Origin of the sequence: Hymenobacter aquaticus, from assembly GCF_004765605.1 — a bacterium.
GTDB classification, from domain to species: Bacteria; Bacteroidota; Bacteroidia; order Cytophagales; family Hymenobacteraceae; genus Hymenobacter; species Hymenobacter aquaticus.
Window position 1 is genome coordinate 2,748,965 of record NZ_SRLC01000001.1, and the last position, 56,889, is coordinate 2,805,853.

Consider the following 56,889-nt stretch of genomic DNA (forward strand, 5'->3'; position numbering starts at 1 on the left):
TACGCCGAGCTGGGTTTTGGCTTTGGTTTTGTCCATCACCGAGTAGGCCGGGCGCGTGGCCTTGGTGGGGTACTCAGCAGTGCGAATGGGGGTGGTTTTCACCGTCGTGTTGCTCAGCTCGAAGATGTCCACGGCGAAGTCGTACCACGACGTGACACCCTCGTTGCTGTAGTGGTAAGTGCCGTACTGCTGGCTTTGGGTTCCGATGATGGTCAGGATGCAGCCGGCCAGGTCGATGGCGTAGGTAGGCGTGCCAATCTGGTCCCAGATAACGCGCAGCTCGTCCCGCTCCCGGCCAAAGCGCAGCATCGTTTTCACGAAGTTGTTGGCGTACTCCGAATACAGCCAGCTCGTGCGCAGAATGAAATACCGGCTCGTGTGCGCCGGAATCACCTGCTCGCCTTCCAGCTTGGTCAGGCCGTACACGCTGATGGGGGCCGTTTCATCGGTTTCCAGCAGGGGCTGATTGCCGGTGCCGGCAAACACGAAATCAGTGGAAACGTGGATCAGGGTGGTGTCGTACTCGGCGCAGAGCGTGCTCAGGTTCGCAACTCCGTCGCGGTTCACCTGCCGGGCCAGGTCTACTTCGTCCTCGGCCTTATCCACGGCCGTGTAGGCGGCGCAGTTGATGGCATACGTGGGCTGGTAGCGGGCAAATAGCTGCCGCAGCCCCGCCGGATTGAGGATGTTGGCTTCCGCTTCGGGCAGAAAAACCAGCTCATCCATCTTTCTTTCCCCGGCCACGTGCGCCAGGCACTGGCCCAGCTGCCCCGACGCTCCAAAAACAAGTACGCTACCCATATTACTACCCCTTACGTTGGTTCCGATGTTGCGGGCCGCGCCACGGTGGCGGCGGCCCGGCAACAAAGTAAGAGGGTTTTACCCGAGCCGCAAGTTGTCGGGCTGGGGTGGGCGCTTGTTCTTAATGGGCTCGAAGCGGGTTTCGCGGGGCTGCTTTTCGCTCAGGTATTTCCAGTAGCGCAGCGGAATGTGGCGGCGGTGCAGCTTGATATTCTTGCGCTCCGGAATGTTGACGTGGTCGAAATACGTCTGCCAGAGCACCTTAAACAGCGGCTCCCGCTCGTCGAGCACCGTGGCCGACACGCTCGTGCTGCGCCGGGGCGCGGTGGTTTCGGGCTCAAACTGCACGATGTCGGTGCGGTGCAGATCGTAGTACAGGCCGTAGTGGCGGCGTCGGTCATAAATCAGCCAGCGCTGGTCGGCGTAGCGCTTGGTGAAATGGGGCGCAATCAGGGGCAGCACGTCGAAGTCGGGCTCGATGGTGGCGTGGAACAGCTCGTCGGCGGTTTTCTCGAAGCGCACGAAGGCCTCCATCCGGTGCTTTTCGCGGCCCATTTGCTGGGCCAGGTGCGCCACCCGCCGCACGTTATCGTCGGCGTAGTTCTCAGCAATATCCTGGGCTGAGCGCATGGCAAGGTCGGCGTAGCGGAAGATGAGCAGCTCCCGGTCGGGCTGCTCGCTCAGGAAAGCGTGAAACAGCCGGGTGCGCGCCTCCGGGGTCATGTGTTTCAGCAGCCCTTCCCACACCCGCGCCGCCGTGGCCTCGTGGGTTTCGACCAGCAGCGGCTGGGCAAACAGCCCGCCCTGCACCGCGCCCACCGGCTGAATGCTGTTGGGTGCCGCCTTGCGGTCATAAATGGTAAAAAGTACCGTCAGCAAACCCTCAAACGACCCATCGTAGCTGTAATCCAGCGGCGGGGCCGTCAGCGCGGGAGCCGTAGGCCGCCCCGCGCCGCCCCCGGGTCGGGGCACCGATGAAGGATTCACGGGAATCAGGGAGCGGCTCATAGCAACGGTATTGGTGGCAAAAACACTCTGATGTACTCCATCCGGGCCCATTCGGATGCTTAGACGGCAAAAGTGCGCAGCAGCAGGGCCGTTACGGCGTCGGCTTCTTCGTGCTGCACCCAGTGGCTGGCCGGCAGATACGTTAGCTGGGCCTGGTCGCAGAGCAGCAGGCTTTGCTCGGCCATGTCACGCTTCAGAAACGCATCTTTCACGCCCCAGATAATCTGCGTCGGCACCGTCACGCGGCCCACGGCCGGCAGCTGGCCGGGTGTGCGCACCGCCGCCCGGTACCAGTTGATCATGCTGCGCATGGCCCCGGGCTGCCGCCAGGCGGCTACGTACTCGGCCAGGTCGGCGGTGCTGAAGGTGCCCCGCCGGCTGGTTCCCGCCAGGGCCTGCCGGCCCGCCGCCCAGTTGTTGCGCCGCACCAGCCACTCGGGCAGCCAGGGCAGTTGAAAAAAGAAGATGTACCAGCTTTTGCGCAGCTGCTCGGCGCTACGGCGCAGCGTCCGGAACATGACGCTGGGGTGCGGCACGTTCAGCACCGCCAGCTTCCGCACCCGCTCGGGGTAGTGAGTCGCCAGGTGCCAGGCCACGGCCGCGCCCCAGTCGTGGCCCACGACGAAGGCCTGCCGCTGCCCGGCCGCGTCGAGCAAGCCCAGCACGTCGCGGGCCAGCGTGTCGAGGCGGTAGTCGGCCACGCGGTGGGGCTTGTCGCTCAGGTTGTAGCCCCGCTGGTCGGGGGCCCACACCCGGTAGCCGGCCGCCGCCAGCGGGTGCAGCTGCCGGTGCCAGGCGTACCAGAACTCCGGAAACCCGTGCAGCAGGATTACCAGCGGCCCATCGGTGGGGCCGCACTGCACCACGTGCAGCCGGATGCCGTTGGTGTCGACGTACTGGTGTTCGAGGTCGTAATGCACCCTTCGCTTTACTGCTAGCATGGCGTCGGGGTCAATGGGAAGCTCAGGCGGCCTCGGGCCGGTGGGCCGATTGCGGAGCCCGGTTCCGGGTTTGCTCGTGCAATTGGCGCACGATGGGCAGCAGGTCGCTGAGCTTGCAGCAGCAGGCCAGGCGGGCTACTTTTTCGGGTTTGCTCTCGGGGAGCGGGGCGGCCGACGCGTCGGCGGCGCGGTGGGTAATAGTCATCATCGTAAGCGGTTAATTCGGTAGCGGGTGAGTAGAAGAGAGCAAAAAGCCGAAGGCAGCGGGCGGGCGGCGGGGTGCGTTTCTGGTTCACTTTCTCTCTCCTCTCAGCACCGCAGCTGGCCCGTCAGCCGGCCTGGGCAAACAAATCGAGCTGCTGCGTGACCAGGGCCGAGCGCACCGAGCCGGCCCCAAACAGAATCTGGCGGCGGATGGTCTGCTCGTCGTAGTCGCGGGTTTCCAGGGCCTGGCCCTTGCAGGTAATAAAGTATTTGGCCCGCTTGAGCACCACCCCGAACTTGTGCAGATGGTCGAGGCTGAGCGGCGAAAAGCGGCGGGCGGCCACGATGCGCTTGGCCGAGCGCGCCCCCACCCCGGGAATGCGCAGGATCATCTCGTAGTCGGCCGTGTTGATGTCAATCGGGAATACGTGGCGGTTGCGCAGGGCCCAGGCCAGCTTGGGGTCAATTTCCAGGTCCAGGAACGGGTGCTCGGGGTCCAGGATTTCATCGGCCTCGAAGCCGTAGAAGCGCATCAGCCAGTCGGTCTGGTAGAGGCGGTGCTCCCGAATCACGGGGGGCTGCGTCACCTGGGGCAGGCGCAGGTCGTCGGTGATGGGAATGTAGCCCGAGTAGTACACGCGCTTCAGGCCGTAGCCTTTGTAGAGCGAGTCGGTGAGCTTGATGATCTGGTGGTCATTCTCGGCCGAGGCCCCCACGATGAGCTGGGTGCTCTGGCCGGCGGCGGCGAAGCTGGGCACCTTCTTGAACAGGGCCTTTTCCTCCTTGTTCTGGGTAATACCGTCCCGGATCTGGCCCATCGGGGTCAGGATTTCCTCGTAGTTTTTCTCCGGGGCCAGGGTGGTCAGGCTCAGCTCCGAGGGCAGCTCGATGTTCACGCTGAGGCGGTCGGCGTAGAGGCCAGCTTCGGCAATGAGCTCGGGCGAGGCGCCGGGAATGGTTTTGACGTGGATGTAGCCGTTGAACTTGTGCTCGGTGCGCAGCTTTTTGATGATGCGCACCAGCCGCTCCATCGTGTAGTCGGAATCCTTGAAGATGCCCGAGCTCAGAAACAGCCCCTCGATGTAGTTGCGGCGGTAGAAGTTCATGGTCAGATCCACGACTTCATCCACGGTGAAGGCGGCGCGCTTCACGTCGTTGGAGCGGCGCGAGACGCAGTAGGCGCAGTCGAAGATGCAGTAGTTGGTCAGCAGGATCTTGAGCAGCGACACGCAGCGGCCGTCCTCGGTGAAGGAGTGGCAAATGCCCATTCCCTCGGCGTTGCCCAGGCCCTTGTTCTCATTTTTACGCTTGCCGCCGCTGCTGGAGCACGACACGTCATACTTCGCGGCATCTGCCAAAATACTTAGCTTTTCCTGAATCCGCTCGTTCATTAGGGGCTGGTTTAGGGCTTAAAAATAGCAGATTGAATCTTTCTGCGCAATAATATACCAAGCTAATTTTTTTAGGAAATGGTTCCCCAAGCCGCTACTTCGGGCCAACTTCCGGCCCAGTTGGCGCGCCCTCCGCCCCGCAGCCCGTTCTTAGTTTCGAGCCAGAGTTGCGGACCGCCCCTTCTCCTGCGTAACTTGCCGTGTAGGGCTCCATCGGCGGCAGGCGCCGCCGGTTGCGGGCCACCGTGTTGTTGCGTTCATGACTCCTCCTGTTTGGCTTGTTCGGGTGTTGCCCAGCCGTTTGTTCTGGCTGCTGGCGTTGCTGTGGCTGGCCGGGCCGGCGTGGGCCCAGCAGCCCACCCCGCCGGTCGTCACGGACTCGATGCGCACCCAGCCCGAAACCCGGCGCGACTCGCTGCGCCGCCGCTTCGACCAGGAGCGGGTGCTCACGGGCCTGAAGGCCTATACCAAGCGCAAAACCATTGCCGGCAAAGCCGCCTCGGCCATTTTCAACTTCACCGAGCGCCAGGAAGACCGCATGGGCATCGACGTGGAGCTGCTCGACCGGCAGTTCGACCAGCACAGCTACAAAATCGTGCGCCGCATTGATATCCGGGCCCTCGATGCCTTTGGCTACAGCGTCTCGGACCCCACGCGCAAGCCGCGCAACGTGCTGGAGCGCACCGGCAACAGCCTGCACATTACCACCTCCCGGGCCCGGGTGCGGCAGCTACTGCTGTTTCGGGTGGGCGAAGAGCTGGCCCCGCAGGCCCTGACCGAATCGGAGCGCCTGTTGCGCCAAACCCCCGAGCTGCTCGACGCCCGCGTGTTCGTGGACGAGGAAACGACTACCCAGGACAGCGTCGACATCCGCATCATCACCAAGGACGTGTTCAGCATCGGGGCCAACTACCAGCTGCGCGACGTGGGCGCGGGCGTGGTCGAGGCCGACGACATCAACTTCCTGGGCCAGGGCCACCAGGTGCGCAACCGCTTCGAGTACGGCCGCACCGAGCCGCAGTCGTGGAGCTACGAGGGCAGCTACGTGGTGCCGTTCCGCAACTTCATCAACGGGCAGGTGCGCTACCGCAACGAGTTTCAGTACGAGGAAAAGGCCATCAGCTTCTCCCGCGACTTTTACTCGCTCAACACCCGCTACGCCGGGGCCGCCTCGCTGCGCATTGCCCGCCAGGGCGTGCCCTACATCGTGCCCGATCAGCCCACGGTGTACCTGGCCTCCAACTACAGCGTGAAGGATGCCTGGCTGGGCCGCTCGTTCCGGCTGCGCAGCTACGATCTGGGCTACGAAAACCCCGGCCGCCTGATTGTGTCGGGCCGCATGATTAACACCGCCTACACCGCCCGGCCCAACCCCGACTACCTGAACTCCTCGCTGATGCTGGGCACGGTGGGCTACAGCGTGCGGCGCTACTATAAGGACAAGTACCTGTTTGGCTTCGGCCGCACCGAGGACATTCCGACGGGCTCCATCCTGAGCTTCACGGCCGGCTACGACATGAATACCCGGGCCAACCGCAACTACTACGGCGTGCGGGCCGCCACCGGCAACTTCAGCGTGCGCAACGGCTACCTGTACCTAAGCGGGGAGTTCGGCAGCTTCATCCGGCGGCACGACAAAGACTGGCAGCAGGGCCTGCTGAGCACCGAGGTGCTGTATTTCACCCGCCTCTACCACACCGGCAACTGGCAGTGGCGGCACTTCTTCTGGAACCGCTCGGCCCTGGGCTTCAACCGCCTGCCCGGCGAGCAGGGCCTGCTCATTGGGGGCAACCGGGGCCTGCGCGGCTTCGAGTCCGACATGCGCGGGGGCAGCCGCTTCGTGATGAACTACGAAACCACCGTGTTTACGCCCGTCTCGTTTCTGGGCTTCCGCGTGGCCGGCGTGGCCTTCGTGGATGCGGCCTGGCTGGCCACCCAGCCCGGCCAGGAGCTGCCCTTCCGCAACACGCCCTACACCGGCTTCGGCCTGGGCCTGCGCCTGCGCAACGAATACATTGCCGTGCGCACCGTGCAGCTGCTGCTGGGCTACTACCCCCGGGGCCAAACCAACCCCAACGGCTTCCGCATCTTCGAAAACGCCCGCCCCTACTACGATTTCAGCGACTTCAACTTCGCCCAGCCCAACACCGTGCGCTACGAGTAGGTGAATGAGTGAATGAGTGAAGTGGTTGTTCTGGCGGCGCGCGGGCGGCGCGGCGCGTTCCAACTTGCGGAAGGCCGGTTTTCGCGCGTAGACCGGCCTTACACTTGTTGGTAACGATAGTTTACGCGCGAAAACCACCGTTGCACTTGTTGGCAGTGCCATCTTTCGCGTGAAAACCGGTTCTGCACTTGTTGGCAGTGGCATCCTACGCGTGAAAACCTGCCTTCCAAATGTTTGGAAGGCCGCCCTACGCGCGAAAAGCTTCGTTCAACAAGTTGGAACAGCATCCTACGCGCGAAAGATGGCCTTCCAAACTTCTGGCCGCGGGTTTACGAGCCACGGATGCGCTACCGCGCCAGATAGGCTACCTTTGCCCTAGAAGGTCCGCCTTTCCTACTTCACTCATTCACTCATTCACCTCTTCACCGCATGCTTGCGCTAGGCGATTTTAACGAACTGGAAGTGGCCCGCGCGGTCGATTTTGGCCTGTATCTGACCTCCGACGACGGCGACCTGCTAATTCCGGGCAAGTACGTGCCCGAGGGTACCCAAATCGGCGACGTGCTGCGCGTGTTCGTCTACCGCGACTCGGAAGACCGCCTGATTGCCACCACCCTGGAGCCCCTGGTGCGCGTGAATCAGTTTGCGGCCCTCACCGTGCGCGACGTCAGCGGCGCGGGCGCCTTCCTGGACTGGGGCCTGGAAAAAGATCTGCTGCTGCCCTACAGCAACCAGTGGCGCAACCTGCGGCCCGGCCAGCGCGTGACGGTGTACGTGTACCTGGACGAAACCACGGACCGCATCGTGGCCACCGCCAAGTGGGACCGGTTTCTGAGTGAGGAGCCCTTCCCCGGCCAGCCCGGCGACGCGGTGCAGCTGCTCATCGCGGCCGAAACCGACCTGGGCTACTCGGCCATCGTGAACGGCACCCACCAGGGCCTGCTCTACTACAATGAGGTGTTCAAGCCCCTGCGCCTCGGCGACACGCCCACGGGCTACGTGCGCCAGATCCGGCCCGACGGCAAGCTCGATCTGAGCCTGCAGAAGCTGGGCTACGACGAGGCCCTCGACGCGGCCGAAACCCTGCTGGCGGCCCTGCGCAAGGGCGGCGGCACGCTGCCGCTCTCCGATAAAAGTGAGCCCGACGACATTTACCGCCGCCTGGGAATGAGCAAGAAAGTGTTCAAGAAAGCCCTGGGCTCGTTGTATAAGCGCGGCCTCGTACAACTGTTGCCCGAGCAGACGCGTCTGGTAGAGGGAAAGTAATCCGCTGCACTTTTCCCGCGCTTACACCGCTGCTGAGCGGCCTTTCTGCGTAAGGGTAGCCGGACTTTTACGTTGCCTACTCCCCTGCTACCCGCTTACGCCGCGCCATGAAACTTCACAAAACCGCTCTGATTGCCGGGGCCAGCGGCCTGATCGGCAGCCAGCTGCTGCCCCTGCTGCTCGCCTCCGACCGCTACGCCAAGGTTATTGCCGTGGGCCGGCGGCCCCTGCCCATCGTGCACCCCAAGCTGGAGCAACGCGTGCTCGATCTGGACCAGCTGGAGCAGCACCGCATGGCCCTCATTGCCGACGACGTGTTCTGCTGCCTGGGCACCACCATGCGGCAGGCCGGCTCGAAGGAGGCCTTCTACAAAGTGGATTATTTGTATGTAGTAAAGCTAGCGGCCCTGACGGCCACCAACTTCGCGGCCCAGTTCATGGTGGTGTCGGCAATGGGCGCCGATGCCCGCTCCCGCATCTACTACAACCACGTAAAAGGCGAAATGGAAGACGCCGTCCGCCAAACCCAGTTCCGGGCCATTCACATCTTCCGCCCCTCCCTGCTGCTGGGTGAGCGGGGCGAAAAGCGCGCCGGCGAGCAGCTAGGCGCGGTTTTGCTGCGCGTGCTGAACCCCTTGCTGGTCGGGCCGCTGCGCAAGTACCGGGCCGTGCCGGCCGCTGCCGTGGCCCGGGCCATGCTGCGGGCCGCCGAAGATGACGGGGGCGGGATTTTAGTGCACTTATCCGATGAAATAGCCGCCGGGCGGGTGCCGGCGCGCTAAGTCCGGGCGGCGGTGCGTACTTTTGGGCTTGTACTTTTCATTTACTGCCTTTCTGGACTCATGAAGCGTTTTTCGGTTTCCCTGCTTTTCCTGCTCTTGCTGCTCAGCACCACGCTGGTATCAGCCCAATCCAAAAAGAAATCGGGCGGTAGCAGCTCGGGCTACAGCACGGGCATCGGCCTGCGCGGCGGCGGCTACTCGTCGGGCCTCACCATCAAGCACTTTATGAGTGGCAAAAACGGCGTGGCCCTCGAAGCCCTGGTGACGACCGAATACAAGGCCCGCGGGGCCCGGCTCACCCTGCTCGGCGAAAAGCACAAAGCCCTGGCCGACGTGAAAGGCCTGCAGTTTTACTACGGCGCTGGTTTTCACCTGGGCGCTTACCAGGGTCGCTACTACTTCGAAGATGCCCGCTACTACCGCTACGGCCGCAAGAAAAAGGACGTGTACGTGCTCTACGACTACCGCTACGACGATGCCACGTACGTCGCCTTCGGCGCCGACCTGATTCTGGGCCTGGAGTACAAGATGGAAGACCTGCCCTTCGTGGTCGGCGTCGACTACAAGCCCTATTTCGAAGTATTCCACGGCTACACCGGCTTCTACAACGACGCGGCCGTGAGCCTGCGCTACACCTTCTAACCCGTTGCGTATCGGTCCGTGACCGGTAACAGCGTGCTGTGCCGAGCCGGCCGCGGAAGCTTCCGCGGCCGGCTTTTTTGCGTCCGCGCCAGCCGCACCAGTCCACCGCAGCCGCACCACAAGCTGATTGTATGGCATCCGGCGCTGTGTATTTGCCCCGCTACTCTGGCCGCCCAACCCAGCGCGCAGGAAAAACCAGGTAGAAACACGTGGTTTCCAAAAGGGGGATTTATACGCGTAAAACGCTGGGCTGATTGTTTTTCCTTTGTCTTAGCAGGGAGCCGCACGTAGCCGCCCCCCTTTTCCACTCCTCCACCAGGTCTTCTTGACCACACTATACCAAAACCCATGACAAACAACCTAACCATCGACGACGCCGGGCGGGCTTTCATCACGCATGAAGAAGGCGAAGTACTACACGAATACAAGTGCGCAGCGGGCGTGGACACCATCGGCGTGGGCCATACCCAGGGCGTCTTCGACGGAGAGGTAATCACGGAAAGCCAGAGCCAGGCATTCCTGAGTGCAGACCTGTCCCATTTCGAAGCCGCCGTCAACCGGATGGTCACGGTGCCGCTCAATCAGCATCAGTTCAACGCGCTGGTGTCTTTTGCCTTCAACCTCGGCGAAGGAGCCCTGCAAAAGTCTTCGCTTCTGAAGCTGATTAACGCCAACGTAAAAGACCCCGCAGAGCTAACTGCCCACTTCACCATGTGGGACAATGTAAACGGCAAGCCGAACGCCAGCATTTTGGCGCGCAGAAACCGCGAAGCTGCTCTATTCTTATCCAACTGATTTCTCAACGGCAGTCTGGCCGCGTCAGCGCAAGCCCCGGGGGGGCAGACACGCATAGCACCGCCTGATTCATACCGGATGGGGCATCAAACACGCGCGGCCCGGGCCCCATGCGGAGGCTGCTGGTAGTACCAGCAGCCTCCGCATGGGGCCCGGGCCGCGCAGTTAGAAAGCCCGGCGGCTCAGTAGGCCGGGCAGCAGGCAACTTTAGCGCCAGCCTGTCTTATTGGAGCTTAATGCGGTACACCGCGTCGGTGACGCCGCCGAACAGGCCGTAGCCGTTGGGAATGTTGGACGCCAGCGGCGCGGGCTCGGCGAAGGGGTTGCCGTCGGTGTTGTTGTAGCGCTGGCGCGAGAGGTGAAAGTTGTAGGCCTCGCGCGTGAGGCTGCTGACAAATACCTCCATATACGCGGCCTCATTGCAAACGCCCGAGTACGAGCAGCCCCCGGGATAGTAGCGCACGTCGGCATTGAGCGAGAAGCGCTTCCCGTTCACGTTGGTGTCGGCGTACGGATAAAACCCGTAGGTGCCGTAGCCGCCGCCGCTGATGGCCGACAGGCTGGAAAGCTGGAACTGACCGACTTCGGGGGTCACGATGTCGCCGTTGTTGTCCTGGTCGACCTGCACCTCCGCCCAGCCCGTGGTGAGCTTATAGTCCTTATCGACGACGCGGGCAAAGGCCACGTAGTAGTTGGCCGCGCCGGGGTCGTCGGCCACGGTCACCGAGAGCTTGCCGCGCACGTCATTCGGGCTGCTCTTGCTTTGGTTTTTGGTGAAGGTCGCGCTTTCGATGACGGCGGCCTTGGGCATGGTCAGGGTGCTTTCCACCGTTTCGAAGCCCGGCAGCGAGGCGCGCAGCGTGTAGGTGCGGCCCGGCTCGCCCTTCAGCCGCTTGGTTTGCCGGTAGTAGCCCTGCTCGCTGTCGTAGTACGGCGAGGTAGACTGCAGCGCCTCGAAGGATTCCACCACGGCCCCCTTATCGTCCGTGATGACGACCGTGGCGTCGCGGCGGCCTTTGAGCTCGTTCAGGTCGAATACGCGCTGGCTGTTGCTCACGTAGAGGCGGCGCAGGCGGGCCAGCTCGTCGTTCGAGTTCGGGGGCTGAAAGTCGAAGTCGTAGTTCGACAGCTCAAACTGCAGGGCAATGCGGGGCGTGTGCTTGGGCTCGGGCAGGTCCAGCGTGGTTTCGCAGGCCCCGAGCCCCAGGCTCAGCAGCAACAGCGCCGCGCGCACGGGCCGGGAAGAAATATACATAGCCATCGGACGGAACGTTAGAATTTGAAGCTCTTGCTGAAGGAGGGAATAATCGGGAACAGGGAAATCTGCTTGTACACACCCTTATCTTCCCCCGTCTGCGGGTCTGACTCGCGGGTCAGGTAGATGTAGTAGGGGTTGCGGCGGCTGTAGGCGTTGTAGAGGCTGAAGCTGTTGACTACCTCGCCCCACTTCTTTTTCTTGGTCTTGCTCAGGTCCAGGTCGAGGCGGTGGTAGGCCCGCATCCGGTAGCTGTTTCGCTCGCCATACTCCTCGTACTGCTGGTAGGGGCCCAGCTGAAAGCGGCCTTCCGACAGCGTGGTGGCGTTGCCGGTGCCGTAGACCCAGGTGCCCGACAGCGTGAAGGTGGGGCTGAACTTGTGAATCACGACCAGGGTGGCGTCGTGGCGCCGGTCGTACTTGTAGGGGTAGAGCCGGCCTTGGTTCAGCTCCGGAAACCGGCGGTTGCTCCAGGCCAGCGTGTAGCCGATCCAGCCCGTGGTGCGCCCCGACTTCTTCTGCAGAAACAGCTCGCCGCCGTAGGCCCAGCCCTGGCCGCTGGTTACTTTGTCTTCCCACTTGCTGTCAGTAGTGCCCAGGAAGCTGGCGCCTTCCTGGTACTCAATCAGGTTTTGCATGGGCTTGTAGTAGCTCTCGAAGCTGAGCTCGTACTCCTCGCCCTTGTGGCGGAGCGTGCGGGCCGCCCCGATGCTGATTTGCTGGGCTTTCTGGGGCCTCACCTTGGCCGTGGCCGGCACCCACAGGTCGGTGGGCAGGCCGATGCCGGAGTTGGTGAGCAGGTGAATAAACTGCGTGGTGCGGGCGTAGGAGGCTTTCAGGGCCCATTCTTCGGTGAGCAGGAAGCGGGCGGCCACCCGGGGCTCCACCGACGGATAGAGCGTGTTATCGACCAGGAAGCTGTTCAGGCGCAGGCCCGTGTTGACCTTGAGCCGGTCGGTGAGGCGGTAGTCGTCTTCGGCGTAGAGGCTGGCTTCGCTGGCCAGGGTTTGCACGCCCGAGGCAATGTCGTCCATGCCTTCGCCCTTCACCTGCAAAGCCCCGGGCCGGAACGAGTGCAGAATGTACTGGCCCCCGAACCGGATGTAGTGGTCGGGGTTGGGCACGTAGTCGAGGTCGGTTTTCAGGCTCAGGTCCCGGATGTTGGACAGGTAGTGCAGGGCAAACTTCTCGGTGCGCGTATCGTCCGGGTTCTGGTCATCGACGTACCGGTTTTCCTGGTTGATGCGGATGTTGAACTGGTACTTGCTGTAAGTGAAGTGGGTGTTCATAAACAGCCGGTCGTTCAGCACCCGGTTCCAGCGCAGGGCGGCCGTGAGGTTGCCCCAGCCCAGGCCGTCGTTTTCCTTGCTATAGCCGCCGTTGTCGCCTTTGTCGTTGTAGCGGGCGTAAAACTTGTCGTAGCCGGTGTAGGCGCTCAGGTAGAGCCGGTCGCGGCGGCTGACTTTCCAGTTGAGCTTGCCGTTCAGGTCGTGGAAGAAGTAGCCCACCGTAGGCCGCTCGTCGTACGGAATACCCTCACTGGCCATAGCCAGGTTAATAAAGGGGCGGGCCAGCAGGTCGATGTAGGTGCGGCGGGCCGAGATGATGAACGAGGCGGTATCCTTCTTGATGGGACCTTCCAAGGTGAGCTTGGAGGCCACCAGCCCGATGGCGCCTTCGCCGTGGAACTCCTGCATGTTGCCTTCCTTCATCGAAATATCGAGCACCGAAGACAGCCGGCCGCCGTAGCGGGCCGGAAACCCGCCCTTAATCAGCTCCACGTTGTTCAGCGCGTCGGCGTTGAACACGGAGAAGAAGCCGAACAGGTGGGCCGCGTTGTACACCGGCGTGCCGTCGAGCAGAATCAGGTTCTGGTCGGGGGAGCCGCCGCGCACGTACAGGCCGCTAGTGCCCTCGCCCCCGCTCTGCACGCCGGGCAGCAGCTGCAGCACCTTCAGCACGTCGGTTTCGCCAAACAGCGCCGGCAGCGTCTTGATCTGGGTGATGGGCACGTTGATGGTACCCATCCGGGTGGTCTGGGCAATTTTTTCCTCCTTGGTCCCCACTACTTCCACCCCGGCTATTTCGGCCGTGGCGGGCCGCAGGCGGAAGTCGTGGCTCACGCTGCGCTCCGACCGCACGGCGAAGCGCCCCTTCTCGTAGCCCAGATACGACACGAACAGCCGCACCGAGTCGGAGGAAACCGGCAGGGTAAGCGAGTAGAAGCCGTAGTTGTTGGTGGCCGTGCCCTGGCCCGTGGCCGGGTTCATCACGGCCACGCCGATAAGGTTTTCGCCGGTGGCCTGGTCGCGGACGTAGCCGCTGATGGTAAGCTTGCCGGGTTGCTGGGCCTGGGCCGCGCCGGCGCTCAGCAGCAGGCCGCTGAGCAGGAGCAGTGAGCGAAAGTGGCTCATAAAAAGAGTGTAGCTAAGGACTATAAAGCGGAAAGTAACGGATGAAAGGCCCTGAACGCCGGGACCCAAGGGTTTGGTATGCGCGTAGGAAAGAGTAGCAGAAAAGGCGGATAGTTGGCAGGCGGCCCGTAAAAAAGCGCCTGCAGTTTTCGTTGAAACGGCAGGCGCTTTTCTTGGCAGCAAGCAGTAGCGCAGGCTTACTTTTTGGTGCTGTATTCCTTGTTCAGGTGTTTCAGCACCCGGTCGGTAATGTCGATGTCCTTGCGGCCGTAGGCAATGGTGCCGCTGGGGGCGGCAATGAGAATCAGCTTGTAGCCGTTGTCTTTGCCGTATTTCTCAATCTGCTTGTTGATGCGCTCCAGCACTTGCTGGGTCATTTTGGCTTCTTCTTCCTGGGCCTGGCGCTGAATTTTCTCCTGGGCGGCCCCGGCCTGCTGCTGCTGGGCCTGCAGCTTCTGCTCGGTGGCGGCGCGCTGCTCGGGCGTCAGGCTTTCGGCCTGCTTCTGGTACTGCTGCACCGCGTTCTGGAAGCCGGTAACCAGGGCCTGGTTCTGCTTTTCCCAGCCCCGGGCCTTGGCCTCGAAGCTGCGGCGGGCATCCTGCATGGCCTTGTAGCCTTCCAGCAGCTTGCCCGACTCCACGTAGGCCACTTTGTCGGTGTCGGCTACGGCTACCAGGGGCTCGGCGGTGGTGGCGGCAGCGGTGGTATCGTCGTCATCCGTGGCCACGGGCTGCACGGCCACGATTTTGGCGGGCGCGGGCGCGGGAGCGGCGGGCTTGGACGAGAAATGCAGGTAAAACAGGACGGCCACGGCCACCACAAGTACGGCGTCGATAATCAGGCGCAGGGAATTGTTCATTCGGCAAGAAAAGGGAGAAAAAAGAGAAGCAGCCCGTCAATGGCTACCCAAAGAAACGCAAAAAGCGGCAAGCTTCCCGCCGGGCCGCGCGTTTTATCCTGCTATTCCGGGCCATTCTTCCCGCAGCAGGGCAAACACGTACTCGTCGCCCCAGGAGCCCTTAAACCAGATATTCTGCCGGAAATGCGCTTCCCGGCGCATTCCCACCCGGCCTAGCAGCCGCACCGAGCCCTCGTTCAGGCAATCCGTCACGGCTACCACGCGGTGCAAACCCAGCTCGCCGAAGCAGTAGCTCAGCAACGCCCGCAGCGCCTCGGTGGCGTAGCCCTGCCCCTGCTGCCCGGGGGCCAGCGTAATGCCGATTTCGGCCTGCCGCGGCTCGTCGGCGTTCAGGCACAGGGCACAGTCGCCGAGCAGCTCGTCGGTATCCGGGCGGGCAATGGCAATCTGGACCCAGCTGCCGGGCGCGGCGGGAATCGAAGCGCCGGTTTGGGCCGCCACAAACGCCGCCGACTGCTCGGCCGAATACGGCTCCCAGCTTTGAAAGCGGGCCACTTCGGGGTGGGCGCGGTAGGCGGCAAAGGCCGCGGCATCGGCAGGTTGAAACGCCCGCAGCCGCAGGCGGGACGTAAGGCAAAGTGCAGTAGTAGTCATATAAAAAGGTAAAAAACGGTACCCAGCGGCACCTTACAGATCTTCTTCCTCGAGTTCCTCGTGGGTATTGGGCTTCTCATTGAAGGGTGGATTCAGGGCCAGGCGGGCCGCTTCGGCCTCATCCACTAGGCCCACGTGCAGCAGCGCGTCGCCCTGGTTGACCACCGGCATGTGGTTCAGGCCGATGATGTAGCCCGACACCGGCGACTCCAGGCGCACGGCCTGCTCGCCGTAGGGGTCGGCCACGCTGCCGTAGGTCTGGCCTTTTTCCAGGTACTGCCCGTTTTGCACGTGGCTCCGAAACAGGCCCGCAAACTTGGCCCGCAGCCAGGTGTGGCGCAAGCACACGATGCTGGGCTGGGCCGGCGGCACGGCCTCGGCCATCATACCCAGGTGGTGCAGCACCCGAAACGTGCCGGCAATAGCCATTTCAATTCCTTCCTCATCGAGGCGCAGCGACTCGCCGGCTTCGTACACGATAATCGACTTGCCCTGCTTGAAGGCCGCTTCCCGCAACGAGCCCGGCCGCAACGCCGAGTGCAGCGTGAAGGGCGCCCCGAAGGCCTGGGCCAGCGCGTCGCTGTCGGGCGAGCCGAGCTGGCAGCGCACCTGCGGGAAGTTGCTGCGGGCCGCCCCCCCGGTGTGAAAATCGATGCCGCAGTCGACCAGGGGCAGAATCTCGCGCATGAAGCGGTGGGCCACGCGGCTGGCCAACGAGCCGCGCGGGTGGCCCGGAAAGCTGCGGTTCACGTCTTTGCCGTCGGGTACTTCCCGGCTGAAGTTCAGAAACCCGTAGATGTTCAGAATGGGAATGGCAATGATGGTGCCCCGCAGCGGGTGCAGCAGGTCGCGGCGGATCAGGCGACGGATGGTTTCGATGCCGTTCACTTCGTCGCCGTGCATGCCGGCCATCAGCAGCACCGTGGGGCCGGGCTCCCGGGAGCGGAACACGTACACCGGCACGTCAATCACGGTGCCCGAGGGCAGGCGCGAAATCACGAGGCGCGTGAGGACCTGCTCGCCCGGCCGAATGGTGAGGCCGTTGATGTGCAGGTTCTCGGGGGCGGCAAACGGGGTTTCCAGCAAAATGGGGCAACATTAAAGGCTGCGCAACCACCGGACGCAGGGCGGGAGCCGGCCCACGGCCCGCTCAGAAAGCCCGTAAGTTTCAAAAAAACAAACAATAAACTGGTACTGGCGTCCACCAAGATCCTCACCGTAGGCTAATGCCGGTTGCGTATCGCGGCTGCCAGATCAGTTTCCAAGATGGTGTACACGCTGTAGAGACGCAACATCTTGCGTCTCATCGTTGAACAATAGCCGGGCAGGATGCTGGTGCGAGTCGTTCAACAACGAGACGCAAGATGTTGCGTCTCTACCTCCACTACCAGTCAGGCACACTAACTTGGGAATTGCTATAAAGAAGCCGTTTAGCAAGTCGCGCGAAATGAGGTAGTCCGTCATGTCGAGCCTCGCGAGACATCTCGCGGGCAATGGTAACCAACTGGCATTACACCGACAGCCCGCGAGATGCTTCGGCGGCGCCTCTGCATGACGGTTTGTTTTTACTTCCTGAACAACTTCAAAATATGAATGGCCTCTTTCCGCCCGAATGAAGGCAAAAAGAGGCCACTCTATTTCGAATCAGGCGGCAGCGCTTACCGCAGCGGCGTATCCGACTGCGAATCGGGCAAGGGCTCAGCGGCTTTCTTTTTCGGGCTGGCACCTTCCTTTTTCACCTTGCGCTGGGCCAGTTCCTCGGTGTACTCGATGATTTTGCCGGCAATGTTGAGGCCGGTGGCTTTTTCGATGCCTTCCAGGCCCGGCGAGGAGTTGACTTCCAGCACCAGCGGGCCCCGCTTGCTTTGCAGCATATCCACGCCGGCAATGCCCAGGCCCAGGGCCTTGGTGGCCAGCAGGGCGGCGGCCTTTTCGGCCCGGCTCAGCTTGACGAGCGTGCCCGAGCCGCCGCGGTGCAGGTTGGAGCGAAACTCGCCCTCCTTGCCCTGCCGCTTCATGGCGCCCACTACTTCGCCATTCACCACGAAGGCGCGCAGGTCGGCACCCTTGCTTTCGGCAATGTATTCCTGCACGATGATGCGGGCCTTGAGGTTGTGAAAGGCCTCAATAACCGACTGGGCGGCCTTTTCCGACTCGGCCAGCACCACGCCCAGGCCCTGGGTGCCTTCGAGCAGCTTGATGATGACCGGCGCGCCGCCCACCAGCCCGATCAGCTCGGAAACCTCGTTGGAGTAGTTGGTAAAGGCCGTTTTGGGCATGCCCACCCCGGCGCGCGACAGAATCTGCATGGAGCGCAGCTTGTCGCGGGAGCGGATGATGGCCTGGCTTTCGACGGCGGTTTTCACCTTCATCATCTCGAACTGCCGCACCACGGCCGTGCCGTAGAACGTGGCCGAGGCCCCGATGCGGGGAATGATGGCGTCGAATTTTTCGAGCTTGTTGTCGAGGTATACAATGCCGGGGGCTCCTTTTTCGAGCACCAGGTTGCATTTCATATGGTCGATAACCGCCACGTCGTGGCCACGCTGTTGCGCGGCTTCTACCAGACGAGTCGTGGAATACAGCTTCGGCTCACGCGACAGAATCGCAAGTTTCATCGGGAAGGGTGTCTTGGAGGAGGTAGGGAGAGGAGCAGAAGCGGGAATGCAAAGTAACTACCCAAAGCGCTTACGGCCGCGCTTGGTTCGGGACGTGCTGAAATTTAGCCGAAAGATTACGCCGGGCGACGTCGACCACAAACCGGCCGCGGCGCAAGAGCAGCCGCCCGATCAGAACCGGATATTTCATGTCGCTACGGTCGGAAAGGGAAAATTCGGTGACGTAATCCTCGTTGAACAGGCGGATAACGGTCTGGATAACGTAGCGCTCCTGCACGTCGCCGTTCGAGCTTTTGATGTCGCGCAGACTGAAATCAGCGAAGTACATGGGCCGGCCGTTGAAGTTGGGGTGCGAGTCGTCGAGCAACTGCACCCGCAGGATTTCGCGGCCGTCGGGCAGGCGCTCCACGTGGATGTTGGAGCAGTGAATGGCCCCGGTATAGGCCCCGGTATCCACCTTGGCTTCCACGCCCTGAATATCAAACTGCGGAAAGTCGACCAACTCGCGGCGGCCCACCACCCGCTTCGGCACCCGTTGCTTTTTCATCGGCCGGCAAGATAGGTTTAATGTGCTGATGTGGGGAATGTGCTGATGTGCTAATTCTTAATGTGCTTGAATGTGAGAAATGTGCTTGAATGTGCGGAATGTGTCCTTGCGGGGCGTAAGCCATTTCGCGCCTCAAGCGGCGTCGATCCGTCCGCTAAATGCTGAGTGTTCTAAACTGAAAAGCCCTTTCCTACCGCGTGTAGGAAAGGGCTTTCTAATAAAAGTACGTTTGTCACCAGCAGCGAACAGCTTGCTTGGGCTCACGCCTCGCCATGACACGAATGCAGCATTAGCACATCAGCACATTCCCCACATCAGCACATTAACCCTTATAGCTGATGCGGTAGACGGCGTCGTTCTGGTCGTCGGAGAGCAGCAGGGAGCCGTCGGGCAGCTGGAGCAGGCACACGGGGCGGCCCCAGCTGGTTTTGCCCTGCAGCCAGCCTTCGGCGAAGGTTTCGTAGCTGGTGGCCTGCTTGCCGGTGGCGTCGAGCTTGACCAGGGAAATCCGGTAGCCGATTTTGGTGCTGCGGTTCCAGGAGCCGTGCTCGGGAATGAAAATCTGGTTGCGGTACTGGGCCGGAAACTGCTTGCCGGTGTAGAACTTCATGCCCAGCGCGGCCACGTGCGGGCCCAGCTTGCGGGCGGGCTTGGTGTAAGTAGCCGCCGATTTGCCCTGGCTGAACTCCGGGTCGGGCACGTCGCCGGCAAAGAAGTACGGGAAGCCGAAGTGCTGGCCGGGCCCGGCGGCGCGGTTCAGCTCGTCGGCGGGCAGGTTGTCGCCGAGCTGGTCGCGGCCGTTGTCGGTAAACCACAGGGCCTTGTCGACCGGGCTCCAGTCGAAACCCACGGTGTTGCGCACGCCTTTGGCAATGGTTTCGAAGGCCGTGCCGTCGGGATTCATGCGGTTGATGGTGCCGTAAATCGGCTCCTCGGGCTCACAGGTATTGCAGGGCGCGCCCACCGGAATGTAGAGCTTGCCGTCGGGCCCGAAGGCAATGTACTTGTAGCCGTGCCAGTCCTTGTTGGGCAGCTGGCTATACACCACCACCGGCTTGGGCTTCTGCCTGAGCGTCTTGGCGATGTTGTCGTAGCGCACCACCCGGTTGATTTCGGCCACGTAGAGCGCGCCGTTGCGCACGGCCACGCCGTTGGGCGCGTTCAGGCCAGTGGCCACCGTCACGACTTCATCGGCGCGGCCGTCCTTGTTCCGGTCGGGCAGGGCGTATACCTTGTCATCCTTGGTGCCCACGTACACGGTGCCGTCGGGGCCCACAGCCAGCTCCCGGGCGCTTTTCACGCCCTGGGCAAAGTAGCTGATGGTGAAGCCCGCGGGCAGCTTGATTTTACTCAGGTTGGCGTCGGCCGCGGCGGTGGGCTTTTCGGCGGTAAAGCCCAGGGCCAGGGGCGCGAGCAGGGCGAGGGGAAGGAGGCGGCGAATCATATAGTCTAAAACACCAAGCTCCACCCGAAGGTTGCAGCGGGGCAAATACGGCGCGGTTAAGGTATTTGCCGTACCAATGCGTCAGTGCAGCTAGCGACCCGGCGTTGGGCGCTACTCGGCTTTTCCTCTTACATGATGCGTAAATCTCTGAAATCTGCTGGCCGACTCCTACTCAGCCTGGTGGCTCTCTTGCTGGTGGCAGGCGTGGCTTTTGCCAACCTGAGCCCGGAGCTGGGCGGTAAGCCCACGAAAGCCCAGAAGGTGGCCTACGCCCAATCGGGCCACTACCAGGACGGTGAGTTTCGGAACCTATTACCGACCGAGGTGATGACCGGCGGCAGTACGGTGTCGGTGCTGTGGAAATTCCTGTTCGGCAAAACGCCCGACGCCGCCCCGTCCGCGCCCCTGCCCACCCAGCCACTCGATCCGCTGAGCATCAGCCGCAAAACGCCCGACCTGCTGCGCGCTACGTGGTTTGGGCACTCGGCCAGCCTGGTGGAAATAGCCGGGAAGAACATCCTGTTCGACCCCATGCTGAGCGTGAAGATGGGGCCCGTGTCGTGGGCCACGCCCACGCGCTACAACCCCGCCCTGGCCATCACCGCCGAGCAGCTCCCGCCCATCGATGCAGTGCTGATTTCGCACGACCACTACGACCACCTCGACTACCAGACCATCCGGCGGCTCAAGGACAAAACGGCCAATTTCTACGTGCCGCTGGGCGTCGGGGCTCACCTGCTGGCCTGGGGCGTGGCCCCGGCCAACGTGCACGAGCTGGACTGGAACGACTCGGTACAGCTGCCGGGCCTGACCATCATCAGCCAGCCAGCCCGCCACTTTTCGGGCCGGGGCCTCACCAACCGCAACTCCACCTCGTGGAGCTCCTGGGTGCTGAAGTCGGCCACGCAGCGCGTGTTTTACAGCGGCGACGGGGGCTACGGCCCCCACTTCCAGGCCATCGGCCGGCAGCACGGCCCTTTCGACCTGGCCCTGATGGAGTGCGGGCAGTACGATGCGCAGTGGGCCCAGATTCATATGATGCCCGAGCAGAGCGTGCAGGCTGCCCTCGACGTGCGGGCCCGCCTGATGCTGCCCGTGCACTGGGGCGCTTTCACGGAGGCCAACCACGCCTGGAACGACCCCGTGCAGCGGGCCACCGCCGAAGCCCGCCGCCTGGGCCAGTTCATCACCACGCCGGAGCTGGGGCAGCCCGTGACGCCGGGCATCGGCCCCCTCCCCCAGCGGCCCTGGTGGCTCACGGTGGGGCAGTAGCCTCGTGTTTAGCGGCCTTCCCGCTCGCGCACCAGCCGCTCGTACTCGCGCTCCGACTGTTGGCCGCCGAAGCCGCTGTAGACCCGCACGCCCTGCATCAGCACCCCGAAGCCCCAGAACACCGTCGACCAGACTGGCCAGGGCACGTAGTTGAAGTGGCGGCCGGCGTAGTGGCCTCCGCCGTTGAAATCAGTGAAAAACCAGATGGCCCAGAGCAGGGCATTGACGGCCACGTAGGTGAGCAGGTGGGCTTTGAACTTGGCGCGGGCCTTGGCGATGCGCCACAGCTGGGGGTCACGGTTGGCAGCTTCCATAGCAGTCGAACGGGTTAGGAGATGAATATGCAGCGAACCTATTCATTCGCTTTTACATAGGCAAACTATACTATACCGAGTGGTAGAACGCCCGGGCTGAGCCGTCGAAAAACCGGGATGGAGCGTATGGGTCATTTACACCCCGCCCTCCGGACCGGGCTTCACCTCACCCGTTTTCAGATGACAGCTTCACCAACCGATTGGCACTCCCAGGCGCAGAATTTCGGCCGTATCCGGTTCTATCAGGGCGACATTACCAAAATCGACACCCCGGCCATTGTTAACGCGGCCAACTCGTCTTTGCTCGGCGGGGGCGGCGTCGATGGGGCTATTCACCGGGCGGGCGGCCCCGAAATCCTGGAAGCCTGCCGGCGGCTCCGGGCCGGGCATCTGGGCAAAGGCCTGGCCCCGGGGCAAGCCGTAATGACCACGGCCGGGCGGCTGCCGGCCGCCCACGTCATTCACACCGTGGGGCCGGTTTGGAACGGAGGGCAGAAAGACGAAGCCGAAAAGCTAGCCAGCTGCTACCGCAACAGCCTACGGCTGGCCGCCGAAAATCAGCTCGACAGCGTGGCTTTCCCCGGGATCAGCACCGGCATTTACGGTTACCCCAAAGCCGAAGCCACCGCCATTGCCGTGCGGGAAGTCCGGCAGTTTCTGGCGCAGCACGACTTCCCGAACACGGCAGTTTTCGTGGTCTTCGACGACCAAAGCCGCCAGCTGTACGAGCAGGAATTAAGCAAGTAAGCCCCTACACGGTAGCCGTCATGGCCAGGCCCAAGCAATCCGTCCGCTGAAATGGGCTGAGCTTCCTACAGTGAAAAGCCCTCTACTCCGGCAGGAATAAAGGGCTTACTGGTAAAAAGGCAGCTTGTCACCAGCAGCGGACGGATTGCCACGGCTACGCCTCGCCATGACACATTCCGCACATTTCTCACATTCGACCCACATTCAAAACACATTCACCCCACATTACCACTTCATCTCTTCCGGGTGGCGGCGCAGGTAGGCGGCTACGTCGTAGATCAGGCCGGCGTGGCCGGCTTCGAGCAGCACGGTGTGGGCCTTGGTGAGGGAGGCAATAAACTCCTGTAAGCCCGCGTGGGGTATCACCCGGTCGAAGCGGCCGAGAAAGAACGTCACGGGCGTCGGCTGCCGGTTCAGCAGGGCCGCCAGCTTCCTGGTGTCGAAGACCAGGTGCCGAAACCCGACCCAGCTGCGGTACACGCGCAGGCGCTTTTCGCGGCTGTCGAGCTGCCACTGGGCGAAGCGCACCAGCCCCGAATCGACGAGGCGGCGCTGGGCCAGCCCGTCGATGAAGCGCAGCAGCCGCTGGGGGCGCAGCACGGCCCGGCCCAGCACGCCCCGCATCCAGGGTGGGTAGGTGGCCAGCGCGTACCAGAACTGCGTTTTGAGGCCATCCGGGGCAATCAGCCAGAGCTTTTCGACCCGGCCGGGAAACTGTTCCACGGCCGTTAAGGCGAATTTGGCCCCCATGCTGAACGCCAGCAGCCCAAACGTATGGATGCCGTGCGCGGCCAGAAACTCACCCAGCAGCTCGCCCAGTCGGGCTTTGCGCAGGGGCGAATCGGCCTTGGCCAGCCGGCTGCGGCCGTGGTAGAACAGGTCGAAGGCGTAGAGCGTCACGTCGGGGCCCAGAATGGCAGCCATGCCGCGCCAGTGCCCCTCGCTCTGCCCGTAGCCGTGAAACGCCAGCACCACCCGCGGCCCGGTGCCATACTTCTGAAAGTGCAGGCTGGTTTTCATGCGGCAGAGAGCTGTAACGCGAAGTTGCACTTCGCGAGGCGTCCGGGTTGCGTGGCGGTTGCCGGTCAAAGTTGTCGTGCAACGTCTCGCGAAGTGGAACTTCGCGTTACATGCGGCTCACGCCGCCCGATACGATGAACTTCATTACGTCGCTGCTGGGCAGGTCGAGGTAGGTTACATTGTCGGCGGGCACCAGCACCAGCTCGCCGGAGAAGTTGTAGGAGTGCGGAAAATACACCGCCATCAACGACTCGCGGTGAATGGCCGTCATGCTGGTTTGGGTCACGAAGCCCATTTTATAGCACTGGGTGGCTTTGTTCATCAGCACCAGCACCGGCTGGTTGAACTTCTGGTTGTCGCCCACGAAGGCGTCGAGCAAATCCTTCAGGCTGGAGTAGATGATGCTCACCAGCGGGGTACGGTGCAGAATCCGCTCGGCCAGCACCAGAAAGGGCCGCACCATAAACGACTTGGCAATAAAGCCCACGGCCGTCACCATGACCACGATAATCACCAGCCCCAGGCCCGGAATGTGGCTGCCGTCCCAGCTCAGGTCGAAAGTGTGGTCGAGCCAGCTGAAGATGGCAACCAGGATGTAAATTGTCAGGCTGATGGGTGCCACAATCAGGAACCCGTTCAGGAAGTAGTTGAAAAACCTGCTCATAGCGCGAAAAAGGCAAAAAAATACCCGGCCATAACCGGCCGGGCAAGTAACGAAGATTGGCAGTAGTAAATCAGAGTTTTTAGCTCGGCCGTAGCCTTACGCCGGCAGACTTTCGGCCACCTCGTTCACCCGGTCGGCCACGCGCTGCATCAGCCACATCGGGGTGCTGGTCGCCCCGCAGATGCCCACGGTGGCGGCGCCCTGCAGCCAGGCTTCGTCCAGCTCCTGCTCGTTTTCGATGAAGTAGCTGCGCGGGTTGGTTTGGTTTACCACACTGAACAGCGCCTTGCCGTTGGAGCTTTTCCGGCCGCTCACGAACAGCACCACGTCGTAGTCCACGGCGAACTTGCGCAAAGCCGGCTCCCGGTTGCTGACCTGCCGGCAGATGCTGTCGTTGGCATCGAACGACTCGAGGCTGCCCCCGGCGGCGGCAATGCGCTGCTCGATGAGCGCCTTCATGTGGTAGAAGCCGGCGGTGCTTTTGGTGGTTTGGCTGAACAACGTCACGGGCCGGGCAAAGTCGATCTGGTCGAGGTCGGCTTCACTCATCACGATGATGGACTGGTTGCCGGTCTGGCCGTTGAGGCCCGTTACCTCGGCGTGGCCGGGCTGCCCGTAGATGACCACCTGCCCGTTCTGGCGGGTGGTGCTGTCGAAGGCATGCTTTACCCGGTTCTGCAGCTTGAGCACTACCGGGCAGGAAGCGTCAATCAGCTCCAGGTTGTTGCGCAGGGCCAGCGCGTAGGTTTCCGGCGGCTCGCCGTGGGCCCTGATCAGCACCTTGCAGTCGTGCAGAGTCTGGAGCTGGTCCCGGTCGATGATGCGCAGGCCCTGCTGGTGCAGGCGCTCCACTTCCATGCGGTTGTGCACAATATCGCCCAGGCAGTAGAGGGTAGGCTGGCTGGCCAGCTCATCCTCGGCCATCTGAATGGCAAATTCAACCCCGAAGCAATACCCCGAATTTTTATCTATCGTGACGTTCATGAGTCTTTCTCAAGTGGCAAACACCCGGCGCGGCTGGCAACTTTCGCGCCCAATTCTTTCTTAACTCCCCGCGCCGGCATTGCGTTCGGCTTCGCCCGAAACGGCCAGCACGCTGCGCTCAAACAGCCGGGCTGATACCCGCTCCAGCACGAAATCGACCTGCTCGTCAATCATCATGTGGGTCGTGTCGAGCAGCACGGCGTCGGCGGCGCGGCGCAGGGGGCTTTCGGTGCGCGTCGAGTCGATATGGTCGCGCTTGCGCAGGTTTTCCACGATGTCGGCCAGGGGCACGTGCTCATCCTTCAGGGCCAGCTCTTCCTGCCGGCGGCGGGCCCGGGTTTCCACGTCGGCCGTCATAAAGATCTTGACCTCGGCGTCGGGGAAAACGGTGGTGCCAATGTCGCGCCCGTCCATGACCACGCCCCGCTTGCGGCCCATGCGCTGCTGCTGGGCCACCAGGGTGTGGCGCACGGCCGGAATGACGGAAACCTCACTCACGGAGTTGGAAATGCGCATCTGCCGGATTTCATCCTCCCGAATCACGCCGTCGAGGCACAGCTCGTTGCGGCCGGTTTTGCGGTTGCGCTTAAACGAAATGTGAATGTCGTGCAGGGCCTGCTCCACGCGGGGCAAATCGTCGAAGGCAATGCCGCGCTCCAGCAGGTAGAGCGTCACGGCCCGGTACATGGCGCCGGTATCAATGTAGGCGTAGCCCAGCTCGGCCGCCACGGCTTTGGCCGTGGTGCTCTTGCCGCAGGAAGAGTAGCCGTCGATGGCAATGACGATTTTTCTCATGGCAAAGTCGGTGGGCTGGGGGCTGGTGGTAGTCACTAAATCCAATTTTTACGACGGGGCTCGACGGCCACGCGTTCAGGTATACCCGCGAAGAATACGGCAACCGACTCTTTTTGGCCGTGAGCCAGGTGCTGCGACACGCGGTAGAAAGGGTTGAAGAAATGCTTGTTGGCAATGCCGATGCCGGTGGTTTTGTCGGGCCCCAGGGCCCACTCGCCCTGGTACACGGCTACCATGCACTGGCCCAGAAAGCAGCCCAGGGCCGAAATTACGCCTTCGCGCTCGGCGTCCTTGATGCTGGCGCGCTGCTGCTCGATAAACTCGTCGAGGCGCTGCACGCCGGCCGCGTCAAAGGCGGGGGCCTGCAGCTGCTGGCGGACGGCTTCAGCGGCTTTCAGCAAAGGAATCAGGGGATTTTCGGAAGTCATAGGCTACAAGCTAAGGCCGCGGCTGGGCTGCGGTCTGCAAAAACTGCGTGGTGCGAAAATCGGCGTATTGGGCGAGCAGCCGCGGCACTTGCCAGCGGCCCACGCGCTTGGCGCGCAGCTGGGCTACCAGGGCCGGGTCGTCGGCCAGCAGCGCCAGCAAAAGTTGCTGCAACGGGGCTCTTTCCTTGGGCAGCAGCACCCAGCCGTCGGCGTTCTGCCGGATAAACAGCTTGTGAGGCTTGATGAATACGCTGAACAAGGACGTAACCGGGTCGGTGACGTCGACCAGTTGCAGGCCGCCGCCGCGGAACAGCTGCTGCCCGAAGGCCGTGGGCAGGTGGCCCAGCTTGCCCGGCGCCACGCCCGCCAGCGTCACGACCGTATCGGTGCCGCTGAGGACGAAAGCCGTCATTTCCTCGGGCGAAAACGCCCGGTAATAGTTGCCGCTTTCGTTCAGATACACCCGGTCGGGCAGCCAGCCGGCAATCTGCACGGGGTGCCACTGCCCGTCGAGGCCCCGGAACGTGCCGGGCTTGCCGCCGGGCTCGTAGCGCAGCGTGGGGTTGCGGGTGTGCTCGGGGTACGACGCCGGGGGAATAAACGCCGCGTGCGGCCGCCGCTGCGCCAGCCCGACGACGGGCCCGGCCACCACCAGCAGCGTTGCCAGCAGGTACGTAAGGGGCGCAGGAGCAACGACGCGGGCGTGGTTCACAAAAGGGGAATAATAGGCAGAGCAAACAGCGGCCGGCCACCGCGCGAGGCAGCTGGTCCGCAACCGGGTTAATGACTGTCGCAGGGACAGGGAGTTTTGCCGAATTTGGCTTTGCGCTTAAAGGAAGCCGTTTTCTTCTGCTGAACGGTGCGCTGGGCACAGCTCGTCAGCGTAAGGCCGGAACCCGATATGAGGGCGGCCAACAGCAAAGTCACAATCTTTCTCACCGGCACGGATTTTCGGCAAATATACGGTTCTTTACCCGTTCGCCTTTGCTTAAGCTCAACTTTCCCCCTTCTTCCCTCCTGCCCCATGTCCGCCGATTTTAGCCTGCGCGCCAACGTTATCAACCTGTTTTCGAACACTATACTGCCCGGCACTATTCACGTGGCGGCGGGCAAGATCCAGGCCGTGGCGCTGGAATCGGCCTCGGCACCCGACCCCGCCTTGCCCTACGCCCTGCCCGGCTTCGTGGACGCGCACGTGCACGTGGAAAGCTCCCTGCTGGTACCGGCCGAGTTTGCCCGCCTGGCCGTGGCGCACGGCACCGTGGCCACCGTCTCCGACCCCCACGAAATCGGCAACGTGCTGGGCGTGGCGGGCGTGGAATACATGCTGGAGAGTGGCCGCACGGTGCCGTTCAAGTTCTGCTTCGGGGCCCCGTCGTGCGTGCCGGCCACGCCGTTTGAAACCGCCGGGGCCGAAATAACGGCCCAGGACATCGAGCAGCTGTTTCAGAACCCGGAAATCGGCTACCTGGCCGAAATGATGAACTGGCCCGGCGTGCTGCACCGCGCCGCCGACGTGATGCAGAAAATTGAGCTGGCCCAGCGCTACGGCCGCCCCGTGGATGGCCACGCCCCCGGCCTGCGCGGCGACGACGCCCGCCGCTACGCCGAAGCCGGCATCAGCACCGACCACGAATGCTTTACCAGTGAGGAAGCCCTCGACAAGCTGGCCGTGGGCATGAGAATCCTGATTCGGGAGGGCTCGGCGGCCCGCAACTTCGAGGCCCTGATTGACCTGCTGCCGGAACACTACGAGCAGATGATGTTCTGCTCCGACGACAAGCACCCCGATACGCTCGTGCTGGGCCACATCAACCAGCTCGTGCAGCGGGCCGTGGCCCGGGGCCAGGACGTGCTCAAAGTGCTGCGCGTGGCCTGCCTCAACCCCGTGCTGCACTACAAGCTGCCCGTCGGGCTGCTGCGGGAAGGCGACCCGGCCGACTTTATCGTGGTGGATAATTTGCGCGACTTCCTGGTGCGCCAGACCTATCTGGATGGCGTGCTGGTGGCCGAAAACGGCGAAACCCGCCTGGCCTCGGCCCCCGTGCCCGTGGTCAACAACTTCCACGCCCAGCCCGTGCAGGCCCAGGATTTCCAGCTCAAAGCCCCCGAACAACCAACAACGAACAACCAACAACCAACAATCCGGGTTATCGAATGCTTCGACGGCCAGCTTATCACGGCCCGCCACGACCTGGCGGCGCGGGTGGAAAACGGCCTGGTGGTACCCGATGTCGCGCAGGACGTGCTCAAGCTCACGGTGGTTAACCGCTACCAGCCCGCCGCGCCGGCCGTGTCGTTTATTACCGGCTTCGGCCTGAAACACGGCGCCCTGGCTTCCAGCGTCGGCCACGACTCGCACAACATCACCGCCGTTGGCTGCGACGATGAAAGCCTGGCCCGGGCCATCAACCTGGTTATCGAAGCCAAAGGCGGCCTGGCCGCCGTGGGGCCCAACGGGGAAGAAATGCTGCTGCCCCTGCCCGTGGCCGGCCTGATGTCGGATCAGAATGGTCACCGCGTAGCCGAAGCCTACGCCGCCGTCGATGCGCTGTCCAAGCGCCTGGGCAGCCCGCTGGGCGCCCCCTTCATGACGCTGTCGTTCATGGCTTTGCTGGTTATTCCCAGCCTCAAGCTCAGCGACCAAGGCCTGTTCGACGGCGAGGCGTTCCGCTTCGTGGACGCGGTGGTGTAAGCACTGTTTGCCCCGGGTCGTAACAAATAAAAAGGCCGCTGCAAATGCTTGCAGCGGCCTTTTTGTATTGATTTTACGGCTGTTTAGACCGTCTCAAAGCGCTTTTCCAGGAGCTTGCGCATTTTTTCTTCGGTCAGCGGCTTGGCCAGGTATTCCACGCCGGCAAACTTAGCCACCCGGGCCGTGTCGGCTGAGTGCATGGAGGTAGTCAGAACCGCCATAACGGTTTTCTCCTTCACGTCGGCCGGCAGCTGGCTGTACTGCTCCAGAAACTCGAAGCCGTCCATCCCGGGCATTTTCAGGTCGACAAACACCAGCTGGGGCGCGTCGGGCTCCATGGAGCTGGCCCGGTCCGCGCCGTTGCCCCAGAGAAAGTCGTACGCTTGTTCGGCCCGCGAAAAGGTGTACACCTTATCGGCCACCTCGAGGCGGCTCAGCAGACGGTTGTTGAGGAAGCTGGTCGTCTCGTTATCATCGACCAGCACGACGTTGCGCAGTTTCTTAGGCATAGCGTAGTCCGTTGAAAGCGTAAGCCCTGCCTATTGTAAACAGGGGTATTCTATTACAACCAGCCCTGCTCGCGCATCCAGTCGTCGTTGTAGATTTTGCCGAGGTAGCGGGTGCCGTGGTCCGGAAGAATGATAACCATGACGTCCTCCTCTTTCAAGTGCTCTTTGGCGTACTCCAGGGCGCCATGCACCGCCGAGCCACACGACCAGCCCACGAACAGGCCTTCTTCCTTGGCCAGCCGCCGCGTCATAACGGCCGCGTCCTGGTCGGTGACTTTGATAAACAGGTCAATCAGATCAAAGTTAACGTTTTTGGGAAGAATATCTTCCCCGATGCCTTCGGTCTTGTACGGGTAGATTTCGTTTTCATCGAAAATACCCGTCTCCTTGTACTTCTTGAAGACCGAGCCGTACGTGTCCAGCCCTACCGTTACCAGCTCGGGCTTTTGCTCCTTAATGTACTGGGCCGTGCCGCAGATGGTACCGCCCGTGCCCACGCCGCAGGCCAGGTGGGTAATGGTACCTTCGGTCTGCTTCCAGATTTCGGGGCCGGTGCTTTCGTAGTGCGCCGCCGTGTTCGACATGTTGTCGTACTGGTTGGGGTAGAACGAGTTCGGCGTTTCCTGGCTCAGGCGCTTGGCTACCGAGTAGTACGAGCGGGGGTCTTCGGGAGCTACGTCGACGGGGCAGACCACCACTTCGGCGCCCACGGCCCGCAGAATGTCCTGCTTCTCCTTGCTTTGCTTGTCGCTCATCACGAAGATGCACTTGTAGCCTTTGGCAATGGCGCCCAGGGCCAGGCCCATGCCGGTGTTGCCGCTGGTGCCCTCGATGATGGTGCCGCCGGGCTTCAGGATGCCGGCCTTTTCGGCGTCCTCAATCATCTTCAGGGCCATCCGGTCTTTCACCGAGTTGCCGGGATTGAAGTACTCCACCTTCGCCAGGATCGTGCCTTTGATGCCGTCGGTGACTTTGTTGAGCTTCACCAGCGGCGTGTTGCCGATGGCCTCAACGATATGATTCAAATACATTGCGAGAGGAATGCGGTTTTGAGTGAGAGGACCGCAAAGGTACGAATTTCGGGTGGGAGCCCCTCGCTGCCGCCCATCATTCCCTTGTCCGACTCTAAACCCAGGGCAAGCCGGCGGCCGGCTCCGGGGCGCAAACAAAGCCGGACCCAAATTGTCATTATGCCTGCCTGGTGGCACTTAGCGGGGCCAAGCACGACCGTGGATTATACCTTGCCCGCGCTGCAAATAAAGGCTACTTTTGCACACCGGTAGCCGAGCAGGCCGCTGGTTCCCACCCCAAATTGATAGTATCCTTTAACACTTCTCCGAATGAGCGTTCTGGTCAACAAGGATTCCAAAGTGATTGTGCAGGGTTTTACGGGCTCCGAAGGCTCGTTTCACGCCCAGCAGATGATTGAGTACGGCACCAACGTGGTTGGCGGCGTGACGCCCGGCAAAGGCGGCAGCACCCACCTCGACCGGCCCGTGTTCAACACCGTGGCTGAGGCCGTTGAAAAAGCCGGTGCCGACACCAGCATCATCTTTGTGCCCCCGGCTTTCGCCGCCGACGCCATTATGGAAGCCGCCGACGCCGGCATCAAGGTTATCGTAACCATCACCGAAGGCATTCCGACCAAGGACATGATTGCGGTGAAGGAATACCTCAAAGGCCGCGACGGTCTGCGCATGATCGGGCCCAACTGCCCCGGCGTAATGACCGCCGGCGAGTGCAAAGTGGGCATCATGCCCGGCTTCATCTTCCAGAAAGGCCGCGTGGGCATCGTGTCGAAATCGGGCACGCTGACCTACGAAGCCGTGGACCAGCTGACCAAAGCCGGCCTGGGCCAGACCACGGCCATCGGCATCGGCGGTGACCCCATCATCGGCACCACGACCAAAGAAGCCGTGGAGCTGCTCATGAACGACCCCGAAACCGAAGGCATCGTGATGATCGGTGAAATCGGGGGCGGTATGGAAGCCGAAGCCGCCCGCTGGATCAAGGCAACCGGCAACAAGAAACCCGTGGTAGGCTTCATTGCTGGCCAGACGGCCCCTCCCGGCCGCCGCATGGGCCACGCCGGCGCCATCGTCGGTGGTGCCGACGACACGGCCGCGGCCAAAATGGCCATCATGCGCGAGTGCGGCATCCACGTCGTGGATTCGCCCGCCGAGATTGGCGAAACGATGCTGCGCGTACTGGGCAGCAAGTAATTTCTCTTGCTTCTGCACTGACCAAGGCCGAAGCAGTTGGTGAACACACGCCAACTGTTTCGGCCTTTTTGCACTATTTCCACACCATTGCTTTATGACAAAAACCTCTACTCTTACTGTTTGCGTCCTGTTCATCGGCAGCATCCTGCTGCAAAGCTGCGCCACTATTATCTCCGGCTCCCGGCAGGCCATGTTCGTATCGGGGCAGCCCGAGGGCAGCACGTACTACGTCGGCACCAAGCCACTGAAGGCTAGTCCCGTAGCTGACAAGCCCGGCACCGTGAAGGTGCTGATCAAGCGCAAAGGCACGTCGGAGTTTAAAATCAAGCACGAAGGCTACAAGGACTACAACGAAGCCCTGAATGCCGACCGCCCCAACGCAGTCACCTACCTCAACTATCTGGGCTTGCCGCTGATACTGCCCTACCTGGTAGGCATGATGACGGATGCGGGTACCGGAGCCGTGTATAAGTTCAGCCAGACGGACATCCATGCCGAAATGCCCCACCTCACCCAGGCCGTGGCCGGGGCGCCCAGCATTCAGGCCGGCGCCATGAACGTGCGCATCAAGGGCGGCGACAAGATGGGCAACTTCTACATCGTGAAGGAGGCGACGGATGTGCTGTATTTTGGTAAGTCGCTCGACGTGGACGCTGAGCACCTGCGCAGCAACGTGAACAACACCCTCAAAGACCTGGGGTATTCCGTGCCCGGCAGCGAGGGGCGGAGCATGTTCTCAAACGGGGCCAACTCGCGCTACACTATTCAAGGGGAGATGCGCGACATCAAGTACGACGTCAAGGCCTCCAACAAGTACGAGTCCTTTGCCCACTACTCGACGCACTGCCGCGTGGAGGTAACCTGGAAGCTAGTCAACCAAGCCCGGCAGACGGTGGTTGAGCAAAAGACTTCGGGCATGAGCATCAAAGGCGAAAAGGGCGGCAGCGCAGCCTTCGAGGATGCCTTCGACAATGCCTTTCTGACGTTCCTGGAAAACAAAGATGTGGTAGCGGCCCTGTCGAAGCCAGCCGCCAAGGCGGGGGCTGCAACGGAGCAACTGGCCGCCGTGATGCTGCGCCGCGCCGCGCCGCCCAAGCTTACCGCCGACAACGGCGTCAGCCTGGCCGCTCGCAACGTGGTGGTTATCGAAACAGGCGACGGGCACGGCAGCGGCTGCATTGTCTCGACCGACGGCTACATCATCACGAATGCCCACGTCGTGAGCGACGAACAGGAGGTGAAGGTACTGCTGCCCGACGGGCTGGCGGCCAAAGGGCAGGTAGTGCGCGTTAATGCCGACCTGGACCTGGCCCTGGTGAAAATCGACGCCGAAGGGCTCAGCGCTTTCCAGCTCCCTACGGCCAATCAGGCCGAGGTTGGCACCGACGTATTTGCCATCGGCACGCCTGCTGACAAGGAGTTGAGCCAGACCGTAACGAAAGGCATCATCAGCGCCCGGCGCAAGATAGAAGGCCGCGCCCTGATACAAACCGACGTGAGCATCAACGGCGGCAACAGCGGCGGGGCACTGGTAACCCGCTCAGGACAGCTGCTGGGCATTGTGAATGCCAAAATTGTGGGCAAAGGCATTGAAGGAATTGGCTTTGCCATTCCCGCCGAGCAAATAGCGGATATTCTGCAGCTTAAATACATCGACTAAGCTGCCTGCGAGCCAAGCCTTACCGTCTCTTGCCTGAAATAAAAAAGCCCCGGCGCAAGTCGGGGCTTTTTTTGTGGCTGAAATTATGGGCCGGGGTAAGCAGCACCGCTACCGCCTTCCCTCCTGCCCGCCCAGGTTCACGACGATGCCGAGCTGAAACACCGAGTTGGCCGCCTTCAGGTACTTGCGGTGGCGCAGGCCGAAGTTGCTGCCGCTGATCATCTGGAACTGGATGGGGCCCAGCACGCTGATGCGGGTGAAGCTAATGGGCTCCAGAAAGATGTTGTCTTCCGCCTCCTGGGGCTTGCCGTCGATGGTGAAGTCGTGGAGCTGCACGTAGCTGGCGCGCAGGGCCATGCCGTAGGAGACGGGCCAGTCGCGGTTGAAGAAGTGCCAGGTCTTGCTTTCCTTCTTGCTGAAGTTGGCTTGCAGGTAAACCTTTTCCAGGTTGCCTGCCAGGGTTTTGCTCACCCCTTCGCTCCGCTCGGTGCGCTTGCCGCTGCCCAGGCCGTAGCCGCCGTAAAATTCCAGCACCCGCTGGTCGCGCATGCGGGTGAAGTAGCCCAGGCCGACTTCGCCGAAGTTGTGCTCTTCGTACTTGCGGTTGTTTTTGCTGCCGAAAAAGGACTGCTTTTTATCGGAGCGCAGAAAGGAGGCGCTGCCCTGCACCCCGATATGGTCGCCGAGGGCGTAGGCGCCCTGCAAGGCCGTGTTCTGGCTGAAATTGGTGTGAATACCGCCACTGAACTCGCCCTTCTGGGTAAGCAGCGGCGCCTGGGGCGGGGGCGGGAAATACAGGGACGAGCAGCTGCTGACAACCCCCAGAACACTCAGCAGCACAAGCCGCGGCAACATCTTTACAGCCACAGGAACGGCAGAATAAGGCCAGAAATATGAAAAACGCCTGGCGGCGGGCAGCTACTCCGGTAGCCACCCCGTATAGCCTTCAGCCGTAAGCTCGACAGGGTTATGCCGTTTGGAAAGCACCCGGTCCTATTTCCCGCCAATTTCTGCTTTTTATGCCTACTTCGTACGATGTTTTGATTATTGGCTCCGGTCAGGCCGGCAACCCGCTGGCCGTGGCCCTGGCCGAAGCCGGCCGGAAAGTGGTGCTGGTGGAGGAAAACCACCTGGGCGGCTCCTGCATCAATTACGGCTGCTCGCCCACCAAGGCCCTGCTGGCCTCGGCCGAACGGGCCCACCAGCTGCGCACGGCCGCCGACTACGGCATTGCCGCCACCGAGCCGCAGGTTGACTTCCGGGCGGTAATTGCCCGCAAGGATGCCATTATCAAAAAGTCGCGGGCGGGCGTGCGCAGCAACCTAACCCAGGAACACGAGGGCATTACGGTGCTGCACGGCCACGCGGCCTTTACCGGTCCCCGCGCGGTGCGGGTAGCGCTGGCGGGCGGCGAAACCGAGGAGCTGCGGGTACCGCTGGTTTTCATCAATACCGGTACGCGGGCGGCGGTGCCCGAGCTGGCGGGCCTCCAGGACGTGCCCTACCTGACCACCACCGAGCTGCTCGACCTGCAGGAGCTACCCGAGCACCTGCTGATTCTGGGCGGGGGCTACATCGGGCTGGAGTTTGGGCAGATGTTTCGCCGCTTCGGCAGCCGGGTTACGATTATCGAATCGAATAAGAACTTGCTGGAGCACGAGGATGCCGACGTGTGCCAGGCCATGCAGGAGCTGCTGGAAGCCGAGGGCATCGAGTTTGTGCTGGGTGCCGAGGCCCACCACGTGTCGCGCAACGCGGAGGGCGTACTTACGCTGTCGGCCCGCACCAAGGCCGGGGAGCGGCGCCTGCGCGGCACCCACCTGCTGGTAGCTACCGGGCGCGTACCCAACTCCGACAAGCTGGGCCTGGACACCATCGGGGTGAAAACCGACGAGAAAGGCTACATCCAGGTGAATAGCCGCCTCGAAACCGCTGCTAAGGGCGTGTACGCCCTGGGCGACGTGCACGGCGGGCCGCAGTTCACCCACATCAGCTACGACGACTACCGCGTGGTGCGCGACGGAATCGTGCACCGCAAGTGGCGCTCGGCCAAGCAGCGGCCCCTACCCTACACCGTGTTTACCGACCCGCAGCTGGGCCGCATCGGCCTTTCCGAAGACCAGGCCCGGGAGCAGGGCATCGACTACCGGGTGGCGACGATGCCGGTGCGCACCATTGGTCGGGCCCGGGAAACGGGCCGCACCCTGGGCTTCTGGAAGGTGCTCGTCGACGGGCAGGACCGGGTGCTCGGGGCGGCTATCCTGGGGCCGGAGGGCGGCGAAATCATGATGATGTTTCAGCTGGTAATGATGGGCAAGCTAAAATATCCGCAGCTGCGAAACATGGTTATTGCCCACCCGACCTGGGCTGAGGGACTTAATAACGTGTTTACGAAGTTGCAGAAGCCTAACGGGTAGGCCGGGCCAGTAAGCGGTGCGGATACAAAACTACGCTGAGGGCCATAAACAGTTGGCCTTCCCGCAGCCGCCGGTATTCAAACTGGTGAGGGTCATCGGCATCAGCCGTATAAGTGCTGCTCGGTACTCCGGTCAGGCCGCCCGACAGCTGCACGCTGAGCCAATGCAGACTGCCTTCGTCGGGCCCAACGCGCATGAATAACATTGGGTCGAGACGGGTCATGCGCAGCTTTGCCAACGGCTCGTCATTATAGAGCAAAGAAGTGAAGCGGACCTGGGAAAAGCGCCAGGCCGTCCCAACCGTAAGCCAAGAATACTGGTAGGAAAGAGCCAGTTCACCGAAGTACTTATTGTAGCGCGCATTAAAATCAACGTTGTAGGGCTGCCCGAGGAACAACGAGGGCTGCACGTAGCCCCGACGGCTCACGGCCTGGCCAAAGCCACCCAGCCCGCTCACGAGCCAGCGCTGGCCCAGCGGGTAGTAGCCGCCCAGACCCACTTCGTACTGTCGGCCCCGGAAATAGCTGGTGTCGCGGGAATCTTCTTTGAAACCGCCGGCCGCCCGCACCAGCAGGTGCTTTACGGGTGAATACGTCACGGCACCTTCCCAGCGGCCGTTCAGAAAGGTGGTTCCCTGCACTTCCGCCTGCCCTTTGTCGCGCAATTGCGGGGCGCCCGGCAGCATAGGGGCGTATACCGAGCAGCTGCCCAGACCCATCAGGCCCATAGCTAATAACAGGCCTGATGGCCCTACTGGTAGTCGTAAAATCATACGGGGGTTTCTAAGAAATACGGCGGTTATTACAAAACCGGCCGCTCATGAGGAGCGGCCGGTTCTTATACTGATGCTAAACTAGCAAACTATGGTTGCACGCCGTTTCGCTGGTTACTTAAAAGCTTTGGCCGGAACACGACGCCCAGGCTGACCATCGGCATCGGGCGCGACGGGGTGCCGTGTTATGCAGCTAGCTGTGGAAACCGCAGTAATGCTCCTGCTCATAGTCGTTTCCGCAGCCGCCCCGGCTGAACCACCAAGCCTACCCCCAGACGGGGACGGGCGGCGTAAAATACGCTATTCTCCGGCGGTGAAGCCAGTGCTACCGAATACCCGACCTGGGCCTCAAGGCGCACAGCCCTCTCCTTCGTACGCACCACCCAGGCCGGCTCCAGGTACCACATGGCCGGTTGACCCCGATTTTGCCCGTTCAGCGTCAGGTGGGCAAACCGGACATGGCTCAGCCGCAGCACCAAGCCCAGCGCCCCGATACCCGCGCCGGGGGCAGCCCACGTCGCGCTTCCCTGCCCAGCTATGGTAGTGAACCGGCCCAACTGCTCTGGTAAGCCCCGCCGAACTGCCGTGCCGCCACTGGCACCGCCCACGGGTACAATGAAGCCGGGCAGGCCTGGGGTAGTTGTACCGTGGGCAAACGTGCGGCCCTGCCCAAAGCTCCCGGCTATTTCTACCCTAGCTCGGCCCTTGCCTAGGGTAAAATAGTAGCCCATACCCACTTCATATTGCCGGTTCCGCAAATACGAAGCCGTACTATCGGTGGCTTCGCCGCTACGGCAGGCACTTAGGGCGGCCCCTAGCCGCAGGAGTTCTACCGGCGACCAGGCGGCCGCTGCCTGGCCCGTTTCGAACAGGTGCCAGCTACCGGCCACCGCCAACTGCCCCCGATGCTGCACCACCGGCGTGGTAGCCAGCATCGGCTGGTAAAATGGCACGCAGCCCGTGGCAGTGCCAACCCCTAGCAAGGCCCAGAGTAAATAACGTACCATTGGCAACTGAGTTGAGAGAGTAACCAAGCTATATCGAACCGGCCCGGCTTACTTATCGCGCCCGAACTGCGGCCGGAACACGACGCCCAGGCTAACCATTGGCACGGGCCGGGACGCCTTGCGGGCTTCGCGGTTCTCGGCGTAGTAGTCGTTGCGGCCAGGACCTTCCGGCGCTACCAGCGGCGCGGGCTGCTGGGCTACCGACAGGCCCGCGGTAGCCTGGAGCTGCCACCGGTCGCGCGGGTCGAGGCTGACCCGGTAGAAGGCCAGGCCCTCGTGGCGGAAGGCGTTTTGCATGGGAATGGCCAGGACTTCGGGAGAGGAGCCGAAGCGGTACTCCAGCTGGCCGTAGCGCACATTGGCGAGCCGGTAGACTAGGCCAAACGACTGGGCCTGCCGCTCATGGGCCAGGCTCAATTGCCCGAATACCTTGCTGTACCGGGCATGGTAGGTGTTGATCCCGCCAATGGGAAACTCCGCCAGGGCTTTTTGGGCGGTGGCGGCTCCGTAGCCGGCCAGGCCCGTCAGCACCCAGCGGGGGCTCAGGTGGACGTAGCTACCCAGGCCCGCTTCCCACTGCCGGGTGGTGGCGTAGGTATTTTCCGCCAGCTTCGGCTGAAACGAGCCGGCGGCCGTCACCAGCAGATGCGGCAGGGGCGAATACACGGCCGTGCCCTCCAGGCGGGTGTTGGGTTGCAGGCTGCCGGTGAGCTCCAGCTGGCCCTGCTGGCTGACGGTGGAAACGGTGGGCTGCATGGGCGTGTAGACCGTGCAGCTGCCCAGCCCAGCCAGTAGAGCAAGTTGACTTAGATACTGGTAGAAATTGCGGGTTGCCATAGAAAGTAGCCGAAGTACGAAGTGCGGTGGTTGATACCTCAAACGTACACCGGCTCTCGGGCCAGGCGAAACCGATATTCCGGTTTATCAGACTTTATACACCGGCCAGCTTTTCCTGCTCAACCGCTAAAAAACCGTTCTTACTAGGCTGTTACCGGCATTTCGGCTGCTCCCGGCCAGGACTTTTAATTCCGTTATTCTGGTAATGGGTTCAGCAAGCGGCAGAGGCTGGAGCCGCAGCCACACCCTGACGGTGGAAAACCGCTCGGGTAACGCATTGGTGCTGTGGATGGCCCAGAAGGACGGTAAGGAAACGACGACGCAGACGTGTCCCGCCGGGCAAATAATGGTGCTGACGCGGGCCCAGCTGGGCCGGAAACGGCGCGGTTTGCGGGGGACACGGGCGGGGAGGCTATGGTTGTGGTGCGGCGGGTGGTGTAGCGGTAGTTTCTGAGTAGCTTAGGAAGCAGGTGGGGCGTAAGTGCCGCCTGCTTTTTTTGTGTAGCTTGGGAGGAATACCTGTGTTTATTATGTCGCAAAAAGAGTTTACCGATTATGTAACGGCCTGCCTATTCAGCCATTTTCCACAGTTTGTGCAAGGATATGCCAAGAAGCATGACGACATTATGGTTATCGACTATCCAAGTAGCCAAGGCAAGCTACTTCTCCGCATAACTACGCGGGGCAGGGAGCTTGCGGTAGGCTTTGCGGCCAACGCCGAGCGATTCGCCTGGCATCTGCACATGCGCCAGCTTGGAGCCATCACACCGGAAGAGGAAATTCAGGCGGCAACTCAGCTTTTACGCAGGATTTTTACTGATAGTGAGCTGATCGTACACTCATCGGCCTTGGGGTATTTTCTTACCGAAGACCCAGCGGGCATCTACCAGTATCAACAGCCGGAGGAAATCATCAGCGTCTTTCATTGGAGCGAACTATAGGTGTACGCCTCTTTCCTCTTTGACCAGCTAAAAGCACAGAATCTACCGGTGTCCTAACTGGCGCGAGTTTAGGCGCAGCCGTAACTCGTGACCAGTCATGACATGGAGGTTGTACCTCCACTGCTGCAGAGCGGCAAACCGGAACCGCGCCGAAGGCAGGTCGTTCTAACGGGGGAGGCACAGCCTCCCGGCATAAACCGGCACGAGTTACGGCTGCGCCTAAACTCGCGCCAGTTCAATCACAAAAAAGCCCCCGCAACTCTCGTCGCGGGGGCTTTTGCTTTCTGAATACAGCTACCTACTTAGCGTAGGCTACGGCGCGCATTTCGCGGATTACCGTGATTTTGATCTGGCCGGGGTACTGCATTTCCTTCTCGATTTTCTGCGAGATTTCGTAGCTCAGCTCCTGGGCCCGGTCGTCGGTTACGTTGTCGGCGTTGACCATCACGCGCAACTCGCGGCCGGCCTGGATGGCGTAGCACTGCAGCACGCCGTCGAACGATACGGCGGTTTCTTCGAGCTGCTTGAGGCGCTTGATGTAGCTTTCCATCATCTCGCGGCGGGCACCGGGGCGCGAGCCGCTGATGGCGTCGCAGGCCTGCACGAGGGGTGAAATCATGGCCGTCATCTCGATTTCGTCGTGGTGGGCGCCGATGGCGTTGACCACGTCGGGGTGCTCCTTGTACTTCTTGGCCATCTCCATGCCCAGGATGGCGTGGGGCAGCTCGGGCTCCTCGGTGCTTACTTTACCGATGTCGTGGAGCAGGCCGGCGCGCTTGGCGTGCTTCACGTTCAGGCCCAGCTCGGCGGCCATCGTGGCGCAGAGGTTGGCTACTTCGCGCGAGTGCTGGAGCAGGTTCTGACCATACGACGAGCGGAAGCGCATGCGGCCCACCATCTTGATCAGCTCGGGGTGCAGGCCGTGAATGCCCAGGTCGATGATGGTCCGCTCGCCGATTTCGACGATTTCCTCGTCGATGTTCTTGCGGGTCTTGGCCACGATTTCCTCGATGCGGGCCGGGTGAATGCGGCCGTCCTTCACCAGCAAGTGCAGGCTCAGGCGGGCTACTTCGCGGCGCACCGGGTCGAAGCCGGAGATGATAATGGCCTCGGGCGTGTCGTCGACGATGATTTCGACGCCGGTAGCGGCTTCCAGGGCGCGGATGTTGCGGCCCTCGCGGCCGATGATTTTGCCTTTTACGTCGTCCGATTCGATGTTAAAAATCGAGACGCAGTTCTCAATGGCGTGCTCGGCGGCGGTGCGCTGAATGGTTTCGAGCACGACTTTCTTGGCATCTTTGGTAGCCGTGAGCTTGGCCTGGGCCACCACGTCCTTGATGTAGGAGCTGGCCTGGATCTGGGCTTCGTTCTTGAGCGACTCGACCAGCTGCTCGCGGGCTTCGGCGGCGGTCAGGCCCGAAATGGTTTCGAGCTGGTGCTGCACCTGGCTGAGCTGGGCCTGGAGCGACTCGCGGGTGCTTTCCAGCTCCTCCTCTACTTCCTGCTCGCGCTGCTGGAGCTTGGCTAGCTGGGTTTCCAGGGTGGCGCGGCGCTTTTCTTCCTGGGCCTCCAGCCGCTCGCGCTGCTGCTGGGAGTCATGCTGGAGCTTTTCGCGCAGGGCGTCCATGTCCTGCTCCTTCTTCTGGATTTGCTCGAGCTGGCGCTGGGTGGTGAGGGTGAGCTGCTTGATGCTCTGCTCCTGCTCGACTACGCCCTGGCGGCGCTGGGTCAGCTCGGCTTCGAGCTCCTGCTTCTGCCGCTTGCTGTCCTGCTCAAACTCGTTTTTGAGCAGGCGGAATTTGTCTTTCGACTGCTGAATCCGCTCGTCGCGGGTGCGGGTGGCCTGGGCTTCGGCCTCCTGAATGATCTGTTGGGCGCGGGCTTTGGCGTCGGCCTCGTGGTCCAGGCGGGCCTTGCCGGCCAGCTGCCTGCCGACCACGATGCCGACCCCAAGGGCAAGCACGGCGGCCAGGATGATATACAAAATGTCGGGCATTGAGCTATGGTTTTAGGGGGGTGGGGAAAAACCATAACACGGAAAAACCTGCCGACGACGAACGAATGGCGGAGCCGCTTGCCCCACCCGATTCGAGTCTGAAACGATGCCGGCGCCGGTGCTTTAGCCCAGCACCACGCCCGACAGCAGCTCGTCCAAGCGCGCGAGGCGTTCGGTCAGGGCTGCATCGGTGCCGTCCTTTTCCTTGCTGACCTTCAGGCTGTCAGCCATGGTGGACAAGGCAATCATGGCCAGCAGATCCTGCTTGTCCTGAATGCCATACTGCTCGCGAAATTCCTTGATCCGCTCGCCCAGCAGGCGGCCCGCCAGGCGCAGGCGCTCCTCCTCCAGGGGGGCTACCCGCATCGGGTAATCCCGGTCGGCAATGCGGATTTTAATGGAAAGTTCGCTCATCGGGAGCAGCAGTCGTGGGATGTAGGGTTTGTTACTCTCTCAAGTAGGCAAGGCACTTATCTATTTCGCGGATATATTCGTTGAGGCGAAGTTTCAGCTCGTTTGCGTTGGCAGGTTCCCCTGCTATGGTATTGACAAGTTTAGCGATATTCTCTTGATTCTGGAAATCCTTCAACTGCCGCTCCCGGTCGCGCACGTCGGCCCGGAGCTGTTGGATGGTGGTCTGGGCATCGGCCAAATCCTCGCGCAAGCCCTGATAGGCAGCCACTAAAGACGTCACCTGACGCTCCAGGCGGTCTAGTTGGGCAAGTTGTTTGGAAGAGGCCATCGAAAAAGAAATATTTTGGAGGCTAATGTAAGACGAAGTTGCCGGCTGTGGTACTCCGGAGTTAAAGTTGGGCTTTAACTCGCTTCAGCCAACTACCTTCAATACCAAAAACGGCCCGGGCATTTACGTGTATAGAGTTGGCACGAATTGTCCTGGTATACTCTATAAAGCGTCATGCTGAGCGGAGTCGAAGCATCTCTGCCGCAGTAGTAAATAGATTTTACCATTGCAGTAGAGATGCTTCGACTTCGCTCAGCATGACGTCCTTTTGGGAGTTACTTCCGGATCAGGGCCCCGGCCTGCTTTTCGAACTGGCCGATGAGGCGCTGCATTACGCCGTCGATGGCCTGGTCGGTGAGGGTTTGGGTGGGGTCCTGCAGGGTGAAGCTCACGGAGTAGGACTTTTTGCCCGCACCCAGATTTTCGCCCTCGTACACGTCGAACACGTTCACGCTCTGCAGCAGCTTTTTCTCGGTGCGCTGGGCAATCTGACGGAGCTGGTCGAAGGTCACGGTCCGGTCGACGACTACGGACAAGTCGCGGCGCACCTCGGGGAACTTGGCCAACTCCTTGGCCGTGAGCGTGTTCTTGTATTTCCGCATCAGGAAGTCCCAATCCAGCTCGGCGTACCACACGGGCTGGTTCACGTCGAGGCGTTTGAGGATGGCTGGCGACACGGCCCCGAGGTGGGCCACCGGCTGGTTCTGGGCCAGCAAGGTGAGGCCCCCGGCCAAGTACGGATGCTGCACGGGCTGGGACGCGGGCTGCGCAAAGCCGAACGAGGCCAGGACCTGCTGCACGGCGGCGGCTAGCTGGTGGAAAGTGGTTTTGTCGGACTTCTGCTGCCAGGTTTCGGCGGCGGTGTTGCCGCTGAGGTAGATAACGAGCTTGTTTCGCTCAGTATACTTGCCCTCGGCTTCGCGGTGGTAAGTTTTGCCGAACTCGTAGAGCTTCAGGTCGCGCTGGCGGCGGTTGACGTTGTAGCGGATGATTTCCAGGCCCGAGTGCAGCAGCGTGGGGCGCATCACGTTCAGGTCGGCGCTGTTGAAGTTGAGCACCGGTACCAGAGTTTCATCCTTCTCCCCTTCCTTCTCGAAATAGAGCGAGTTGGTCAGCGAGTTGGTAATGATTTCCGAAAAGCCCTGGCCGCTGAGCAGGCGGGCCGTGTTCTGGCGCAGCACCTCGGGGTCGGGGTTGGGGAATTTGGCCAGGAACGAAGCCGAGTTGTGGGGCCGCAAAGCCACGTGGTTGTAGCCGTAGATGCGCAGGATTTCCTCGATGACATCGGCTTCCCGGGTCACGTCCACCTTGTGCGGCGGCACGCTCAGAATCCACTCGGCGTGGCCGGCGGCATCCTGGCTTTCCTCGGCAATGAGAATATCGAGGTCGGTGAGGATCTGGCGGATTCGCTCGGGGGCAATGAACTGACCCACGAGCCGTTCAACGCGGGGCAGGCGCAGGCGCACCGGCGTGTGGCTGATGGGCGCGGGGTACTCATCCACGATACCTGCGGCCACGGTAGCCCCGGCCACTTCCTGGAGCAGCAGGGCGGCACGCTTCAGGGCCACGGGCACCATGTGCGGGTCGGTGCCCCGCTCGAAACGGAAGGAGGCGTCGGTTTTGAGCTGGTGCACCTGGGACGATTTGCGCACGGCGGCGGGTTGGAAGTAGGCGCTTTCCAGGAACACGCGGGTCGTAGCGTCCGACACGCCGGAGGTTTTGCCCCCGAACACGCCGGCCAGGGCCATAGGCGCGCCGTTGGCGTCGGCAATAACCAAATCAGCTGCTTTCAACGTCCGCTCGGTGCCGTCCAGGGTCGTGAACTTCTCCCCTTCCTGGGCCCGCTTCACGATGATTTTATTGCCGGTAATCTGGTCGGCGTCGAAGGCGTGCAGGGGCTGGCCCAGCTCGTGCAGCACGAAGTTGGTCACGTCCACCACGTTGTTGATGGGCGAAAGGCCGATGCTGCGCAGGCGGCGCTGCAGCCACTCCGGCGACGGGCCTACCTGCACGTTTTCCAGCAGCAAACCGGCGTAGCGCGGACTGGCTTCCGGGTCCTGAATTTCCACCGTGATGTTGCGCTCGGCCGAAGCCGGGGCGTGAAACTTGCTGATGTCGGGCAGGTGGCAGGGCTGGCGCAGCAACGCGCGCAGCTCCCGGGCCACGCCGTAGTGCGAAGCGGCGTCGGCGCGGTTGGGCGTCAGCCCGATTTCGTAGACCGAGTCGGAGTCCAGGCCGAAGTACTCAGCGGCGGGCGTACCGTTGGGCAGCTCGGTTTCCAGCACCATGATGCCAGCGTGCGACTGGCCCAGCCCGATTTCGTCCTCGGCGCAGATCATGCCCTCGGAGGCCGCCCCGCGAATCTTGGACTTCTTGATTTTGAACGGCTCCCCTGCGGCTGGGTACAGCGTCGCGCCTTCCAGGGCCACTACCACGCGCTGACCGGCGGCCACGTTGGGCGCGCCGCACACAATCTGGCGGGGCGTGGCGTCGCCCACGTCCACGGTAGTCAGACTGAGCTTGTCGGCGTCGGGGTGCCGCTCGCAGGTGAGCACCGTGCCCAGCACCACGCCGCGCAGGCCGCCGGGGATGCTTTCGAGCTCCTCAATTCCTTCTACTTCCAGGCCGGAGCCGGTGAGCAGCTGGCCGAGTTCCACGGCGGGTTTGTCGGTCGGAATCAGGGTACGGAGCCAGTCGAGGGATATTTTCATCTTGGTTGCTGATTGCTGATTACTGATTGCTGATTGCTGTAGCTTGTTGAATAACGAAACAATCAACCATCAGCAATCAGCAATTCAGGCGGCAAAGGTACGGATTCGGGCGGGCGGCGAAAGGCTAGTGGGCGTGGCCGGTGTGGTCTTCCTCGGGGAAGCTCTTTTCGCCGGCCGGAATGGGAATGGGCAGGCGGTTGTCGGCCGGCGGCACGGGGCAGGAATACTCGTTGTTATAGGCGCAGAACGGGTTGTAGGCCGCGTTGAAGTCCAGCACGATTTCCTTATCGGCCTCCGCGGGCAGGGCAATATCGAGGTAGCGGCCCCCGCCGTAGGTGTCGAAGCCGTTGGTTTTGTCGGTGAAGGGCACGAATAGCTCGGGCTTGTCGTCGTTCACTTTCAGAAACAAGACCAGCTGCCGGGGCTGCCGGTCAAGCTCAAACGTGGCCTTGCCCCAGCGCAGGTACTTATCGGCCTTGCCGTCGGTGAGCTGCATGGCCATGGTATCAGGGGTGGCAAACCGCTCCAGCTGGGCCGTGACGCGGAAGGCTTTGTCGGGCGCGTAGTAGCGCAGCGAGTCGAAATGGTCGCGCTGCTCGGCGTTGAGCGGCGAGTCTTTCATGCGGCGGAAGGAGTTGTTCTTTTCGGTGCGGGCTTTCTGAATGCCGGTAGCGTACTGGTCGTGGCCCAGCACCAGATCCTGCAGGAAGTAAGCGAAGACCACCAGCAGGCCCAGGCCGATGAGAAGTTTGGGGTTGATGCGCATAGGCCGCAAAGGTAGTACACGGGCCTCACCCCAACCCTCTCCCGAGGAGAGGGGGCCAGATGACGCGAACAGACGAAAGTCACAGCTTCTCAGCTGTGACTTTCGTATTCCTATCAGATCAGGAGATGCTACTATCAGCAGTAGCCGTTGCAGAGGCGCGAGCCGAAGCGGCGGCGCAGAACCTTGCGGCTGGCCCCCTCTCTTCAGGAGAGGGACGGGGTGAGGCTACAGAATGCACTCGTCGGCGAAGCTGTAGTAGCCGTGGTCGGTGTAAATCAGGTGGTCGAGCACGGGCAAATCCAGGAACTGGCCGGCTTCCTTGAGCTTGCGGGTCAGGGCAATGTCGGCGGCCGAGGGCTGGCGGTTGCCGCTGGGGTGGTTGTGGACCAGAATAATGCTGCTGGCCAGCTGCTCCAGGGCCTCTTTGAAAATCATCTTGGGGTCGGCCACGGTGCCAGCCACGCCCCCGCTGCTCACGCTGGTTTTGCGCATCACCACGTTGGCCCGGTTCAGCAGAATCACCCAGAACTCCTCGTGGGGCAAATCCTGGAGGTTGGGCCGCACCAGGTTGTAGATATCCAGGGAGCAGGTGATGGTGGTGCGGGCTGCGGCGGCGGTTTCCTTGCGCCGCCGCCCCAGCTCCAGGGCCGCCACGATGGTAATGGCCTTGGCCTCGCCAATGCCTTTATGGCGCATCAGGTCTTTGATGGACAGCCGGGCCAGCTCGTTCAAATCATTTTTTACGGCCGCCAGAATCAGCTTGGCCACGTCCACGGCCGAGAGCTTGGCCGTGCCCGAGCCCAGCAGAATGGCCATCAGCTCGGCGTCGGAAAGGGCCGTGCGGCCTTTTTGCATGAGCTTTTCGCGGGGCCGGTCTTCCTCGGCCCAGCTCTTGATGCTGAAGCTGGCGGGGGTTTGGTAGAAGACGGGCGCAGTTGCTTCTTCGGACAGATTGTCAAACGATTCCATCGGGTATTGATGTTGTAGGGCGTAACGGATAAAGTATAACCGGGCGTAATTCGTCTGGTAAAGTAGTTACCGGCGGCCAAAACCTCTGCGCGCCGGCGTAGTTTCTCTCTGATATATGCAAAGAATCATCACCAGCGCGCTGTTTGTCGTGCTCCTGCTTGGCGTCGATTGGTACGTATTCCAGGCCGTGCGCACCGTCAGCCAGGGCGCTTCGGCCGCCACCCAGCGCTTTATTACCGGCGGCTACTGGCTGCTCACCCTCGTTTCCCTGTTCGGCATTCTCTGGATGGCCCTCACCCGCGGCACCCCGCCCACGCTGCTGCGCACCTACCTGACCAGCGCCATTATGGTGCTGTTCGTCTCGAAGCTGGTGGTAGTCTTGTTTCTGCTGGTCGATGACGCGGGCCGCCTCGTGCGGTTTATGGCCTCCAAGTTCGGGGCCCGGCCCGACCCGCTCGGCAACGGCAGTCCCGGCATTTCGCGCAGCCAGTTTCTGAACCGCATGGCCCTGGTGGCGGGCGGCATTCCGTTCGTGGCCCTGATCTGGGGCATGGTGAAGGGCGCCACCGACTACCAGGTGAAGCGCGTGGTGCTGAAGTTTCCGAACCTACCCGCCTCGTTCGACGGCTTCAAGCTGCTCCAGATTTCGGACTTGCACACGGGCAGCTTCAACGCCGACCCCGAGCCCCTGGAGCGGGCCGTGGCCCTGATCAACAAGCAGCAGGCCGACCTGGTCTTCATGACCGGCGACCTGGTCAACAACGTGGCCACCGAGGTGGAGCCCCACATTGATACGCTGGCCAAAATCCAGTCGAAGCTGCCGATTTACTCGATTCTGGGCAACCACGACTACGCCGACTACGTCGACTGGACCGATCTGGGCGGCCAATCAGCCAAGCAGGCCAACCTCGACCGACTCAAGCAGAACCACGCCAAGATTGGCTGGAAGCTGCTGCTGGACGAAAGCCACACGATTGAGCGCGACGGCGAGAAAATAGCGGTGCTGGGCGTGCAGAACTGGGGCGCGCAGATGCGTTTCCCGAAGTACGGCAACCTGGCCCAGGCCCACGCCGGCAGCGGCGACGCGCCCTTCAAAATCCTGCTCAGCCACGACCCTTCCCACTGGGAAGCGCAGGTGCTGGAATACCCCGACATCGACCTCACGCTCTCGGGCCACACCCACGGCATGCAGTTCGGCGTCAACCTCTCGTTCCTGAAATGGAGCCCGGTGCAATACGTCTACAAGCAGTGGGCGGGCCTGTACTCGAAGGGCAAGCAGCACCTGTACGTGAATACCGGCCTGGGCTTTATCGGCTACCCCGGCCGGGTGGGCTTCCTGCCCGAAATCACCGTGTTTGAGCTGCGCCGGGCCTAAACTGACCAATTTATTTCCGGAGAAAAAGCGGCTAGGATTATTCCTAGTCGCTTTTTTTATTTCCCGAGTTTACCCGGCAGTAACCGAGGAGTTTGTGGGCGCGTATACGCCGCATCAGTTTCTGATTTCTCTCACAACCGACTCTCTACACCATGAAAAATTCACTGTTGCTGTTGTCGTGCGCCGCGGCCTTCACAATGGCTTCCTGCTCGCAGGAAAAAACCACCGAAACCTCCGAAACGACCATTACCACGGACGCCGCCAACGGCACGGCCATGAACACGGCCGACATGGATACCCAGTACCGCAACCGCGCCAATACCATTGCCACCAAGATGGCCTCGGACATGAAAATCCAGGATACGGCGATGGTGTCGCGCGTGCGCACGGCCTACTACAACCGGGCCCGCCGCATGGGCGAGCTGCGCAACCAGTACACTTCCGACACGACCGGTATGGCCGCCGCCATGCGCGACGCCAACATGCAGACCGACACCGAGTTCAAGTCTATCTTCACCGAGCCAACGCAGTACCAAGCCTACGAAACCAACCGCTCCGCCTACGACGAGTCGAACTACATGGACGACAACTCGGCCATGTCTTCCTCGTCGGATATGAGCTCGTCGGCAGACATGAGCACCACCGACAACTCGGCCATGTCGTCATCGGCCGATAACTCGATGTCGGGCGGCACACAGGTGGAGAAGCTGAAGGCCAAGGCCGACGACGGCAGCAAGCTGAAAGTGAAAGACAACGGCAAGGTGAAAACCAAAGACGCCGACGGCAACAAAACAAAAACCGAGTAAGCGTCCGGCGTAATTCCGGACTAGCCGATAAAAAGCCCGATCTGGTCGATCGGGCTTTTTTACTTTTGCCCCGGAGCCTTCCTTTGGGTTCTGCCCAGCGCAGTTGCCGGCCGGTAATTAGCACCTGTCCTGAGTGCTTGCCGCACCTTTGCGGCAGTTTTTTCGTTGCTTCGGAACTCCTGCCTGCAACGGCTCCGGAGTTTTTGGGCTCATTTAGGGGCTACTTCCATGGTAGTCTGTATTCTAATCAGCTTCGTGAAGGGCTTCTTTCAACTACTACAGGGTTTCTTTTCGGCGCGGGCACTTGGCCTGCTGGTCGGCTGCTGGCTGCTGCTGGCAGGCGGCGCTGCGGCGCAGGTGCGCGTCACGGGCACGGTGTCGGGGGCTAAAGACCGGCAGCCCATTCCCGGCGCGGCCATTTTCGTGCAGGGCACCAACCGTGGCACTGTGGCCAATGCCGAGGGCGACTTTGCCCTCAGCGTTGCCAATACCGACACGCTCGTGTTTCGGGCCGTGGGCTTTAAGCCCCAACGCCTGCCGCTGGGCCGCACCGGCTTGTCCCAGATTGTGGTGCAGATCTACATGCTGCGCGACAGTATTCAGCTGGGGGAAGTCCGGATTCAGGAAGGGCGCCCCGATCGGGCCGTTATCAACCGGGCGCTGCGCAACGTGCGCCGGCCCACGCCCCCGGCCAACGCCGTGCGCCGGGCCCCGCCGCCCAAGCCCCTGTTCCCGGTCGATACCATCGCCCCGCGCGACCCTATCCCGACCCTGGCCAGCCCCATCAGCCTGATTTACGACCAGTTTTCCCGGGCCGGGCAGCAGCGGCGCAAGATGGAGGAAATTCAAGCCCAGGAAAAAGCCGCCCAGGCCGAGAAGAACCGGCAGAAATACAACCGCAACTTCAAAGAAAACACGGGCTATGAGTAATGTGCTCAGGTGCTAATGTGAGAAATGTGCCATTGCGAGCTTGCGAAGCAATCCGTCCTCTGCGCAGTACGACCTGACCTTTGCCCGGAAAGCCCTTTATTCCAGCTGGAGTAAAGGGCTTTTGCTTGTACCGCGAAGTTCCACTTCGCGCGTCGTTGGAGCCAGCTGAACAACCGTCGTTCAGCGCCTCGCGAAGTGGAACTTCGCGGTACATGGGTCAGGGCTTTTCACTTTAGAAGGCTGAGCACATTTCAGAGGACGGATGGCCGCCGCTTGAGGCGCGGAATGGCTCATGACACATTCAGCCACATTGCTCACATTCTACCCACATTGCTCACATTAAGAATTAGCACATTCCCCCACATTAGCACCTGAGCACATTCCTACTCACAACTTCACTTCCGGCCCCGCGTAAAGTCAGGGTATGAGAATTGGATATCCCTGCGTCAATGAATCCCTGGATTGCACCTCCGGAGCCACGTTTCGGCTGGCGTCTTACTCCGCTGAGCGGGTAGAGCTGGCCGTAGCCAGCAACCTGATTTGTCTGCAGCGCATCCTGGAATACAACGTGGCCCACGAGCTGCGCTTTTTCCGGATTGGCTCCAGCATCGTGCCGTTCGGCTCCCACCCCATCAACACCTTTCCCTGGCAGGCGCGCTTCGAGCCGGAGTTTCGTGCCATCGGCAACTACGTGCGGGCGCAGGGCATGCGCATCTCCTTTCACCCCGACCAGTTTGTGGTGCTCAACTCGCCCAGCGAGGATATCGTGCAGCGCAGCATCGCCGAGCTGGTGTACCAGGGCTCGATGCTGGACTTGATGGGCCTCGACAGCACGGCCAAGCTCCAGATTCACGTGGGCGGCCTCTACGGCGACCGGGACTTGGCCATCAGCCGCTTTATTGCCACCTACCGCGAGCTGCCGACGGCCGTGCAGCGCCGGCTGGTTATCGAAAACGACGACCGGCTGTTTAGTCTGCGCGACTGCCTGCGGGTGCACGAGGCCGTGGGCATCCCGATTCTGTTCGACAACTTCCACCACGAGTGCCTCAACCACGGCGAGCCAATGGCCGAGGCGCTGCGCCTGGCCGCCGCCACCTGGCACCCCGAGCGCGACGGGGTGCTGATGATGGACTACAGCTCGCAGCAGCTGGGCGAGCGGAAAGGTAAGCACACCACCACGCTCGAAGAAGACCTATTCCGCGAGTTCCTGACCCATCTGCACGGCCTCGACGTCGACATCATGCTCGAAATAAAGGACAAGGAGGCCAGCGCCTGCCGCGCCGTGGGCGTGCTGCGCGAGCTGCAACTCATTGCCGCCGAAGCCGCTTCCCTGTCGTAACACAACTCCTTTCACCCCCCTACTTCTTCCCTTTCAATGGCAAACGACACACTGCCCCAGAATCATCTGGCCAATACCATACAGGCCCTGAAAAGCGGCCTTACTTCCATCCCGCTCAGCGCCGCCATGGACAACACCGAGGCCTGGCAGCAGGAGTTTCTGCAGAGCGGCATCCCGGCCTTGCAGGACATAGCCCGCGAAATCGGCAACCTGCAGTCGTTGCTCACGGCGCCCAAGATTGACGGCCCCGCCGTAGGCCGCGCCCTGAGCTTGCTGGGCTCCCAGACTACCCAGTTTGCCTTCCAGGCCGAAGCCGGGCAGCAGGCCGACGTCCGCTCCATCGGCGACCTGCTCCTGCGCCTGGGCTCCGATTTGCAGGCCCAGCCCGCCTAACTGCGGGGCGCCGCAGTCCGAACACGACAAAGCCTGTCCGAGCATACCGGGCAGGCTTTGTTTTTGACGACGCGAGGTAGCAGGCCTTATGCCCCCGTAAAAAAAGCCCCGGCCATACTTGGTCGGGGCTTTTTTACGGAATGGCGTTAACCAGGAACTACAGGCCGGGCTTGGTTTTAGCCTTGGCCTTCATGTTGTCATCCTTGGTTTTCATTTTGCCTTTTTTGTCGGCTTTCGACTTCATCTTGCCGTTTTCCATGCTGCCTTCGCTCATGGTCGAGCCCGAAGTCGTGCTCATGGTGCCGGAAGTGGTGCCGGTGCCCATCGAGCCGTTGTCCATGGTGCCGGAGGTCGTGCCGGTACCCATCGTGCCCGAGGTCGTGCCCGTGTTCATGGTGCCGCTAGTCGTGCCGGTATTCATCGTGCCCGACGTGGTGCCGGTGCCCATCGTGCCGGACGTGGTGCCCGTGTTCATGGTACCCGAGGTGGTACCGGTATTCATTGTGCCGCTCGTCGACGAACCGCTCGTCATTGAGCCGCTGGTCATCGAACCCGAAGTGCTAGTGCCGGAAGTAGTGGTGCCGGTAGTGGTTTGGGCCGAAGCCGAAGTGATACCAGCAGCGAGAAGGGCGGCGAAAGCAAAAGCAGTTTTCATAGGAAGAGTTTTTGGATGTAGAAAGGATTTTACCGCCGGTGGGACTGACGCGGTAGAGCCTCTTACGCAGAAACGTGCTCCGTGTTGAAAAATACCGCTTCCTAAACGCCTGACCCATTTAGTCTAAGAGGCTTACCGGGCGGTAAACAGCCGCTTTCTCTCTACGAAACTACCTTTTCGGGCGGCAGCTTATTTCTCCCGCACCCCGAAGCGGTAAACGGTAATAGAGTGCAGCGTGTCGCCGGGCTGCAGAATGGTGCTGGGAAACTTCGGCTGGTTGGGCGAGTCGGGAAAGTGCTGGGTTTCCAGACAGAAGCCCGCGTGCTTGCCGTAGACCCGGCCGCCCTTGCCCGTGAGCGTGCCGTCCAGGAAGTTGCCGGTGTAGAACTGGATGCCCGGCTCGGTGGTCAGGACCTCCAAGGTGCGGCCCGAGGTCGGCTCGTAGACCGTGGCGGCTGGGTGCAGCTCCGCCCCGGGCTGGTTCAGCACCCAATTGTGGTCGTAGCCGCCGGGCACCTCTCCGATTCGCTCGCCAATGGCGTGGGCCGTGGCGAAGTCAAAGGGCGTACCCTTCACAGACCGTAGCTCCCCGGTCGGAATCAGGGTGTTGTCGACCACCGTGTAGCGGTCGGCCGGCAGCGTGACCTGGTGGGCCAGCACATCCGGGCCCGCGCCCAGGTTGAAGTAGCTGTGGTTGGTCAGGTTCACCGGCGTGGCTTTATCCGTCGTGGCCGTATAGTCGAGGCGCAAGGCGTCGTCCTGGGTCAGCGTGTAGACCACCGTGACAGTCAACGTGCCGGGGTAGCCTTCTTCCCCGTTTTTACTCACATAGCGCAAGGTCAGGGTCTGGCCGTCGGCACTGCGGCCGGGCTCGGCCTGCCAGACGACCTTGTCGAAGCCCTGCCGGCCGCCGTGCAGGTGGTTGGGCCCGTTGTTTTTGGCCAGCGAGTAGGTTTTCCCATTCAGGGTGAACTGCCCGGCCTTGATGCGGTTGCCGTAGCGCCCGATCAGGGCCCCGAAATACGGGCCGGCTTGCTGGTATTCGGGGCTCTGGTAGCCGCTCACGTTGTCGAAGCCCAGCACGACGTCGCCCAGCTGCCCGGCTTTGTCGGGCACCAAGAGGCTGGTGAGCGTGCCGCCGTAGTTGGTGATGCGCGCTTGCAGCCCGTGGGCGTTGGTTAGGGTATAGAGCTGTACTTCGGTGCCGTCGTGGGTGTGGCCGAAGGAGGTGGGCGTAGACATGGCAGGTAGATTTCGGGGAAACGGGGGCACGGTGCCGAGGGCATGTACGGCCCCGGGGCATCTGGGGGTGACGCAAGAGCGTCCTACAGCGTTTTGGCGAAGCCGACTTTGATCTTGAGCTGGAAGTCGCCGATAACCTTGAAGATTTCCTTCAAACTGACTTCCTCCACCCGGGTCAGCGTCTTGGGGTCGAGGTAGTTGTCGGGGCGGCGTTTGTCGCTGATGATCTGCACGGCCTGCTTCTTGAGGCGCATGCCCATCAGGTAGTAGTACGACTGCAGCAGCTCGTGGTACTCTTTGTCGCTAAACACGCCCTGCTCCTTGAGGGCCGCCAGCCGCTCGCCGGTGTTGGTCAGAAAGATGCGGTGCTTCAGGGCGTAGATGCGGGCCAGGTCCACGATGGGCGTCATGGTCTTTTTCAGGTTGAACACCTGCTGGGAGCCCACCGTGAAGGTGCGGATGTTGCGGAAAAACGTGAGCGGGGGCTCAAACTGCAGGGCATTGATGGCCATGTAGTAGAAAAACCGGTCGTGGGGCACTTGCAGCTGCTCGCTCAGAAACTGCTGCAACTCCTGCATGATGGTGGCGTCGCCGTAGAGGTAGCGGCAGTCGAAGAAGGCCGCGAACTGCATCACCGCCTCGGGGTTCGACTCGCTGATCCACTCGGTGTAGTTGCGCTTCCAGTGCGAAAGGGAGTGGGTCCACTTGGGGTTTTTGGCCATGAAGCCCCCCTCGCAGAAGCTGAAGCCAATGGCGTTGAGCTGGTCGGAGACGTGCTCGGCAAACTGCTTGAAATAGGCCCGCACGGCCTCGCGCTGCTCGTTGGCCTTGTCCTCGTAGATAATGGCGTTGTCCTGGTCAGTGAGCAGGGTTTGCTCCTTGCGGCCTTCGCTGCCCAGCACCATAAACACGAACCTAGCCGGCGGCGGCCCCATTTCCTGAATCACGCCCTCAATGACTTTCAGGGCAATGGTGTCGGAAATGCTGGTGATGAGCTGGTTCACGATTTCGGGCTTCACGCCGCGGTCCAGCAGTTGGTACACCATGTCGGGCACCTGCTCCCAGCGCCGCCGCAGCTCCGGGCCCGACACGGCCTGCTTCACGGCCTGAATAAACATGAACGGCGACTGGGCCTGCTCGGTGAGCAGCTTGTTGCGGCTCACGAAGCCCACGTAGCCGGCCCCATCGGCGGCGCGCACGAGCAGGTAGCGGGTCTTGGTCTGGAACATGAGCAGCGTGGCCTCATACACGTAGGCCTGGGCGCTGATGCTGACCACCGGCGCATCCATAATGGTGCTGACCGGCTGGCGGGCGTCGAGCAGGCCGGCCACCACTTTGTCGCGCAGGGTAATATCGGTGACGTAGCCCGTGATGGTGCCGGCGGCGTCGGTGACGAAGTAGCAGCTGGTGCGGGCCTCGGCCATGCGGCGGGCCACCTCCCGGATGGGCGTGGTGCCGGGGCAGGCCACGATGTCGCGCAGCTCCACGGCTTCGAGGCGGCGCGAGTAGAGCTGGTCGGAGGCCAGGTAGTTCTGGGCCGCGCTGCCCTGGTTGAGCTTCACGAAGTGGGCGTACTCGTCGTCGAGCATGCGCTGGCCGTACTTGGTGGTGAAGTACTGGAAAAACCCGTCGTAGGCCTGGCACAGGGCCCGGAAGTCGCGGCGGTGCAGGAAGTAGACGCGCGTGCCCTTGCGGGCCAGTACCGTGCGCAACGAGCGTTTCTTATTGAGCAGCACCGAGATGCCGCCGTAGCAGCAGCCCGGCCCGCAGTGTTCCACCAGGCGCTTGTGCTGCTGGCTGTCGTAGAAAAACGTTTCGTACCCGCCCTCCACCACGATGTCGAGGCCGCGCAGCTTGCTCACGTCCTGCATGTATATAATGGCCTCGCGCGGGTGGGTTACTTCTTCCAGCAGATCGGCAATTTCGCGCAGCACGTCTTCGGGCAGCACGTCGAAAGGCTTCACGGTGCGCAGAAACTCTATCCGGTCGGTCATAGTCAGAGCAGTAAGAAGTAGGCGGCCAGCAAGACCAGCAGCAGCAGAATCAGTGCGGCAAGTATACGGGCAGCCGGTGGCCCGGGCTTTTCCGGCGGCCGGCGCGGGGGCGTTTGAGCGGTCAGGGTTTGCTCGGTGATGTCGCCGTTGCGCCAGAGCTCAAAAAAGCAGCGGGCCGTGGCCTGGGCATCTACCAGCGCGTCGTGCTGCCGCCGCAGGGGCTCCCGGAACAGCCGCTCGTACAGCTCGCCCAGGCGCAAGAAGCGCTGCGGACCGGCCTGCACAAACCGGCTGGTGGTGAGCATGGTGCAGAAGGTGGGCAGCGCCTCCAGCGGGTTGTCCAGGCCGGCGCGGTAAAAGCCCACGCCCAGCATGTGGAAGTCGAGCTGCATGAAGTGGGCCACCACCAGGGGCTCGTAGCGGAGCAAATCCTGGTAGAGGCGGCGCAGCACCGCGTGCCGGGGCTGGCCGTGCTCCTGCAAGAACTCCCGGGTCAGGCCGTGCACGCTCACCGAGGCGGGGCTCAGGTCGTAGTCGCTGGGCAGGATGTAGTGGTTTTCGGCCTTGAGCTGCTGCCCGTCGCGGGAGCACACCACCCAGGCCAGCTGGGCAATGTGGGGCCAGTTGCCCAGCACCGAGTACGGCTGCGACCAGTCCTGCGGAATGCCGGAGGTTTCGGTATCGACGAACAGCACGTACTCTCTCACGGCGGGCAAACGGATTTTTTACTGGACCACGGGACGGATGTGGCCCTGCTTATCGAACTCGACGGGCACCACGGCGGCTTGCTTCCGCACGGGCGCGTCGTCGTCGTTGCCAAACAGCGTGCTCCACCACTGGCCTCTTACGTCCTGAAAAAAGACGTCATGGCCCGCGTAGGGCACCGATACGTAGCATGGCTCGTAGGGCCCAGCAGCGTCCGGGACTCGGCCGTCATGCAGTGGTAGCGCTCATAATAGCGCTCGGCGCAAGATAGATAATAGCGTCCATTGGCCTTCAACAAATACGCGCCCTCGAAGCCGACGTGGTTGAGCTCGGAGGCCTTGCAAGGCCGGTTGGGGATGGTGGTGGTGGTGGTGGTGCTTTTGTCTGGACGTTATGACAAGGAACGGCAGGCGGCGGCGCAGCCGAAGCACCTCGCGGGCTGTCGTTGAACCCCTCCCCAACCCCTCCCCTCCGGGAGAGGGGCTTAGATTAGCATTGCAATGATTTGTACCAAGAGCATAATCCCAGGGCGTGGTGGTGGTGGTAGAATACTTCAACGGGGCCACCCGCCGCACCGCGTACCCGAAGGGCGGGAAGCGTATGCGGACTACAGGCTCCTACGCCCCCTGGGTATCACCGATTACCGCTGGCAGTATACGCCCCAGCACGTGGTGAACCCTGCGGGCAGCCTTCAACTCCGCGCGCTGGACTTCGCCAAGTACGGCCAACTGGACCAGAACGGTGGCAGTGGCAGAGGCGGCAACTGCTGCCCGCCGCGTGGGTCGCTAAAACATTCACGAAACACGTCGCCATTCCCAATCGGGTCAACGAGCCTTACGGGTATCTGTTCCAGAGCAAAACGTACCAGGTGCAAGGCAAGGTCTGCGAGACGTTCTATGGCGCGGGCAACGGCGGCAACATTTTTTTGTATTCCCGACCAGGCGCTGGCCGTGGTGGTAACGGCTACCGCGTACGGAGCCGCCTACTCACCCGCAAGTGGACAGGATGATGACCGGCTTTATTCTGCCGGCCGAGCCAGGGGCTGGCGCGAATAAGGCAGCCGTCCGCTCTGCCTTGCCAACGCCCTTGGGCAGGCGGCCCTAACTACGGTTGCTCGCGCTTACGGCGCACCGTGCGAAGGAAACGGCGGGTTCTCGCCTCCTCAACAGCTTGCGCAGCCACGTCATCACCTAAAG

The 56,889-nt window shown here is 62.0% G+C and carries 52 protein-coding genes and 1 pseudogene (1 of these 53 running past the window's edge); 17 read left to right on the forward strand and 36 right to left on the reverse strand.

The features are described 5' to 3' along the window. The 5 genes from rfbD to E5K00_RS11385 all read right to left on the reverse strand — a co-directional run. A protein-coding gene (rfbD, locus tag E5K00_RS11365; RefSeq protein ID WP_135463336.1) for a dTDP-4-dehydrorhamnose reductase crosses the window boundary here: on the reverse strand, positions 1-801 show its 5' portion. The gene continues 60 nt to the left of window position 1, outside the view; only the first 801 of its 861 coding nucleotides appear in the window; the start codon lies at positions 799-801; its stop codon lies off the left edge, out of view. A 78-nt stretch (positions 802-879) separates the two neighbouring features. Further along, a complete protein-coding gene (locus E5K00_RS11370; protein WP_135463337.1) occupies positions 880-1,809 on the reverse strand; it encodes a TIGR03915 family putative DNA repair protein in 930 nt (309 codons plus the stop codon). A 59-nt stretch (positions 1,810-1,868) separates the two neighbouring features. Next, positions 1,869-2,750 carry an alpha/beta fold hydrolase gene (locus E5K00_RS11375; protein ID WP_135463338.1) on the reverse strand — a complete coding sequence of 294 codons (882 nt, stop codon included), beginning with the start codon at positions 2,748-2,750 and terminating at the stop codon, positions 1,869-1,871. 22 nt (positions 2,751-2,772) lie between these two features. Then, entirely contained in the window at positions 2,773-2,958 is a 186-nt protein-coding gene (locus E5K00_RS11380) for a hypothetical protein (RefSeq protein WP_135463339.1), read from the reverse strand. Positions 2,959-3,079: 121 nt separating this feature from the next. After that, positions 3,080-4,345, reverse strand: a complete 1,266-nt coding sequence (locus E5K00_RS11385; RefSeq protein ID WP_135463340.1) for a putative DNA modification/repair radical SAM protein — start codon at positions 4,343-4,345, stop codon at positions 3,080-3,082. Between the two features lie 259 nt (positions 4,346-4,604). Between E5K00_RS11385 and E5K00_RS11390 the strand changes: the two genes are divergently transcribed. From E5K00_RS11390 to E5K00_RS11410, 5 genes are all read left to right on the forward strand, one after another. Next, positions 4,605-6,509 (forward strand): BamA/TamA family outer membrane protein, encoded by a 1,905-nt coding sequence (locus E5K00_RS11390; protein WP_135463341.1) that lies wholly within the window; start codon positions 4,605-4,607, stop codon positions 6,507-6,509. Positions 6,510-6,938: 429 nt separating this feature from the next. Next, positions 6,939-7,775: a CvfB family protein gene (locus E5K00_RS11395; protein WP_135463342.1), complete on the forward strand. Its 837-nt coding sequence runs from the start codon at positions 6,939-6,941 to the stop codon at positions 7,773-7,775. 107 nt (positions 7,776-7,882) lie between these two features. Next, on the forward strand, positions 7,883-8,557 hold the full coding sequence (locus E5K00_RS11400) for an NAD(P)H-binding protein (RefSeq protein WP_135463343.1): 675 nt from the start codon (positions 7,883-7,885) through the stop codon (positions 8,555-8,557). Positions 8,558-8,617: 60 nt separating this feature from the next. Then, entirely contained in the window at positions 8,618-9,199 is a 582-nt protein-coding gene (locus E5K00_RS11405; protein WP_135463344.1) for a hypothetical protein, read from the forward strand. Between the two features lie 348 nt (positions 9,200-9,547). Then, positions 9,548-9,994, forward strand: a complete 447-nt coding sequence (locus E5K00_RS11410; protein ID WP_135463345.1) for a lysozyme — start codon at positions 9,548-9,550, stop codon at positions 9,992-9,994. Positions 9,995-10,217: 223 nt separating this feature from the next. Here E5K00_RS11410 and E5K00_RS11415 read toward each other — a convergent pair whose 3' ends face one another. The 8 genes from E5K00_RS11415 to E5K00_RS11450 all read right to left on the reverse strand — a co-directional run bounded on the left by E5K00_RS11415 (position 10,218) and on the right by E5K00_RS11450 (position 19,786). After that, the gene (locus tag E5K00_RS11415) at positions 10,218-11,249 is read right to left on the reverse strand and encodes a DUF4249 domain-containing protein (protein WP_167856838.1); all 1,032 of its coding nucleotides are present in this window, start codon (positions 11,247-11,249) and stop codon (positions 10,218-10,220) included. A 17-nt stretch (positions 11,250-11,266) separates the two neighbouring features. Continuing rightward, complete coding sequence (locus tag E5K00_RS11420) at positions 11,267-13,663, reverse strand: TonB-dependent receptor (protein ID WP_135463347.1); 2,397 nt, start codon at positions 13,661-13,663, stop codon at positions 11,267-11,269. Positions 13,664-13,860: 197 nt separating this feature from the next. Beyond that, positions 13,861-14,523, reverse strand: coding sequence for an OmpH family outer membrane protein (locus E5K00_RS11425; RefSeq protein ID WP_135463348.1), 663 nt, complete (start codon positions 14,521-14,523; stop codon positions 13,861-13,863). Positions 14,524-14,616: 93 nt separating this feature from the next. Then, the gene (locus E5K00_RS11430; RefSeq protein ID WP_135463349.1) at positions 14,617-15,177 is read right to left on the reverse strand and encodes a GNAT family N-acetyltransferase; all 561 of its coding nucleotides are present in this window, start codon (positions 15,175-15,177) and stop codon (positions 14,617-14,619) included. 33 nt (positions 15,178-15,210) lie between these two features. Beyond that, positions 15,211-16,263 (reverse strand): succinylglutamate desuccinylase/aspartoacylase family protein, encoded by a 1,053-nt coding sequence (locus E5K00_RS11435; RefSeq protein ID WP_245328261.1) that lies wholly within the window; start codon positions 16,261-16,263, stop codon positions 15,211-15,213. A gap of 572 nt (positions 16,264-16,835) precedes the next feature. Continuing rightward, the gene (gene rimK, locus E5K00_RS11440) at positions 16,836-17,795 is read right to left on the reverse strand and encodes a 30S ribosomal protein S6--L-glutamate ligase (protein ID WP_135463350.1); all 960 of its coding nucleotides are present in this window, start codon (positions 17,793-17,795) and stop codon (positions 16,836-16,838) included. Between the two features lie 70 nt (positions 17,796-17,865). Then, a complete protein-coding gene (locus E5K00_RS11445; RefSeq protein ID WP_135463351.1) occupies positions 17,866-18,342 on the reverse strand; it encodes an ATP-dependent zinc protease family protein in 477 nt (158 codons plus the stop codon). Between the two features lie 322 nt (positions 18,343-18,664). After that, a complete protein-coding gene (locus tag E5K00_RS11450; RefSeq protein WP_135463352.1) occupies positions 18,665-19,786 on the reverse strand; it encodes a PQQ-dependent sugar dehydrogenase in 1,122 nt (373 codons plus the stop codon). Between the two features lie 132 nt (positions 19,787-19,918). On the opposite strand from E5K00_RS11450, the gene E5K00_RS11455 reads away from it, so the two are divergent. Continuing rightward, a complete protein-coding gene (locus E5K00_RS11455) occupies positions 19,919-21,058 on the forward strand; it encodes an MBL fold metallo-hydrolase (protein WP_210114298.1) in 1,140 nt (379 codons plus the stop codon). Positions 21,059-21,066: 8 nt separating this feature from the next. Here E5K00_RS11455 and E5K00_RS11460 read toward each other — a convergent pair whose 3' ends face one another. Next, positions 21,067-21,372, reverse strand: coding sequence for a 2TM domain-containing protein (locus E5K00_RS11460; protein ID WP_135463353.1), 306 nt, complete (start codon positions 21,370-21,372; stop codon positions 21,067-21,069). A gap of 180 nt (positions 21,373-21,552) precedes the next feature. Between E5K00_RS11460 and E5K00_RS11465 the strand changes: the two genes are divergently transcribed. Continuing rightward, complete coding sequence (locus E5K00_RS11465; RefSeq protein ID WP_135463354.1) at positions 21,553-22,119, forward strand: O-acetyl-ADP-ribose deacetylase; 567 nt, start codon at positions 21,553-21,555, stop codon at positions 22,117-22,119. Between the two features lie 225 nt (positions 22,120-22,344). Here the strand turns inward: E5K00_RS11465 and E5K00_RS11470 are convergent, their stop codons facing one another. From E5K00_RS11470 to E5K00_RS11495, 6 genes are all read right to left on the reverse strand, one after another. Then, positions 22,345-23,139 carry an alpha/beta fold hydrolase gene (locus E5K00_RS11470; RefSeq protein WP_135463355.1) on the reverse strand — a complete coding sequence of 265 codons (795 nt, stop codon included), beginning with the start codon at positions 23,137-23,139 and terminating at the stop codon, positions 22,345-22,347. 106 nt (positions 23,140-23,245) lie between these two features. Beyond that, positions 23,246-23,803 carry a DUF502 domain-containing protein gene (locus E5K00_RS11475; RefSeq protein WP_135463356.1) on the reverse strand — a complete coding sequence of 186 codons (558 nt, stop codon included), beginning with the start codon at positions 23,801-23,803 and terminating at the stop codon, positions 23,246-23,248. A gap of 96 nt (positions 23,804-23,899) precedes the next feature. Continuing rightward, a complete protein-coding gene (locus tag E5K00_RS11480) occupies positions 23,900-24,787 on the reverse strand; it encodes a 4-hydroxy-3-methylbut-2-enyl diphosphate reductase (protein WP_135463357.1) in 888 nt (295 codons plus the stop codon). Positions 24,788-24,847: 60 nt separating this feature from the next. Further along, positions 24,848-25,582 carry a (d)CMP kinase gene (cmk, locus tag E5K00_RS11485; protein ID WP_135463734.1) on the reverse strand — a complete coding sequence of 245 codons (735 nt, stop codon included), beginning with the start codon at positions 25,580-25,582 and terminating at the stop codon, positions 24,848-24,850. 35 nt (positions 25,583-25,617) lie between these two features. Further along, positions 25,618-26,010 (reverse strand): hypothetical protein, encoded by a 393-nt coding sequence (locus E5K00_RS11490; protein WP_135463358.1) that lies wholly within the window; start codon positions 26,008-26,010, stop codon positions 25,618-25,620. Between the two features lie 10 nt (positions 26,011-26,020). Continuing rightward, positions 26,021-26,722 (reverse strand): hypothetical protein, encoded by a 702-nt coding sequence (locus E5K00_RS11495; RefSeq protein WP_135463359.1) that lies wholly within the window; start codon positions 26,720-26,722, stop codon positions 26,021-26,023. 312 nt (positions 26,723-27,034) lie between these two features. On the opposite strand from E5K00_RS11495, the gene ade reads away from it, so the two are divergent. Continuing rightward, positions 27,035-28,705, forward strand: a complete 1,671-nt coding sequence (ade, locus tag E5K00_RS11500; RefSeq protein WP_135463360.1) for an adenine deaminase — start codon at positions 27,035-27,037, stop codon at positions 28,703-28,705. Between the two features lie 83 nt (positions 28,706-28,788). Here ade and E5K00_RS11505 read toward each other — a convergent pair whose 3' ends face one another. Both E5K00_RS11505 and E5K00_RS11510 read right to left on the reverse strand, forming a co-directional pair. Continuing rightward, positions 28,789-29,214, reverse strand: coding sequence for a response regulator (locus E5K00_RS11505; RefSeq protein WP_135463361.1), 426 nt, complete (start codon positions 29,212-29,214; stop codon positions 28,789-28,791). 56 nt (positions 29,215-29,270) lie between these two features. Further along, a pseudogene (locus E5K00_RS11510) lies at positions 29,271-30,245 on the reverse strand (PLP-dependent cysteine synthase family protein); the annotation flags it as partial. A 309-nt stretch (positions 30,246-30,554) separates the two neighbouring features. Between E5K00_RS11510 and sucD the strand changes: the two are divergent. Beyond that, the gene (gene sucD, locus E5K00_RS11515; protein WP_135463363.1) at positions 30,555-31,436 is read left to right on the forward strand and encodes a succinate--CoA ligase subunit alpha; all 882 of its coding nucleotides are present in this window, start codon (positions 30,555-30,557) and stop codon (positions 31,434-31,436) included. Between the two features lie 94 nt (positions 31,437-31,530). Then, entirely contained in the window at positions 31,531-33,096 is a 1,566-nt protein-coding gene (locus tag E5K00_RS11520) for a S1C family serine protease (RefSeq protein ID WP_135463364.1), read from the forward strand. A gap of 108 nt (positions 33,097-33,204) precedes the next feature. On the opposite strand, the gene E5K00_RS11525 is transcribed toward E5K00_RS11520, so the two are convergent. Further along, on the reverse strand, positions 33,205-33,951 hold the full coding sequence (locus E5K00_RS11525; RefSeq protein ID WP_135463365.1) for a hypothetical protein: 747 nt from the start codon (positions 33,949-33,951) through the stop codon (positions 33,205-33,207). A 164-nt stretch (positions 33,952-34,115) separates the two neighbouring features. Here E5K00_RS11525 and E5K00_RS11530 point away from each other — a divergent pair, with 164 nt between their 5' ends. Next, positions 34,116-35,513 (forward strand): mercuric reductase, encoded by a 1,398-nt coding sequence (locus tag E5K00_RS11530; protein ID WP_135463366.1) that lies wholly within the window; start codon positions 34,116-34,118, stop codon positions 35,511-35,513. On the opposite strand, the gene E5K00_RS11535 is transcribed toward E5K00_RS11530, so the two are convergent. Next, positions 35,503-36,285, reverse strand: coding sequence for a hypothetical protein (locus tag E5K00_RS11535; RefSeq protein ID WP_135463367.1), 783 nt, complete (start codon positions 36,283-36,285; stop codon positions 35,503-35,505). The genes E5K00_RS11530 and E5K00_RS11535 overlap by 11 nt on opposite strands. 1,055 nt (positions 36,286-37,340) lie before the next feature. After that, positions 37,341-38,129: a hypothetical protein gene (locus E5K00_RS11540; protein ID WP_135463368.1), complete on the reverse strand. Its 789-nt coding sequence runs from the start codon at positions 38,127-38,129 to the stop codon at positions 37,341-37,343. A gap of 530 nt (positions 38,130-38,659) precedes the next feature. On the opposite strand from E5K00_RS11540, the gene E5K00_RS11545 reads away from it, so the two are divergent. Beyond that, entirely contained in the window at positions 38,660-39,070 is a 411-nt protein-coding gene (locus E5K00_RS11545) for a hypothetical protein (protein WP_135463369.1), read from the forward strand. Positions 39,071-39,368: 298 nt separating this feature from the next. On the opposite strand, the gene rny is transcribed toward E5K00_RS11545, so the two are convergent. The 6 genes from rny to radC form a co-directional block, all read right to left on the reverse strand. Next, positions 39,369-41,066, reverse strand: coding sequence for a ribonuclease Y (gene rny, locus E5K00_RS11550; protein ID WP_135463370.1), 1,698 nt, complete (start codon positions 41,064-41,066; stop codon positions 39,369-39,371). Positions 41,067-41,189: 123 nt separating this feature from the next. After that, positions 41,190-41,480: a cell division protein ZapA gene (locus E5K00_RS11555; RefSeq protein ID WP_135463371.1), complete on the reverse strand. Its 291-nt coding sequence runs from the start codon at positions 41,478-41,480 to the stop codon at positions 41,190-41,192. Positions 41,481-41,511: 31 nt separating this feature from the next. Beyond that, positions 41,512-41,808, reverse strand: coding sequence for a hypothetical protein (locus tag E5K00_RS11560; protein ID WP_100334523.1), 297 nt, complete (start codon positions 41,806-41,808; stop codon positions 41,512-41,514). A 275-nt stretch (positions 41,809-42,083) separates the two neighbouring features. Continuing rightward, positions 42,084-44,519, reverse strand: a complete 2,436-nt coding sequence (gene pheT / locus E5K00_RS11565) for a phenylalanine--tRNA ligase subunit beta (protein WP_135463372.1) — start codon at positions 44,517-44,519, stop codon at positions 42,084-42,086. 124 nt (positions 44,520-44,643) lie between these two features. Continuing rightward, on the reverse strand, positions 44,644-45,285 hold the full coding sequence (locus E5K00_RS11570; RefSeq protein WP_135463373.1) for a DUF1684 domain-containing protein: 642 nt from the start codon (positions 45,283-45,285) through the stop codon (positions 44,644-44,646). Between the two features lie 225 nt (positions 45,286-45,510). Next, positions 45,511-46,254, reverse strand: a complete 744-nt coding sequence (radC, locus tag E5K00_RS11575) for a RadC family protein (RefSeq protein WP_135463374.1) — start codon at positions 46,252-46,254, stop codon at positions 45,511-45,513. Positions 46,255-46,369: 115 nt separating this feature from the next. Between radC and E5K00_RS11580 the strand changes: the two genes are divergently transcribed. From E5K00_RS11580 to E5K00_RS11605, 5 genes are all read left to right on the forward strand, one after another. Continuing rightward, positions 46,370-47,629, forward strand: coding sequence for a metallophosphoesterase (locus E5K00_RS11580; protein WP_135463375.1), 1,260 nt, complete (start codon positions 46,370-46,372; stop codon positions 47,627-47,629). Positions 47,630-47,781: 152 nt separating this feature from the next. After that, positions 47,782-48,435: a hypothetical protein gene (locus E5K00_RS22825; RefSeq protein WP_167856677.1), complete on the forward strand. Its 654-nt coding sequence runs from the start codon at positions 47,782-47,784 to the stop codon at positions 48,433-48,435. Positions 48,436-48,663: 228 nt separating this feature from the next. Then, positions 48,664-49,365: a carboxypeptidase-like regulatory domain-containing protein gene (locus tag E5K00_RS11595; protein ID WP_135463378.1), complete on the forward strand. Its 702-nt coding sequence runs from the start codon at positions 48,664-48,666 to the stop codon at positions 49,363-49,365. 424 nt (positions 49,366-49,789) lie between these two features. Continuing rightward, on the forward strand, positions 49,790-50,704 hold the full coding sequence (gene uvsE, locus E5K00_RS11600) for a UV DNA damage repair endonuclease UvsE (protein WP_135463379.1): 915 nt from the start codon (positions 49,790-49,792) through the stop codon (positions 50,702-50,704). Between the two features lie 36 nt (positions 50,705-50,740). Continuing rightward, positions 50,741-51,097, forward strand: a complete 357-nt coding sequence (locus E5K00_RS11605; protein WP_135463380.1) for a hypothetical protein — start codon at positions 50,741-50,743, stop codon at positions 51,095-51,097. A 157-nt stretch (positions 51,098-51,254) separates the two neighbouring features. On the opposite strand, the gene E5K00_RS11610 is transcribed toward E5K00_RS11605, so the two are convergent. The 5 genes from E5K00_RS11610 to E5K00_RS22830 all read right to left on the reverse strand — a co-directional run bounded on the left by E5K00_RS11610 (position 51,255) and on the right by E5K00_RS22830 (position 55,872). Beyond that, positions 51,255-51,752, reverse strand: coding sequence for a hypothetical protein (locus E5K00_RS11610; RefSeq protein ID WP_135463381.1), 498 nt, complete (start codon positions 51,750-51,752; stop codon positions 51,255-51,257). A gap of 189 nt (positions 51,753-51,941) precedes the next feature. Next, positions 51,942-52,994, reverse strand: a complete 1,053-nt coding sequence (locus E5K00_RS11615) for an aldose epimerase family protein (RefSeq protein WP_135463382.1) — start codon at positions 52,992-52,994, stop codon at positions 51,942-51,944. An 83-nt stretch (positions 52,995-53,077) separates the two neighbouring features. Next, on the reverse strand, positions 53,078-54,988 hold the full coding sequence (locus E5K00_RS11620; RefSeq protein WP_135463383.1) for a DUF294 nucleotidyltransferase-like domain-containing protein: 1,911 nt from the start codon (positions 54,986-54,988) through the stop codon (positions 53,078-53,080). A gap of 2 nt (positions 54,989-54,990) precedes the next feature. Continuing rightward, entirely contained in the window at positions 54,991-55,695 is a 705-nt protein-coding gene (locus E5K00_RS11625) for a 3'-5' exonuclease (RefSeq protein WP_245328288.1), read from the reverse strand. Positions 55,696-55,713: 18 nt separating this feature from the next. After that, on the reverse strand, positions 55,714-55,872 hold the full coding sequence (locus E5K00_RS22830; protein WP_167856840.1) for a hypothetical protein: 159 nt from the start codon (positions 55,870-55,872) through the stop codon (positions 55,714-55,716). Positions 55,873-56,889 lie beyond the last annotated feature (1,017 nt).

Coding starts and splice junctions, on each gene's coding strand:
- E5K00_RS11475 (WP_135463356.1), bottom strand. CDS start 23,803: ATGAGCAGGTTTTTCAACTACTTCCTGAACGGGTTCCTGATTGTGGCA.
- E5K00_RS11505 (WP_135463361.1), bottom strand. CDS start 29,214: ATGCCTAAGAAACTGCGCAACGTCGTGCTGGTCGATGATAACGAGACG.
- pheT (WP_135463372.1), bottom strand. CDS start 44,519: ATGAAAATATCCCTCGACTGGCTCCGTACCCTGATTCCGACCGACAAA.
- cmk (WP_135463734.1), bottom strand. CDS start 25,582: ATGAGAAAAATCGTCATTGCCATCGACGGCTACTCTTCCTGCGGCAAG.
- uvsE (WP_135463379.1), top strand. CDS start 49,790: ATGAGAATTGGATATCCCTGCGTCAATGAATCCCTGGATTGCACCTCC.
- E5K00_RS11410 (WP_135463345.1), top strand. CDS start 9,548: ATGACAAACAACCTAACCATCGACGACGCCGGGCGGGCTTTCATCACG.
- E5K00_RS11405 (WP_135463344.1), top strand. CDS start 8,618: ATGAAGCGTTTTTCGGTTTCCCTGCTTTTCCTGCTCTTGCTGCTCAGC.
- E5K00_RS11395 (WP_135463342.1), top strand. CDS start 6,939: ATGCTTGCGCTAGGCGATTTTAACGAACTGGAAGTGGCCCGCGCGGTC.
- sucD (WP_135463363.1), top strand. CDS start 30,555: ATGAGCGTTCTGGTCAACAAGGATTCCAAAGTGATTGTGCAGGGTTTT.
- E5K00_RS11520 (WP_135463364.1), top strand. CDS start 31,531: ATGACAAAAACCTCTACTCTTACTGTTTGCGTCCTGTTCATCGGCAGC.
- E5K00_RS11420 (WP_135463347.1), bottom strand. CDS start 13,663: ATGAGCCACTTTCGCTCACTGCTCCTGCTCAGCGGCCTGCTGCTGAGC.
- E5K00_RS11560 (WP_100334523.1), bottom strand. CDS start 41,808: ATGGCCTCTTCCAAACAACTTGCCCAACTAGACCGCCTGGAGCGTCAG.
- E5K00_RS11465 (WP_135463354.1), top strand. CDS start 21,553: ATGACAGCTTCACCAACCGATTGGCACTCCCAGGCGCAGAATTTCGGC.
- ade (WP_135463360.1), top strand. CDS start 27,035: ATGTCCGCCGATTTTAGCCTGCGCGCCAACGTTATCAACCTGTTTTCG.
- E5K00_RS11610 (WP_135463381.1), bottom strand. CDS start 51,752: ATGAAAACTGCTTTTGCTTTCGCCGCCCTTCTCGCTGCTGGTATCACT.
- E5K00_RS11425 (WP_135463348.1), bottom strand. CDS start 14,523: ATGAACAATTCCCTGCGCCTGATTATCGACGCCGTACTTGTGGTGGCC.
- E5K00_RS11370 (WP_135463337.1), bottom strand. CDS start 1,809: ATGAGCCGCTCCCTGATTCCCGTGAATCCTTCATCGGTGCCCCGACCC.
- rny (WP_135463370.1), bottom strand. CDS start 41,066: ATGCCCGACATTTTGTATATCATCCTGGCCGCCGTGCTTGCCCTTGGG.
- E5K00_RS11380 (WP_135463339.1), bottom strand. CDS start 2,958: ATGATGACTATTACCCACCGCGCCGCCGACGCGTCGGCCGCCCCGCTC.
- E5K00_RS11620 (WP_135463383.1), bottom strand. CDS start 54,988: ATGACCGACCGGATAGAGTTTCTGCGCACCGTGAAGCCTTTCGACGTG.
- E5K00_RS11445 (WP_135463351.1), bottom strand. CDS start 18,342: ATGAAAAAGCAACGGGTGCCGAAGCGGGTGGTGGGCCGCCGCGAGTTG.
- E5K00_RS11400 (WP_135463343.1), top strand. CDS start 7,883: ATGAAACTTCACAAAACCGCTCTGATTGCCGGGGCCAGCGGCCTGATC.
- E5K00_RS11390 (WP_135463341.1), top strand. CDS start 4,605: ATGACTCCTCCTGTTTGGCTTGTTCGGGTGTTGCCCAGCCGTTTGTTC.
- E5K00_RS11580 (WP_135463375.1), top strand. CDS start 46,370: ATGCAAAGAATCATCACCAGCGCGCTGTTTGTCGTGCTCCTGCTTGGC.
- E5K00_RS11530 (WP_135463366.1), top strand. CDS start 34,116: ATGCCTACTTCGTACGATGTTTTGATTATTGGCTCCGGTCAGGCCGGC.
- E5K00_RS11480 (WP_135463357.1), bottom strand. CDS start 24,787: ATGAACGTCACGATAGATAAAAATTCGGGGTATTGCTTCGGGGTTGAA.
- E5K00_RS11595 (WP_135463378.1), top strand. CDS start 48,664: ATGGTAGTCTGTATTCTAATCAGCTTCGTGAAGGGCTTCTTTCAACTA.
- E5K00_RS11545 (WP_135463369.1), top strand. CDS start 38,660: ATGTCGCAAAAAGAGTTTACCGATTATGTAACGGCCTGCCTATTCAGC.
- radC (WP_135463374.1), bottom strand. CDS start 46,254: ATGGAATCGTTTGACAATCTGTCCGAAGAAGCAACTGCGCCCGTCTTC.
- E5K00_RS11450 (WP_135463352.1), bottom strand. CDS start 19,786: ATGATTCGCCGCCTCCTTCCCCTCGCCCTGCTCGCGCCCCTGGCCCTG.
- rimK (WP_135463350.1), bottom strand. CDS start 17,795: ATGAAACTTGCGATTCTGTCGCGTGAGCCGAAGCTGTATTCCACGACT.
- E5K00_RS11470 (WP_135463355.1), bottom strand. CDS start 23,139: ATGAAAACCAGCCTGCACTTTCAGAAGTATGGCACCGGGCCGCGGGTG.
- E5K00_RS11535 (WP_135463367.1), bottom strand. CDS start 36,285: ATGATTTTACGACTACCAGTAGGGCCATCAGGCCTGTTATTAGCTATG.
- E5K00_RS11570 (WP_135463373.1), bottom strand. CDS start 45,285: ATGCGCATCAACCCCAAACTTCTCATCGGCCTGGGCCTGCTGGTGGTC.
- E5K00_RS11375 (WP_135463338.1), bottom strand. CDS start 2,750: ATGCTAGCAGTAAAGCGAAGGGTGCATTACGACCTCGAACACCAGTAC.
- E5K00_RS11455 (WP_210114298.1), top strand. CDS start 19,919: ATGATGCGTAAATCTCTGAAATCTGCTGGCCGACTCCTACTCAGCCTG.
- E5K00_RS11430 (WP_135463349.1), bottom strand. CDS start 15,177: ATGACTACTACTGCACTTTGCCTTACGTCCCGCCTGCGGCTGCGGGCG.
- E5K00_RS11605 (WP_135463380.1), top strand. CDS start 50,741: ATGGCAAACGACACACTGCCCCAGAATCATCTGGCCAATACCATACAG.
- E5K00_RS11385 (WP_135463340.1), bottom strand. CDS start 4,345: ATGAACGAGCGGATTCAGGAAAAGCTAAGTATTTTGGCAGATGCCGCG.
- E5K00_RS11490 (WP_135463358.1), bottom strand. CDS start 26,010: ATGACTTCCGAAAATCCCCTGATTCCTTTGCTGAAAGCCGCTGAAGCC.
- E5K00_RS11415 (WP_167856838.1), bottom strand. CDS start 11,249: ATGTATATTTCTTCCCGGCCCGTGCGCGCGGCGCTGTTGCTGCTGAGC.
- E5K00_RS11460 (WP_135463353.1), bottom strand. CDS start 21,372: ATGGAAGCTGCCAACCGTGACCCCCAGCTGTGGCGCATCGCCAAGGCC.
- E5K00_RS22825 (WP_167856677.1), top strand. CDS start 47,782: ATGAAAAATTCACTGTTGCTGTTGTCGTGCGCCGCGGCCTTCACAATG.
- E5K00_RS11615 (WP_135463382.1), bottom strand. CDS start 52,994: ATGTCTACGCCCACCTCCTTCGGCCACACCCACGACGGCACCGAAGTA.
- E5K00_RS11555 (WP_135463371.1), bottom strand. CDS start 41,480: ATGAGCGAACTTTCCATTAAAATCCGCATTGCCGACCGGGATTACCCG.
- E5K00_RS11525 (WP_135463365.1), bottom strand. CDS start 33,951: ATGTTGCCGCGGCTTGTGCTGCTGAGTGTTCTGGGGGTTGTCAGCAGC.
- E5K00_RS11540 (WP_135463368.1), bottom strand. CDS start 38,129: ATGGCAACCCGCAATTTCTACCAGTATCTAAGTCAACTTGCTCTACTG.